This is a genomic window from Rhodococcus sp. UNC23MFCrub1.1, from assembly GCF_000686025.1.
Lineage (GTDB): Bacteria > Actinomycetota > Actinomycetes > Mycobacteriales > Mycobacteriaceae > Rhodococcoides.
In genome coordinates, this window is sequence record NZ_JMLQ01000006.1 from 1 (window position 1) to 57,671 (window position 57,671).

The window sequence follows — 57,671 nt, forward strand, 5'->3', positions numbered from 1 at the left end:
CCCACTTCTTTGCGGTGGTCGGTGAGACCTGGAAGCGTTCGGCGGCCCGCCGGATGGACCAGTGGTCGTCGACGATCGAACTCGCGAGCTTCAATCGTCCCTTAGGGGTGAGGGAGGCGTTAGCGTGGGACACGAGGACCTCTCGGTTGTCGGTGCAGTTGTGGTAACCACACCGATACCGGAGGTCCTCACCTCTCTGTTGTCGCCACGCCGTCCACAACGTCCCTGGCCATTACAGCTAGATCACCAGATGCGGACGCGCTGCTGCGGATCGAGGTAGAGCGCGTCCTGCTCTGTCACCTCGAAGGCCTCGTGGAAGCTGTCGAGGTTGCGGACCACGCCGTTGCATCGGAACTCGGGCGGCGAGTGCGGATCGATGGACAGGCGGCGCAGCGCCTCCGCGTCCCGCGCCTTGGTGCGCCACACCTGCGCCCAACCGAAGAAGACACGTTGGAGCCCTGTCAGGCCGTCGATCTCCGGGGCCGCGGAGCCGTTCAGTGAGATCTTGTACGCCTCGACGGCGATCGACAGACCACCGAGGTCGCCGATGTTCTCGCCGATCGTGAACTTCCCGTTGACGTGGTGTCCGGGAAGGGCTTTCGGCTCGAACGAGTCGTACTGCTCGATCAGCGCCGTGGTGCGCTTGCCGAACTCGCTGCGATCACTGTCGGTCCACCAGTCGACGAGGTTGCCGTCACCGTCGTACTTGGCTCCCTGGTCGTCGAATCCGTGGCCGATCTCGTGTCCGATGACCGCACCGATTCCGCCGTAGTTCGCGGCGTCGTCGGCGTTCGGGTCGAAGAACGGGGGCTGCAGGATCGCGGCGGGGAACACGATCTCGTTCATGCCCGGGTTGTAGTAGGCGTTGACGGTCTGCGGGGTCATGAACCACTCGCCGCGGTCCACCGGACCACCGAGCTTGTCCAGATCGCGCTGGTACTCGGCCTCGTAGCCGCGGCGGTAGTTGCCCACCACGTCCGACGGGTCGATCATCAGCGAGGAGTAGTCCCGCCAGGTGTCCGGGTAGCCGATCTTCGGGGTGAACTTGTCGAGCTTCGCCAGCGCGGCCGTCCGCGTCTCCGGGCTCATCCACTCGAGGTCGGAGATGTTGCGCCGGTACGCCTCGACGAGGTTGGCCACCAGTTCCTGCATGCGCGTCCGCGAATCGGCCGGGAAGTGCTTCTGTACGTACAGCTTTCCCACCGCCTCGCCCATCAGATCCTGTACGAGGGAGACGCCACGCTTCCAGCGCTCGCGGTTGGTCTCGGTTCCCGTCAGCGTGCGGCCGTAGAAGGCGAAGTTCTCGTCGACGATCGCGGACGTCAGGTACGGCGCGCGGGAGTGGAGGATGCGCCAGGTGGCCCAGGCCTTCCAGTCGTCGAGGCTGCGCGTCGACCACAGCTCCGCGAACGTGGTGAGGAACTCGGGCTGGCGGACGACGATCTCGGCGAAGTGACGGTCCGCGTCGGCGCCGAGGCCCTCGATCCAGGCGCCCCACTCGAAGCCGGGCGCGTCCGCTCGCAGCGACGCGAGCGTCGTCAGGTTGTAGGAGAGATCGGCGTCGCGGCGCTTCACCACGTCCCAGTGGCCCGCCGCCAGGGCGGTCTCGAGATCGAGGACGCTCGCTGCGGAACGGGTCACGCCCGCGAGGGCGAACATGGCGCCGATGTGCTCGGCGTACTGCTCGCGAACCTGTGCGTGCTCGTCCTCCCGGTAGTACGACTCGTCGGGGAGGCCGAGGCCGGACTGCGAGAAGTGGACGAGGTAGCGGTCCGATTTCTTCGAGTCGGTGTCGACGTAGTGCGCGACCGCGCCGCCGACACCGGTGCGCTGCAGAGTGCCGAGTACGCGGGCGAGCGCCTCGCTGTCGGTGGCGTGGGCCACCGCCGCGAGCTCGTCGGCGATCGGCGCGGTGCCGGCCGCCTCGATGGCGTCGGCGTCCAGGAAGCTGCTGTAGAGGTCACCGATCTTCGCGGCGTCCGAGCCGGGCGCCGGGCTGGAGTCCGCCGCGACCTGGATGATGTCGCGGACGTGCTCCTCGGCCCGGTCGTACAGTGTCCGGAACGCGCCGTCGACGGCGCGGTCGGCCGGGATGTCGTACTCGGCCAGCCAGCGGCCGTTGACGTGCTCGAAGAGATCGTCCTGCGCTCTGGTGGCGGCGTCGACGAACTTCAGGTCCAGGCCCGAGGGCCGTGCGAGTGATGAGTCCGAGGTCATGCCTCCATCCTGACAGGCCGGACGAGATGCGCGGGGTCGACGGGGCATTACGCTGGTCCGCGCAGGGTCACGTTGTCGACGAGAGAATTCGGGGTAACCGAGGCTCATGTCCACGGAACAGCACAGCATCGACGAGCCCGTCGCGCCGCCACCCCTCGACGAGGGCGCCCTCCTCGGCGCACTCGCCGCCTGGCTGCCGGAACAGCGGTGGTTCTCCGCCAAGGGTCACACCGTCACCGGAGTGCATCTGCTCACGCGGGAGACGCTGGCCACCACGTCCGAGCTCGTGGTCGAGCACGTGCTCGTGCGGGTGGACCTCGAGGGCACCGAGCCCCAGATCTTCCAGGTGCCCCTCGGTGTCCGAGCCTCGGTGGACGAGGACCTCGACCCGTGGGTCGTCACTCGGGACGGCGGCGCGGTGGTGTTCGACGCCCTGCGTGATCCCGATGCCATCTCGGTCTACTCCGACCTCCTGGCCACCGGCGGGACCGGCGAGGTGCGCTTCCTGGCGATGCCGGGCAGCGACCTGCAGACCGGCCTGCGCGGAAAGGTGCTGGGCGCCGAACAGTCGAACACGTCGGTCATCCTGGGCGACCACCATCTGCTGAAGATCTTCCGGCGCGTCACGATCGGCATCAATCCCGACGTGGAGCTGCACCGGGCGTTGGGCCAGGCGGGGTGCGAGAACGTCGCGCCGCTGCGCGGATGGATGGAAGCGGACATCGACCACACCGAGACGACCCTCGCCATGGCGCAGGACTTCGTGGCGGGATCCACCGAGGGGTGGACCACCGCGCAGGCCAGCGTGCGGGACGTCCTGGCCAGCGGTGACGTGACGACGTCCGACTTCACGAGCGAGGCCCGCGAGCTGGGCCGCGCCGTCGCCTCCGTGCACGCCGATCTCGCGTCGGTGCTGGGCACGTCCCTGGCGCCGGCGGCCGGTACGGCGGCCGACATCTCCGCTCGCGTGGAGACGGCACTGCCGGTGATCGCCGACCTGGAGCAGTACCTCCCGCGCATCCGGGCCCTGATCGACCAGGCAGCGGGCACGGGCGGCATCGACACCCAGCGCATCCACGGTGACCTGCATCTGGGGCAGGTGCTCCGCACGTCGGAGCGGTGGGTCCTCATCGACTTCGAGGGCGAACCGTCGAAGACGTTCGAGGAGCGGCGCACTCCGGACAGCACGCTGCGCGACGTGGCAGGGATGATCCGCTCTTTCGACTACGCCGCCATGAGCCACGTCGTCGAGATCGAGGATTCGCAGGAACGGGCGCGACTCGAGCCCGTGGCGCGGGAGTGGGTGGAGCGCAACGTGTCCGCATTCTGCGACGGCTACACCGAGGTGGCGGGACACGACCCGCGCATCTCGTGGGCGCTGCTGCGAGCGTACGAGCTGGACAAGGCCGTGTACGAGGCTGTCTACGAGGCGCGCAACCGCCCGACCTGGCTCTCGATCCCCCTGCACGCCATCGAGCGGCTCGTCGCGGAGTGACCTCGCGGACGGTCGCCGTGCTGAGGGCGGCCGGATGCGTGTTCGCCGAGGACGAGGCAGCTCTGCTGAACGGCGAGGCTCCGGACGAGAGCACGCTGGCCGACTGGATCGCGCGCCGTGTCGCCGGGGAGCCGCTCGAGTACATCGTGGGGTGGGCGCAGTTCCACGGGGGCCGCGTGCTCGTCGAGCCCGGCGTCTTCGTGCCGCGCCGACGGACCGAGGCCATGGTGGACGCGGCGCTCGACCGACTCGGCACCGGCGTGCTGCTCGATCTGTGCTGCGGCTCGGGTGCCGTGGCCGCCGCGGTGGTGCGCTCGGCGCCGGGGTCCACGGTGTACGCCTCCGACATCGACCCGGTGGCGGTGGCGTGCGCTCGTCGAAACCTGCCGGGCTGCACGGTCTTCGAGAGCGACACCTTCGCCGCGATACCGACGCACCTGCGCCACGGGATCGCCGTCGTCACCGCCAACACGCCGTACGTTCCCTCGTCGGCCATCGAGACGATGCCGCCCGAGGCGCGGGATCACGAACCCCGCGTCACCCTCGACGGTGGACCGGACGGACTGGACGTCCAGCGCCGCGTGGCTGCACAGGCACGCGACTGGCTGGCACCCGGCGGATCACTGATCGTGGAGGCGTCCGCGGCCCAGGCCGACACGGTGCGACAGATCTTCGCTGCCGCCGGTCTGGAGCCGACGGTGGTACACGACGAGGACCGGGACGCCACCATGGTGATCGGGCGAGGGACGCTCGATCAGGGCTGACCGAACCGCCCGGACTGGAAGTCCTCGAACGCCTGGAGCACCTCGGCCTTGGTGTTCATGACGAACGGCCCGGCCATCGCGACGGGCTCGCGGATCGGCTCGCCTCCGAGAACGAACATCTCCATCGACTCGGTGCCCTCGGCGGCGGCGAAGGTCAAGGTGTCGCCCGAGCCGTAGACCGTGGTCTGACCTGTGCGTACGGGCCGCCGCTCGGTGCCGACGGTGCCGGATCCGCCCAACACGTAGGCGATGGCGTTGTAGCGCGCGTTCCAGGGCAGGGTCACCGAGGCACCCGGGGCGACGGTGACGTGGGACAGCGTGATCGGCGTGTAGGTCGATCCCGGTCCCTGGTGGCCGTCCATCTCGCCGGCGATGACGCGCACCAGCGCGCCGCCGTCCGGGCTCGAGAGCAGAGCGACCTCGCGGCCGGTGATGTCCTGGTACCGCGGCGCCGCCATCTTGTTGCTGCGCGGGAGGTTGACCCACAGCTGCACGCCGTGGAACAGCCCGCCCGAGACGACGAGGTGCTCCGGCGGGGCCTCGATGTGCAGGATGCCGCTGCCCGCGGTCATCCACTGGGTGTCGCCGCCGGTGATGGAACCGCCACCGCCGTGCGAGTCCTGGTGGTCCATTATCCCGTCGATCATGTAGGTGACCGTCTCGAAGCCGCGGTGCGGGTGCCACGGTGTGCCCTTGGGCTCGCCCGGCGCGTAGTTCACCTCGCCCATCTGGTCCATGTGGATGAAGGGGTCGAGGTACTTCATGTCGACGCCCGCGAAGGCACGTCGGACCGGGAACCCCTCGCCCTCGTAGCCGGTGGGGGCGGTGGTGACGGCGCGGACCGGCCGGTCCGCCGAGCCTGGCTGCGGCGTGGAGATGCGGGGGAGCGCGAGAACGTTGTCGACGGTCACTGCGGGCATGTCGGCCTCCTGGGATAAAGTTGACGAATCAACTACTTGCCCGGCTCAACCGCGAGGGGCCCGTCCTTGTTCCCCGGCCGGATCCACGTGCAGATCGAACCAGTCGAGGGTGCGCGACCACGCGTCGTACGCAGCCCGTTCGTTGTAGACGGCGGGTCGATCGTTGCAGTGGAAGCCGTGCTCGGCGTCGGGATAGCGGGCGATGCGAGTGTCCACCTGCGCGTCGGTGACGGCAGCGTTCAGCGCATCGACGTCGTCGACCGGGATCCCGGTGTCGAGGTCGCCGAAGAACCCGTGCCACGGCGTTCGCAGTGCCGTGGCGCCGTCGAGCAGCGGCGGGTAGCCGAAGCGACCCTCGCGGATGCCGCCGCCGTAGAACGTGGCCGCGGCACCGAGTGGACGCCGCACCGCCGTCTCGAAGGCGACGGTGCCGCCCATGCAGAACCCGACGATCGCGCACCCGCTCGGTCCGTAGCCGTACCCGGCCAACTCGTCGAACGCGGCATCGACGTCCTGGTCGATCTCCTCGGCCTTCAGAGCGCCGATGAGGTCCATCGCGGTGCTCATGTCGTCGTACGACACCACCGGATCACCGGCCCGGTGGAAGAGATGCGGGGCCACGGCGATCCATCCCGCCGAGGCGAAGCGGCCGCAGACCTCCGCGATGTGGTCGGTCACGCCGAACGCCTCCTGGACGACGACGACACCGCCTCGTATCGGACCTTCCGGGACGCGTGTGGTGAAAGTGATGGCCATCCCACCATCAGATCACGAGAATTTCGGTGTTCCATGTGTGAACTGTGTGAAAAGGGGAAACCGCGCCGAGGAACCAGCAGGAGGCTGCCATGACATCGACCCTGAACAACCCCGGAGCAGCGACGCCGCAGGAGCCGGCCGGGCCGCCGCCGACGTTCGAGGTCGGTGCGCGGGTACGCACCCGGCACTCGATCGACCGCGACTCGGATCCGACGACGTGGCCTCTCGAGACGGGATCGATCGTCGAGGACTTCGCCGACTTCGTGGACTCGTCGTCCGTGGGTCGGGACTGGGCCGTGGCGCACCGGTGGGCGGTGGCCCTGGACAACGGGTGCCTGGTGTTCCGCGACACCGACGACCTCGAGGCCGCCGGCGACCTGACCTCTGCCGCCGAGACGTCAGCGCGGAAGCAGTAGCACCAGCACGGTCACGCCGGCGATGACGATGGCCGCGCGGAACGGTGTCCGTCCGCTGCTCGTCGACGCGATCCATGCGGCGACGACCACGACGGCCAGAGCGGCTCCGCCCGCTGCGGTCGACACCCCGGTGCGCCCGAGAGCCCCGCTCCCCACGACCCCCACGATCGATGCGGTGACGAGCACCCCCGCGGCGAGTGGAGCGACCACGCGAGCAGGGAGTCGGTGTGCCAGCCCGCGGACTCCCGTCGCCGTGTCGTCGGCGATGTCGGGCAGCACGTTGACCAGGTGGGCGCCGAAGCCGAGCAGCGCCCCTACCGTGATCATCCACCATGGCGGCATCGCGTCGGCCACGGTGAGCGAGACGACCACGGGCGCCGATCCGAACGCGACGGTGTACGGCAGCCACGACACGACGGTGGATTTCAGACCCACGTTGTAGGCGAGGGCCGACCCGACTCCCAGCACGAGGTGCACCGCACCCGGGACGACGCCGCACAGCATCGAGAACACCACGCAGACCACCGCCGCGACCGCGACGCTCACCCGCACGGTGGCGGGGTCGAGGCGGCCGACGGCGAGCGGTTTGTCCGTGCGGCCGACCGCGGTGTCCCGCGGGGCGTCGATCAGATCGTTGGTCCAACCGACGATCAGTTGCCCGCTCAGCACCGCCACGACCACGACGACGAGGAGCCCCGCCGAGGGTGGGCCGATGCTGACCGACAGCAGTGCGACGAACGTCGTGACCGCGGCGGCGGGGCCGGGGTGGGAGGCGACGAGGAGAGCGGAGAGTCGACTGCCCATGTACCGGAACAGTACTCAGCTGGCGCGAGCGTCCTCGCGTGCCGGGGCTCCCGCGTCCCGCTCCCGGCGGGCGTCCTCGAGCACGACGAGCCTGCCGAGTGCCGTGCGCGCGTGCATCTGCTGCTGCGTGACGGTCAGCTGGGTGCGCGCTCGGCCGAGGAACGTCCACGTCCAGTTGAAGACGGTGGTGAGTCGGCTCTTGAATCCGACGATGTAGACGAGGTGCACCGCGAGCCACATCAGCCATGCCAGGAAGCCGGTGATCTTGACGGGTCCCACCTGCGCCACGGCCGAGAATCGCGTCACGGTCGCCATGCTGCCCTTGTCCCGGTAGCGGAACGGGGTGCGCTCGGGGCGCGGTGTGTCGGTGGCAGCGGCGCGGACGTCGGCAGTGATGCACCGCGCGGCGTAGCGGCCGCCCTGGATCGCCACCTGGGCGACGCCGGGGAGCTTGTCGCGCGCCATCATGTCGCCGACCACGAAGACCTCGGGGTGGCCCGGCAGTGTCAGATCGGCCTCGACGAGCACGCGGCCCGCGCGGTCCACCTCGGCCCCGGACTTCGCCGCGAGCTGTGCCGCGAGCGGGCTCGCGGAGACACCGGCCGACCAGACCTTGCAGGAGGACTCGATGCGGCGCTCGGTGCCGTCGCTGTCGCGGACAGATAATCCGTCGGCGTCGACGTCGGTGACCGCGGCGCCCAGCTCGACCTCGACGCCGACCTTCTCGAGACGTCGTCGAGCATTCTCGCCCAGCGAGTCGGCGAAGGGCGGCAACACCTTCGGGGCCGCGTCGAGCAGAATCACGCGGGCGTCGCGGCTGTCGATCGTGCGGAACGTTCCGGCGAGGGTGCGGCGCGAGAGCTCGGCGATCTGGCCCGCCATCTCGACACCCGTGGGGCCGGCGCCGACGACGACGAACGTGAGCAGCCGGGCGCGCTCGACGGGGTCGGTGGTGAGTTCGGCGGCGTCGAACGCGTTCATGATGCGCCCGCGCAGCTCGAGGGCGTCGTCGAGCGTCTTCATGCCGGGGGCGAACTCGGCGAAGTGATCGTTGCCGAAGTAGGACTGGCCGGCGCCCGCGGCGACGACGAGGCTGTCGTACGGAGTGACGGTGACGCGGCCACGGCTGACCGAGACGACGGTGCGCGCCTCGAGGTCCACCTCCGTGACGTCGCCGAGCACGACGGCGGCATTCGCCTGGTTCTTGAGGATGAGACGGGTGGAGGGCGCGATCTCGCCCTCGGAGAGGATCCCGGTGGCCACCTGGTAGAGCAACGGCTGGAAGAGGTGGTGCGCGGTGCGCGCCACGATCGTCACGTCGACGTCGCTGCGGCGCAGGGCCTTGGTCGCGAACAGGCCGCCGAATCCGGAGCCGACGACGACGACGCGGTGCGGGGCTGTGGTGGTGGTCACGGTGCCCGTTCCTCTCACTTCACGTGGCCGACCTGCGGGTCCGCCTCCGACGGGGTTTCCGTCTGTGACCCAGACCATACACGGCGCGCTCGATTTGTCAGAACAAATAGGTGGAACAGGGCGAACGCCTACGATTCGAGCATGGATCGCCCCGTGGTCGCCCTCGAGAACGCCGACGCCGTGTACGAGTACTACCGGGAGCATCAGCAGAATCGACGCGTCACGCGGCTCGCCTACGGGGCTCTCGCCGGACGGTTCCGACCCCGCGTCCGGTACGGCGACGGTGCTCGCGAACGCCTCCGCGCCCTCATCTACGACGACACGCGGTTCATCCTGGCCGTGAACCACGTCAGCGAGACCGACCCGTACACGGTCGCCGCCGCCGCGTGGTCCAGCGCGCTGCGACCCGTCATCGGCCGCACCCGCGTCCTGGCCAAGGACGAGCTGTTCGTCGAGACCGAACCGAACCGCCCGCGGACCCGCCGCATCGCCGAGCGGACGTCGCAACGACGTCGCATCGAGATGATGGGCGGCATCCCGGTGTTCCGCAGCCGCGACCACGGTCTGCGCGCCGTGTCTCGGGCCGGCAATCTCATGATGGACGTGTGTGCCGAAAGGCTTTCTCGTGGTGACGATCTCGCGATCTTCCCGGAGGGCACGTGCAACGACGGTGATCCGACGGTGCTCCAGCACGTCGGGAGCGGGATCGGGCACATCGTCGCGCGCGCACGGACTCGCGGCGTCGAACCGAGGCTCGTGGTGATGGGGCTGCACTACGGACCGCCGCCCGGCAGGTACCGCTCGGCGAGCGTGCACATCGACGTGCCGGACATCGTGCTCCCCGACAAGCCGGTCTCCATCGCGCGCACCGTCGCCGAGTACCTTCAGGTGGCCGTGGAGTTGTCGGTCCGCCAGTACTGACTGGTGTTTTTGTCCGGTCGGACCGAAATGTCATGTGCTGCATCGTTGTTCACATTCGGTTCGGCTCCTGCTCGCCTGCCGTGCGCCTGACGTCGAGGTGACGGGAGCAGCGTCGTCTCCATGGTGGAGAACGCACTGAATCCGGCCGGGGAGATCGTCGACACAGGAGTCCCCGCCCACATCGCGGCGAACGCTTCCATCGCCGAGCAGCACGACTGGCACCTGAGCAATCTCCGTCGCCATCGGGTGTCCCGTCGCAACTTCCTCGTGGGTGCTGCCGCCGTCGCCGCGGCGGCCGGGGTGGGAAACCCCGGTTGGAATCGCGTCGCCTACGCGCAGGACGCGCCGCTGACCGTCGGAGGACGGCATCTCTCCTTCGGCTCCGACGCCGCGACGCAGCTCCGGTTCTCGGCGCAGCTCTCCCGCAATCCCGGACTCACCGGGGTGTTTCTCGACCACGGTCCGACCCCGGCACTGGGCGCCACGACGTCGGCCGAGGTGCGCAACCTGGTGAGCCAGGTACCGCGGTCCGACGGCGGCATCCTGGCGGCCGAGCAGTTCTACGTGCACGTTCCGGTGGACGGGCTTACTCCGCGTCTTCCGCACTACTACCGGTGGCGCACCGCCGACGGCTACGTCAGCGATGTCCGCAGTGCCGCACCGGCTCTGCCGCCGGGCCGGCTCGCGCCGTTCCGGTTCACGATGATGGGAGATCAAGGCGTCGACGAGACGCCGACCCAGCCTCCCGGCCTGAAGCCCGGTGACTACGACGATCTGTACTACAAGCCCGACAACGAGCCGTCGGCCAAGCACGCGGCCAACATCGTGCGCCAGATCGCCGACTCGCGGCCCGACTTCCACATCCTCGCGGGCGACATCGCGTACGCGGACCCGTCGGGACAGGGCCGCACTCCTCGCTTCGTACCCAGTGGCGGCACCGTCGACAAGGCCTTCGACAAGTTCAACCCGTACGTCTGGGACGGCTACCTCGCGGCGATCGAGCAGAGCGCGGCGTCGACGCCCTGGCTCTTCGCGACCGGAAATCACGACATGGAGGCGCTGTACGGGCCGAACGGATACGGCGGCCACGCAGCACGATTGGACCAGCCGGACAACGGCCCCGCCGGGTGCCCGTCGGTCTACTCGTTCGTCCACGGCAACGTCGCCGTGCTCTCGCTCGACGCCAACGACGTCTCGAACGAGATCCGCGCGAACACGGGCTACAGCGGCGGACGTCAGACGGGATGGGTGGAGTCGACCCTGGCGCGCTACCGGGCCGATCCGGCCGTCGACTTCATCGTCTGCTTCTTCCACCACTGCGCGTACTCGACGACGAAGGACCACGCGAGCGACGGCGGCGTCCGCAGTGCGTGGGCGGGGCTCTTCGACCGGTACCACGTCGATGTGGTGCTGCAGGCGCACAACCACGTGTTCGAGCGGTCCGATCCGATCCGCGGCGGCTCGCCGACCCGCGTCGCCGGTGACCGGTCGGAGGTCACCTCGGTCTCGGACGGCACCGTCTACTACACGGTGGGCGGCGGTGGGCGCCCGCGTTACGGGTTCCAGGACGGCGAACCCGAGAGCTACCGCGGCAACGAGGTGGCCGACACGTCGGTGCCGAACAGCTACGTCGTCGCCGCGGACGGTTCGAAGGTGCCCGAGTCGCTCACCTGGTCACGGGTGCGATTCCGCAACTATTCGTTCGTCCGCGCGGACGTGACGCCCGGGATCCCCGGCATCACACCGAGTCGGATGCGCATCTCCGCGGTCGACGAGTACGGGCGGGAGTTCGACGAGGTCACCTTCCGTCGCGAGCTGCCGCTCGCGTTCGGCAGCTAGCTGCCGGCCATGTGACCGTCGGCAGCTAGCTGCCGGCCATGTGACCGTCGGCAGCTAGCTGCCGGCCATGTGACCGTCGGCAGCTAGCTGCCGGCGATGTTCACCATCCAGCCGATCCCGAACCGGTCGGTGAGTATCCCGAAGGTGTCGCCCCACGGGGCCGTCTCGAGCGGGACGCCGAGGGTGCCGCCCGCGGCGAGCGCGTCCCAGTAGCCGCGCAGTTCTGGCTCGTCGTCGCCGCTCAGGGACACCGTGCCGTTGGTGCTCACCTCCATCGACGACGGAGTGTCGGCGCCCATCAGCGTGAAGCCGCTCAGGGTGTCGAGCTGACCGTGCATGACGTTGCCCGACTCGGACTCCTCGACGGGCATGCCCGAGTCACCGAACGTCGACAGCGTGAGTTCTCCGCCGAACACGGTGCGATAGAACTCCATCGCTTCCCGCGCCGTGTCCCGGAACGACAGGTACGGATTCAGTCGGGTCGTCATGGTGAGCCTCTTTCTCGAGCAGGGGTGGTCCGCCGACTCCTGTGACTTGATAGAAAGAGTGGGAGCCGCGGGGTTTCGGGGCCGAGATGAGAAAGAGGGTAGTCGTGAGCGAGCAGGTCAGGACAGCAATCGTCACGGGAAGTGCGCGAGGAATCGGTGCCGCCGTCGCCCGACGTCTCGCCGCGGACGGCTTCGGTGTCGCCGTCGTCGATCTCGACGAGGCGGCGTGTGCCGGCACGGTCGACGCGATCACCGCAGCCGGTGGTCAGGCCATCGCCGTCGGCGCGAACGTCGCGGACGAGCAGTCGGTCGTCTCTGCGGTCGAGCGCATCGCCACCGACTTCGGGGCGCCCACGGTGCTGGTGAACAACGCCGGCATCCTGCGCGACAATCTTCTCTTCAAGATGTCGGTCGACGACTGGGACGCCGTGCTCGGCGTGCATCTGCGCGGATCGTTCCTCATGTCCCGCGAGGTGCAGAAGCATCAGGTCGAGGCCAAGTGGGGACGCATCGTCAACCTGTCGTCCACCTCGGCGCTGGGCAACCGCGGTCAGGCCAACTACGCGGCCGCCAAGGCCGGCATGCAGGGCTTCACCAAGACCCTCGCCATCGAGCTGGGCCGCTACAACGTCACCGTCAACGCGATCGCACCCGGCTTCATCGAGACGGAGATGACGGCGGCGACGGCCGAGCGCGTCGGCGTGCCGTTCGAGGACTTCAAGAAGGGTGCCGCGTCGCAGATCCCGGTCAACCGCATCGGTCAGCCCGAGGACATCGCCCACACGGCATCCTTCTTCTGCAGTGAGGGTGCAGGATTCGTGTCCGGCCAGGTCGTGTACGTCGCGGGCGGGCCGAAAGACTGACGTGAAGTTGCTGCTGCTCGCCGACACCCACGTCCCCACCCGCGCGCGGGATCTGCCCGCCGCGGTGTGGGACGCGGTGGACGCGGCCGACCTGGTGGTGCACGCGGGTGACTGGATGGCGCCGTCATTGCTGGACGCGCTCGAGGAACGGTCGACCGATCTGCTCGCCTGCTGGGGCAACAACGACGGTGACGATCTCCGTGCGCGGTTGCCGGAGGTCGCACGGCGGACGGTGGAGGGTGTGCGCATGGTCGTCACGCACGAGACAGGGGCGAAGGGGGGACGGGAGAAGCGGATGGACGCGCAGTTCCCGGACACCGACCTGCTCGTGTTCGGGCACAGCCACATTCCGTGGGACACGCTGTCCTCCAACGGGATGCGCCTGCTCAACCCGGGCTCGCCGACCGACCGTCGGCGGCAACCGCACTGCACCTACATGACGCTGACCCTGAGCGGCGGTGCCGTCTCGGACGTCGTGGTGCACGAGCTGTGACGCGCATCGACGCCTGGACGTGGTCGGTGCGGCTGTTCAAGACGCGCTCCGCCGCCGCGTCGGCGTGCCGCGGCGGACACGTGAAGATCAACGGCAGTGCCGCCAAGCCGGCGCAGCACGTGGTGCCCGGTGACGAGGTACGCATCCGCGCAGGGGGATTCGAGAAGATCGTCGAGGTCACTCAGCTCGTGAACAAGCGAGTGGGAGCCCCGGCCGCGGTGGCGTGCTACATCGACCGGAGCCCGCCCCCACCGCCACGGGAACTGTTCGCCGCAGTGCCCGTTCGCGATCGCGGAGCCGGGAGGCCGACGAAGCGGGACCGGCGCGAGATCGACCGGTTGCGGGCGGCACCGCCGAGCGAGTGACGCACGGCGGTCCCGCCACCGGCGTCAGCGCAGCAGTGCTCGCGACATGACGACGCGCTGGATCTGGTTGGTGCCCTCGTAGATCTGCGTGATCTTGGCGTCACGCATCATGCGCTCGACCGGGAAGTCGCGCGTGTAGCCGGCGCCACCGAAGAGCTGCACCGCGTCGGTGGTCACCTTCATGGCGACGTCCGAGGCGAAGCACTTGGAGGCGGCGGAGATGAAGCCGAGGTTCTTCTCGCCGCGCTCGGCGCGAGCGGCTGCCGAGTACACCATGAGGCGGGCCGCCTCGATCTCCATCGCCATGTCGGCGAGCATGAACTCGACGCCCTGGAACGTGCTGATGGCCTTGCCGAACTGCTTGCGGTCCTTGGTGTACGCGATGGCCGCGTCGAGAGCGCCCTGCGCGATGCCGACGGCCTGCGCGCCGATGGTGGGACGGGTGTGGTCGAGCGTCGCGAGTGCCGTCTTGAAGCCGGTGCCGGGCTCACCGATGATGCGGTCTCCGGGGATGCGGCAGTTCTCGAAGTACAGCTCGCGGGTGGGGCTGCCCTTGATGCCGAGCTTGCGCTCCTTCTCGCCGACAGAGAAGCCCTCGTCGTCCTTGTGCACCATGAACGCCGAGATGCCGTTGGCCTTCTTCTCGGGATCGGTGACGGCCATGACGGTGTACCAGGTCGACTTGCCGGCGTTGGTGATCCACGCCTTCGAGCCGTTCAGGATCCAGTCGTCGCCGTCCGCCTTGGCGCGGGTCTTCATGCCGGCGGCGTCGGAGCCCGCCTCACGCTCGGACAGTCCGTAGGAGGCCATCTCGCCCTCGGCGATGGAGGGCAGCACCTTCTGCTTGAGGTCCTCGTTGCCGCTGAGGATGAGGCCCATGGTGCCGAGCTTGTTCACGGCGGGGATAAGGGAGGAGGAACCGCACACGCGGGCGACCTCCTCGATCACCATGCAGGCCGCGACGGAGTCGGCGCCCTGGCCGCCGTACTCCTCGGGAATGTGCACCGCGTTGAAGCCGGAGGCGTTGAGAGCCTTCAGTGCCTCCTCGGGGAAGCGCTCCTGCTCGTCGACCTCGGTGGCGTACGGCGCGATCTCCTTCTCGGAGAGTGCGCGGATGGCCTCGCGGAGCTCGTTGTGCTCGTCGGCGAGCTGGAAGAGGTCGAAGCTGGGGTTGCCGGCCATGGGATGTCCGTTCGTCGTGGTGAGAGGGTCGTGGCACTCGGTGCCACGGAATGTGGCCAGCGTACCGGACCGACCGGCCGGTGACCATGGCTGCGTGGCACTTGGTGTCACTGGTCACGTGTGGGTGCTCCGGACCCGTACCGTCCGTCCCTTATTCTGGTGGTCGTGCACCACCAGGCGACGACCCGTGCGCCGGGTGCCCGGGCAGTCGGCGCGCGCAGGCCGGGCCACCGCGTCGATCTGGACGGTCTCCGCGGGCTGGCGATCGCCCTCGTGGTCGTCTTCCACATCTGGTTCGGCAGGGTCTCGGGCGGTGTCGACGTCTTCCTCGTCCTGTCCGGCTTCTTCTTCACGTCGATGGTGCTGCGCCGCGTCGAGCGAGCCGACGGTCCGGTCCTGCGGCCCCTCGTCGTCCGCACCGCCCGACGCCTGTACCCCGCGGCGGTGGTGGTGTTCGGCGCGGTGGCCCTCTGGACCGTGTGGGACAGACCCTTCACGATGTGGGACGCGACGACGCGGCAGCTCCTCGCGTCGCTGGCGTACGTCCAGAACTGGGAGCTCGCGCGGACCGCGTCCGACTACGCGGCGGCCGATCTGTCGGTCAGTCCGCTCCAGCACCTGTGGTCGATGTCCGTGCAGGTGCAGTTCTACGTCGGTGTCACGGCCGTGGTGTTCCTCGTCGCCGCGGCGTGCCGTCGGTGTGGTCGTCGGGACCTGACCACACCGGTGCTGGTGTCGGTGCTCGCGGTCGCCGCCGCGGTGTCGTTCACCTATGCGGCCGACATCGGCCGCACCCACCAGGGGTGGGCCTACTACGACACCGGGGCGCGGACGTGGGAACTCGCTGTCGGCGCGATCGCCGGGCTGGTGATCGGTCGAGCGGTGCTGCCGGCCGCGCTACGGGCCGCGGCCGCCGTCGTCGGACTTGCCGCACTGGTGGGCTGTGGGTTCCTCGTCGACGGTGCGGCGCAGTTCCCCGGTCCTGCCGCGCTGGTGCCGGTCGGGGCCGCGATGCTGCTGGTGCTTGCCGGTGCGGGTGCTCCCGAGTCACGAGCACCGGCCGTGACCCGTGCTCTCGAGTCCCGCCCACTGCAGTTCCTCGGCTCCATCGCCTACCCGCTGTACCTGTGGCACTGGCCGATCCTCATCGCGGTGCTCGGAACCGGGCACTCGGTGACCGTGGTGACGGGATCCGCCGTGGTGGTCGTCTCGATCGCCCTGGCCGTCGCCACACGCTCGTGGGTGGAGGAGCCGGTGCACCGTCGGGGCGCGGGCCGCGGCGTCCTCACCGCCCTGGTGACCGTCGGAGCGATCGGCCTCGCCGCGGCGAGCGCGACCTGGCAGGGCTACCTCGATCGAGCGACGGCCCAGCCGACCGCCGACGTGAGCTCCGACGATCGCTACCCGGGGGCGCTCGCGCTCGTCGACGGTGTTCCCGTGCCGGACGCTCCGATGCGACCCACCGTGCTCGATGCGGACCTGGACCTGCCGCAGTCGACGCTGGACGGCTGCATCGCGGACATGACGCAGCGCGAGGTGATCTCGTGCGTGTACGGCGATCCCGACGCGACGCGCACCCTTGCCGTGGCCGGGGGATCGCATGCCGAGCACTGGCTCCCCGCACTCGACCGGATCGGCCGGGATCGCGGGTTCGCCGTGGTGACCTACCTCAAGATGGGGTGCCCGCTCGACATCGGCGAGCCGCTCCTGGTGGATCTGCCCTACCCGGACTGCCGGGACTGGTCCTCGGACGTGCTCGACATCCTCGCGTCGGACCGCCCCGACTGGGTGTTCACCACCTCGACGCGGCCGAGCCCCACGGAGTTCGGCGACGTCACACCCGACGCGTACCTCGACGTCTGGGCACGCTTCTCCGCGCTCGCTCTTCCCGTCGTGGCCGTGCGGGACACTCCGTGGCTCAGCCGGGAGGGCGTCCCGTATCGCGCCGCGGACTGCCTTGCCGACGGCGGCGACAGCGAGTCGTGCGGACTGCCGCGCAGCGAGGTCCTGTCCGAGATCGATCCGGCCCGCGCCGCGTCGCTGCCGTTCCCCTCGGTGGTTCCCGTCGACTTCTCCGATGCGGTCTGCGGTCCCGACGTGTGTCGCGTCGTCGAAGGAAACGTGCTGGTCTACCACGATTCCCACCACCTGTCGGCGACGTACGTCCGGTCGCTCGTGCCGGTGGTCGACAGCACGCTCGGCGAGGTCACGGGGTGGTGGTGAGACCGTCCCCGAAGTGCTGTGCGAGCAGGGTCGTGACGTCGGCGACCGACGTCCCCGGCGGCAACACGAGTGCGGTGGGCCGGTCTCCCGCGGTGTCGGTGACGAACCGCCGCTTCACCGCCCCGAGGGCGCGCCGGACGTCCTCGACCTCCACTCGGGCCCCGTCGCGAAGCCACGTACGCAGCAGGTAGTTGTGCGTCGCCGTGACCGCGGCGGCGAACTGCACCAGGGAGAGCGGCTCCTGCGTCGGGGCGCCGCGGCGCAGGGTGTCGACGAAGACGCGCTCGTACCGCAGCACCATCACCAGTTCGCGCTCGCGCAGGGCGGGCACCGTCTGCAGGACGCGGTAGCGGCGACGGGTGGTGTCCGGCGTGCCGGAGAACCGGGCGAACACGCGCGCGGCGGCCTCGCACACGGCGTCGTACGGGTCGAGGTCGGTCGTTCCCAGGAAGTCCTGCACATGGGCGAGGGTGGCGTCGTGGTCGAGGAAGACCACGTCCTCCTTGGACCGGAACTGCCGGAAGAACGTGCGGCGCGACAGCCCCGCGCTCTCCGCGATCTGGTCGACCGTGGTGGCCTCGTACCCCTTGCTCTCGAAGAGCTCCAGCGCCGCACCCATGACCTCGAGGCGAAACCGGGCGTCCTCGGTTTCTCGCGGTTCGTCGTGGGCGGCCATGGCTTCACGGTAGCGTGAACTGCTCGGACCGGTGAGCTGCCGGAACGCACGTGACGGTGAAGGGACGAGGTCGTGGCGTTGGTGATGGGTGTCGATTCGTCCACCCAGTCGTGCAAAATCGTTGTTCGGGACGCGGATTCCGGTGAGCTGGTCCGCCACGGTCGGGCCGGCCATCCCGACGGCACCGAGATCGACCCGGCCCGGTGGCACGAGGCTCTCGAGACCGCTCTCGCGGACGCCGGTGGAATGGACGGCGTCGACGCGGTCTCCGTCGGAGCGCAGCAGCACGGCATGGTGTGTCTCGACGAGGCGGGCGAGACCGTCCGACCGGCGTTGCTGTGGAACGACACTCGCTCCGCCGAGTCGGCGCGCGACCTGGTGACCGAGCTGGGTGGAGGCCAGGAGTGGGCCGACGCCGTGGGCGTGGTGCCGGTCGCGTCCATCACCGCGGCAAAGCTGCGGTGGCTCGCGGATCACGAGCCGGAGAACGCCGATCGCACTGCGGCAGTCTGTCTTCCGCACGACTGGCTGTCCTGGCGCCTCGGCGGTGCTCGTGGACTCGACGCCCTGGCCACGGATCGGGGTGACGCCAGCGGCACGGGATACTTCTCGGCGGCCACGAACGAGTACCGCGTCGATCTGCTCGGTCTCGCGCTACGCGGGCGCACCCCGCACGTGCCCACCGTGGCGGCGCCCTCGACACGGATCGGCACGACTCCCGGAGGCGCGGCCATCGGGCCCGGAACCGGTGACAATGCCGCTGCGGCACTGGCTCTGGATGCCGGCGAGGGTGACCTGGTGGTCTCCATCGGCACGTCCGGTGTCGTCTCGGCCGTGTCCGCCGTGGCTCCTCGCGACCCGTCGGGACTGGTGGCCGGCTTCGCCGACGCCACCGGTCGTCAACTGCCTCTCGTCTGCACGCTGAACGCCGCGCGCGTGCTCGATGCGACCGCGCGCCTGCTCGGCGTCGACCACGACGAGCTGTCGCGGCTCGCGCTGTCCACGGAGAGCCGGGGACTGGTCATGGTGCCGTACCTCGAGGGTGAGCGCGCACCGAACAGGCCCGGCGCGACCGGCGCGATTCATGGCCTGCGCCTGGGTAATTCGACCCCGGCGCACCTCGCGCGCGCCGCGATCGAGGGTCTGCTGTGCAGTCTCGCCGACGGGATCGACCACCTGGTGGCGCAGGGTGCGACCGTGTCGCGAGTGCTGCTCGTCGGCGGGGGCGCGAAATCCGAGGCGGTGCGCGTCCTCGCGCCGGGAGTCTTCGGCATGCCCGTCGACGTCCCGCCGCCCGGTGAGTACGTGGCCGACGGGGCCGCGCGCCAGGCGGCCTGGGTGCTGTCCGGCGGGGCCGAACCGCCCACCTGGGCCGCGGCGGACATTCCCCGGTACGAGGCGGACCCGACCCCGGCGGTGCGCGAACGCTACGCCGAGGTGCGGGACCTGACGGAGGGTGCCGGGTAGGTCAGCGCCCCGTGGCGTTCGACTCGTCGTCGGCGTGGGTCATGGCAGCGAGGTGCATCTCGTCGACGGTGGCCGAGTCGGGTGTGTAGTCGACTCTGTCCGACTTCGCCAGCACGCCCTCCATGTGCGCGATGTACGCCATCTGCATGATCTTCGTCGGCTCCTCCTCGAAGAGGCGGGCGTACGCATCCTGCCGGGCGTCACCCGTAAGCTGGCCGGCCGCGGCGATCTCCGCGTCGAACTCCGGTGTTCCGTAGGCACTCTGGAATCCGTCACTCGTGAAGTACTGGTCGACGGTGAAGGCCGAGTCACCCGCCTGGTTGCCGTGCTGGATGACCAGGAGGTACGGGCCGGCGTCGGGGGGGAAGGGGCGCTCCTGGTACTGCGACGTACCGGCCGAGTCCATCATCTCGATCGAGATGTTCATGCCCAGTTCGGACAGTGCGTTCTGGACGACCTCGAGGGTCTCGTTGACCTTCGGGAACTGACCGGTACGGCCGATCAGTCGGATCTTCGCATCGACCGGCACGCCGTCCGCTCGTGCCTCGTCGAGCAGTGCTCGCGCCTTCTCCGTGTCGTACGGCCACGCCTCGAGATCGTCGTCGTACCCGACGACTCCCGGCGAGACCAACTGGGCCGCCGGGCGTCCCAGATCGCGAAAGAGGGCGTGCACGATGCCGTTCCGGTTGATGGAATAGTTGATCGCCTGCCGCACACGGATGTCGTCCAGGGGAGGCTCCTCCACCTGGATCCGAACCGCGGTGGTCTCGTTGTTCGGGTAGGCCACACCCAGGTCCCCGGCACCGTCCTCCGGTCCGATACCGGTCGCGATGTCGGCCTCGTCTCCCGAGACCATCGACGCGCGGATGCTGCCTTCGCTGCGCCACTGGTAGACGGCACGGGCGAACTCCGGCCGAGGCCCCCAGTACCGATCGTTGCGCACCAGGGTCAGCCGCTGGCCGTAGTCCCAGGTGTCGAGAGCGAACGGTCCGGTGCCGACCGGTTCCCGCTCGCGTTCCGTGATGCTGGCGGTGCGTGGGACCATCTCCACGAACGAGATCCGCAGCGGGAGGATGGGATCCGGGTTCGGCGCTGCCACCGTCAGGGTCAGCGGATCGACGACGGCCACGGTCAGATCGGCGTCGCCGAAGACGTATCCCTCGACGTTGCATCCGATGTCGGAGTTCACGGTGCGCTCGATGGAGTGCGCGGCGTCCGCGGCCTCGAACGGTCGACCGTCGCTGAAGGTGACTCCGGGGTGCAGACGGAACGTCCACTGGCGGTCGGAGTTCTGTTCCCAGGAGTCGGCAAGCTTGGGTTCGAGATCACCGGTGGTGGGGTTCCGCTCCATGAGAGGTTCGGTGATGTTCGACCGCGTGACGACGCCGATCGAGGTCTGCGAGACGTCGCACGCCTCGAGCGTCGGGGGTTCCTGACTCAGGACGATGCGCAGGGTGTCCGGATCGGTGACCGAGCTGCGGTCCGTGTTGGCCACGGAGCACGCCGAGGCGGTGAGCGCGAGGACGAGCACGCCTGCGAGCGTCCCGGATCGGTGTCGCGGTGCAGGGCTCATGTCGACCTCCGGGTATGACGTCCGAGTGGACGGGGGATTCGAGTGACACCGGACAGGTGGGCTGTGGTGATCGGATCCTGTGACGGTGGACACAACGTAGGAGCGGTTGTCGAGGTCGTCAACGGCGTCGAGCCGTCGTCGAGACCGTCCGCGTCACCATCGAGGCGACGACGCCGACGCCGCTCGAGTCACCCACCTGCGGCGATACGTGGTCAGAGATCGACCGGTCCGGATCGTGAACCGACACATGCGATTTCCGCATCGTTCGATGCCGATGTGGTGCGACCGGAGCGCCACTCGTCGGGACATGCAGTGATGCTCGGTCGGCATCGACCGATGCGACATCAGTGTTGGACGCGCATCAGTGCGGCTTCTAGCGTGTGAGCTGGACCACGTACCCGATGGAGGAGCCGACTGTGACCGACACGCGAGAGACCCCCGAGCGCAGCACCACCCGGCCGACCAGCGGGCTCACCGCGCCCGACGCGGCCGTTCGTGCGCTCGCGCCCGGGGCCGCCACTATCGATCGCATCGCGGACGTCACCCTGCGCTCCGTCGTTCTCCCTCTGACAACACCGATCAGCGACGCGAAAGTGCTGACCGGACGGCAGAAGCCGATGACGGAGGTGGTGTTCCTCTTCGTCGAGATACGCACCGAGCAGGGGCACGAGGGCATCGGGTTCAGCTACTCCAAACGTGCCGGCGGCCCTGCGCAGTTCGCCCACGCGCGAGAGATCGCGCCTGTGCTGATCGGTCAGGATCCCAGTGACATCGGTAAGATCTGGAGCTCTCTCGTCTGGGCCGGTGCCTCCGTCGGTCGCAGCGGCGTCGCCACCCAGGCGATCGCGGCCGTCGACATCGCACTGTGGGACCTGAAGGCGAAGCGCGCCGGGCTCCCGCTCGCGAAACTCATCGGCTCCACCCGTGATGCCGTGCAGACGTACAACACGTCCGGCGGCTTCCTGCACACCCCGATCGAGGAGGTGCTGGAGAACGCGACCGCGTCTCTCGCGGCCGGCATCGGCGGTATCAAACTGAAGGTGGGACAGCCGGACTGGCGCCAGGACATCGCTCGGGTGACCGCAGTGCGCGAGCACCTGGGTGACGACGTGCCCCTGATGGTCGACGCGAACCAGCAGTGGGACCGACCGACGGCGACCCGGATGTGCCGCATTCTCGAACAGTTCGATCTGGTGTGGATCGAGGAACCACTCGACGCCTACGACGCCGAGGGCCACGCCATGCTCGCGCGGACCTTCGACACGTCCATCGCGACCGGTGAGATGCTGGCCAGTGTCGGCGAGCACGTGCGCCTGATCGAGGCCGGGTCCGTCGACATCATCCAGCCCGACGCGCCGCGCATCGGTGGGATCACGCAGTTCCTGAAGCTCGCAGGACTCGCCGAGCATCACGGCCTGCAGATGGCGCCGCACTTCGCGATGGAGATCCACCTGCATCTCGCGGCTGCCTATCCTCTGCAGACCTGGGTGGAGCACTTCGACTGGTTGGATCCGCTGTTCGAGGAGCACCTGGAGACGCGGGACGGGCGGATGCACCTGTCCGAACGTCCTGGCCTCGGCTTCACCCTGAGCGAGCAGGCGCACGCGTGGACCGTGGCGGAGGTGCACGTCGATCGCTGAAGAGTGACCGGCGTCACCTTGTCGGACAGCCTATTGCCCAGATCACACCTGAAGGAATATGTTGTGCTCCGCAACATACAACCGAAGGGACGATCGATGCAGAACACAAGGCTCGCCCTCACCGCGGCGGGTATCGGTCTGGTCATGGCACTCACCGCGTGTGGCAGCAACTCCAGCAGCGACAGCGGCAGCGGAGACTCCGGCGGATCCGGCAACGGCGGCACCAAGGTCGGCGTCATCCTGCCCGACACCAAGTCGTCCGCACGCTACGAGTCGCAGGACCGACCGCTCCTGCAGAAGGCGCTGAGCGACGCGGGTCTCGATCCGATCATCCAGAACGCGGAGGGCGACACCACCAAGTTCTCGTCCATCGCCGACTCGATGATCAGCCAGGGTGCGAAGGTCATCCTGATGAGCAATCTCTCGTCCGAGTCCGGTGCCGCCGTGCAGAAGAAGGCCACCGAAGCGGGCGTCGCCACCATCGACTACGACCGACTCACCCTCGGCGGCTCGGCCGACTACTACGTCTCCTTCGACAGCACCACCGTCGGCAACCTGCAGGGTCAGGGCCTGGTGGACTGCGTGGGCGCGAAGCCCGGCGCGCAGATCATCCAGATCAACGGCTCGCCGACCGACAACAACGCCACGCTGTTCAAGGCCGGCGCGCTCGAGGTGCTGCAGCCGAAGTACGACTCCGGCGACCTGCGCCTCGCGGGCGACCAGGCCATCCCCGAGTGGGACAACCAGGTCGGCGGCACCACCTTCGAGCAGCTGCTCACCGCCAACGGCGGCAAGGTCGACGGCGTTCTCGCCGCCAACGACGGACTCGCGGGCGCCGTCATCACGGTCCTGCAGAAGAACGGCCTGAACGGCACCGTGCCGGTCACCGGTCAGGACGCCACCGAGGACGGACTGAAGGCCGTGCTCCGCGGCGACCAGTGCATGACCGTCTACAAGGACGTCGAGAAGGAGGCGGCCGCTGCCGCCGAGCTCGCCATCGACCTCGCCAAGGGTGACACCGCCGCTGCCGACGCCAAGGCGACGGCGACGTCGGAGGACCCCGAGGGCAACCGTCAGGTGAAGTCGGTCCTCCTGGACCCGGTCACCATCACGCGCGACAACGTCAAGGTCGCCGTCGACGGCGGCGCCGTCTCGGCGGACGCGTTGTGCAGTGGCGACGTGGCTCAGGCCTGCGCGGACGCGGGGATCTCCTGACCACCATGACCGCCGCGGGAGAGCCCGTCCTGCAGTTGCAGGGCATCAACAAGAGTTTCGGTCCGGTGCACGTCCTGCACGACGTCGATCTGACGATCAGGGCAGGAGAGGTCACCGCACTGGTCGGTGACAACGGCGCGGGCAAGTCCACGCTGATCAAGTGCATCGCCGGAATTCACGGCACCGACTCCGGCGAGGTCCGCTTCGGCGGCGAGCCGGTGTCGGTGTCGAATCCGAAAGAGGCTGCGGCGCTGGGTATCGAGGTCGTGTACCAGGACCTCGCCCTGTGCGACAACCTCGACATCGTGCAGAACATGTTCCTCGGCCGTGAGCGTACGGCCAAGGGTCTGCTCGACGAGGCATCGATGGAACAGGCGGCGCGCGACACCCTCGCGTCGCTGTCGGTGCGCACCGTCAAGTCGGTGCGCACCCCGGTCGCGTCGCTGTCCGGTGGACAGCGGCAGACCGTCGCCATCGCCAAGTCGGTGCTCTGGGAGTCGAAGGTGGTGCTGCTCGACGAGCCCACGGCCGCACTGGGAGTCGCGCAGACGCGGCAGGTCCTCGACCTCGTTCGCCGCCTGGCGGACTCGGGTGTGGGAGTGCTGCTCATCAGCCACAACATGAACGACGTCGTCGAGGTGTCCGACTCCGTCGCCGCCCTGTTCCTGGGGCGGATGGCGGCGCAGGTGCGCACGGCGGACGTGTCCGTCGGACGCATCGTCGAGCTCATCACGACCGGCCGCAGCGGTGACCTCGGTCTTCCGTCGGCCGAGGCGAAGGCGGTGACGATATGACCGCCGCACCCGAACAGGACCGCGCCCGGTCCGACTTCTCGATGGACACCGATCGGCGATCGTTCGGCGACGCCGGACGCGACTACGTGGCACGACTGCGCGGCGGCGAGCTGGGGGCACTGCCCGCACTTGCCGGGCTGGTCGTCCTGCTCGTCGTGTTCTCGTCGCTGTCGGGGCAGTTCCTCACCCTCAACAACGTGGCCAATCTGCTCACCCAGGGAGCGGCCACCGCGTTGATCGGCATGGGGCTGGTGTTCGTGCTCCTCCTCGGTGAGATCGACCTCTCCGCCGGCACCGGCTCCGGTGTGGCGGCGGCGATTCTCGCCCTGCACTACACGGAGGGGGGAAACCTGCTCGGCGGCATGGGAACCGGTGTGTTCCTGACGTTCTGCGCCGTTCTGGTGGTGGCCGGAGTGCTCGCGGCGATCACGCGACTGTGGGCGGCCATCGTGCCGGCCGCGATCGCACTCGCCATCGCGCTGCTCGGGGTGCCCGCGAATCCGTGGATCGAGATCGTGCTGGCGATCTGCGTCGGTGCCTCGATCGGCTGCCTCACCGGGTTCCTCGTCTCCCGCGTCGGCATCCCGTCGTTCGTGGTCACGCTGGCACTGTTCCTCGCCTGGGGCGGTGTGGTGCTGCAGCTGATCGGTGAGGGCGGCACCCTCGGAATCTCCGACAACACCGTGCTCTTCGCGGTGGCCAACCGGTCGCTCCCGGTGTGGGCGAGTTGGGTGCTGTTCGCGGTGGTCGTCGGCGGATTCGCGGCGATCAACCTCTCGCGCCAGCGCACTCGGCTGAAGCAGGGACTGACGGCTCCCCCGACGTCGCTGTTGCTGGTCAAGATCGCGGCACTGACGGTGTTCGCCGCCCTCGCCACGTGGGCGATGACGGTGAACCGCAGCCCCAACCCGGCGGTGCTCTCCATCGCCGGTGTGCCGTACGTCGTTCCGATCGTGCTCTTCGTGTTGGTGCTCGCCACGTTCGTCCTCGACCGGACGTCCTACGGTCGGCACGTCTACGCGGTGGGTGGCAACGCGGAGGCGTCGCGGCGAGCGGGTATCGACGTCCGGCGCATCCGCATGAGTGTCTTCGTGGTCAGCTCGACCATCGCGGCACTCGGCGCCATCGTGGCAGCGTCCAAGGTCGGATCCGTGGATCCGCAGGCGGGTGGTGGCAACACGCTGCTGTTCGCCGTCGGCGCCGCCGTCATCGGTGGAACGTCGCTCTTCGGTGGACGTGGTCGCGTGCGGGACGCGGTGATCGGTGCTGCCGTCATCGCGGTGATCGACAACGGACTGCGCCTGCAGGGGCAGTCCGCGGCGGTGGTCTCCATCGTCACCGGTCTCGTGCTGTTGCTCGCGGCCAGTGTCGACGCACTGTCGCGTCGACGAGCTCCGACTGGTCGGTGACAGGCCGACCGGCTCGTTCCGCCCTCGTCCGTAGTGTCCACCTCGGTGGGGCTCGGACGAGGGCGGAACTCGCGGAGGACCTCTCGCTGAACCGGAGCACCGTCAAGACTCTCGTCGACGACCTCGTCGCCGACGGCCTGGTCTCCGAACATCCGTCGTCCGGTGGCGGGGCCGGCCGGCCGTCGCTGGTGGTCGACCCCATCCCGTCCGCCGCCTGGGTACTCGCGGTCGACGCGGCCGTCGACTGGCTGTCCGTCTCCGCGATCGGCTGGGGCGCAGCGGTTCTGGCGGATCTCGACTACGAGGCGGGAGCGGGCCCGGACCCGGCGGACCTGGTGCGCCGCATCGCCGATGCCGCGACCGAGCTCACCCATCGGGTGGGATCGGCCCCGCGTGCAGTGTGTGTCGCCGTACCCGGTCTCGTGCGGTCGGCCGACGGTCTCGTGCGCGTCGCACCCAACCTCGGCTGGACCGACGTTCCGCTCGGTCGTCTGATCGGTGAGGCGGTCGGGGTGCGGTGCATCGTCGCCAACGAGTCCGATCTGGGAGTGGTCGCGGAACACACCCGCGGATGCGCCCGCGGCGTGGACGACGTGGTCTACCTCTTCGCGGAGTTCGGTGTGGGTGCCGGAATACTCAGCGCCGGATCACTTCTCGGCGGTTCCGGTGGCTACGCCGGCGAGGTGGGACACATGCGGACCGCCGCCGGCGGGGGCCTCTGCAGCTGCGGAAGCAACGGGTGCTGGGAGCTGTCCGTCGGGCAGGACGCACTGCGCCGGGCACTCGCGATGCCGGAACCCGCGACGCCGTCCGCGATCGGGCGCGCACTGGCCGACGTCGCCGCCGCCGGGGGTGCCCTGCCGGAGAGCTACATCGAGGCACTGGAGACGGGCGTCTGCACCATCGTCACGATGGTGGACCCCCGCGTCGTCGTGTTCGGCGGCCTCTTCGCCGACGTTCTCCGGGTGCCCTCGGCGATGGCACGCATCACCGAGGGCGTGGGGGAGTGCCTGGTCGGACGCCAGCACGGGGTGGAACTGCACGTCTCGGGCCTGGGTCGGCGGATCTCGGTGATCGGTGCCGCCGAGCTGGCCTTCGCCGAGGTGCTGCAGCGGCTGTAGTGGGCCTTCGGCCCCCGTGAGCCTTGTGCGTGTCCAGGGATGCGCACAACGCTCGCGGGCGTCAGCGCACCGACGACTCCACGGTGGCGCGGGCTCCGCGAGTGTGCAGGGAGTCGAGAGCCGACGTGTAGGCGTCGACGAAGCGCGGATCGTCCACCAGATCCCCGAACAACTCCCGGTTCCGCACGAACGCGAGGGGGTCCTCGCGCTGCTGCCGAGCCAGCGGGGTGAGCGTGTCCTTCAGACGGTCGACGATCTCGATGGGCTCACCCTGCTCGTCGACACCCTCGGCGTAGCGCGCCCAGCTCGCGATCACCGTGGCGGACAGTGCGACCGGCCCTCCGGACTCGAGGTTCGTGCGTACCACCGGGACCAGCCACTTCGGGATCCGGTCCGACGACTCGGCGCAGAGCCGGGCCACGGTGTCCCGGATCTCCGGATTGGAGAAGCGCTCGATCAGCGTCTTCTTGTACTCGGCCAGGTCGATTCCGGGAACCGGCTGCAGCGTGGGAGTGGCTTCCTCGTCCATGTAGCGCAACAGGAACTCGGCGAACAGTGCGTCCTGCGTGACGTCGTGCACGAGCCGGTAGCCACTGAGGTATCCGACGTAGCAGAGGGCCTGATGGCTCGCGTTGAGCAGACGCAGCTTCATCAGCTCGTACGGTGTGACGTCGTCGACGACCTGCACGCCCACGTCCTCGAACGGCGGCCGGCCGAGGGTGAAGTGATCCTCCAGCGCCCACTGGGTGAACGGCTCCGCGGCCACGGGCCACCGGTCCGCGAGGTCGTACCGTGAGGCGAGCTGGTCGACGACGTCGGGTGTGGTGACGGGCGTGATGCGGTCGACCATGGAGTTGGGGAACTGCGCGGTGTCCGTGATCCACTGTGCCAGTGCGGGATCCTTCAGGCGGGCGAACGCGGTGAAGGTCGATCGGGCGATGTGTCCGTTGCCCTCGATGTTGTCGCACGACATGATGGTGAACGGCGCGAGCCCGCGATCCTTCCGGCGGGACAACGCCTCGCACACCAGTCCGAAGGTCGTGCCCGGTACCGCATCGGGTGCCAGATCCGCTCGCACAGCCGGGTTCTCGGCGTCGAACTCGCCCGTGGTGGCAGAGAAGTTGTAGCCGCCCTCGGTGACGGTGAGAGAGACGATGCGGGTGTCGGCGTGGGCGAGCTTCTCGATCACCGCCTCGGGATCGTCCGGCGCGAAGAGGTACTCGGTGATGGATCCGATGACCGAAGTGTCCCACGAGCCGTCGGAGTGCCGCAGTGCCAGGGTGTAGAGACAGTCCTGGGCGTCCATGACGTCCTTCATACGGCGATCACCCGGCAGCACGCCCACGCCGCAGATGCCCCAGCTCGACGCGGACTCGAAGTCGGTGCGGAGCAGCCGGTCCACGTACATCGCCTGGTGCGCACGGTGGAAGCCGCCGACGCCGAAGTGGACGATCCCGGTGGTGATCGCCGAGCGGTCGTACCGTGGCACGTCCACGTCGTCGGGAAGCTGGGCGAGGGTGGCGGCGGACAGCTTCACGAGAGGGTCTCCTGACTGGGTGTCACGGTGACGACAGCCTTGATGCTGCCGTCGGTGCGGTCGTGATTCAGTGCGTCCTCGACATGATCCAGGTCGAACCGACCCGTCACCATGCTGTCGAGCTCGACTCGTCCGGTGCGGACGAGTTCCAGTGCTGTGGGCCAGGTGTCGGCATAGCGGAAGACGCCGGTGACCCACAGTTCCCGGTTCTGGATCACCGACACGGGTATCGGGTACGCGTCTCCGCCCATGCCCACGAGCACCACTCTGCCCGCAGGGCGCACGGCGCGCATCCCGTCCTGCACTGCGCGGGGTGCGCCCGACGCGTCGACGAACGCGTCGACGTCGAGGTCGTGCACCGACTCGTCCGCCGGGTCGATCACGCGGGTCGCCCCGTACCGGGTGGCGTTGGCGTGGCGGTCGGCCGAGATGTCCGACACGACGATCTCCGTGGCGCCGAAGGCGCGTGCGACCTGCGCCGTGAGCACTCCGACCGGCCCGGCGCCCGCGATCAACACTCGCGAGCCGCCGGTGATCCCGGCCTTGCGTGCGGTCGCGATGGCCACCGACAGGGGCTCGAAGAGGGCCGCGGCGTCGTCGGACACGGCGTCGGGTACGTCGTGCGCGAACGTGGATCCGATAGTCACGTACTCACAGAGGGCACCGTCCACGGGAGGGGTCGCATAGAACTCCATGTGGGGGCACAGGTTGTAGTGGCCCGATCGGGTCTCGCGACTGTCGGGATCGGGTCGTTGCGGCTCGATGGACACTCGCGACCCGACTCGCCGAGGGGAGACGCCGTCACCGACGGCGACGATCACACCCGACGCCTCGTGGCCCAGAACGAGCGGCGACTCGACGACGAAGTCGCCGATGCGACCCTCGCGGTAGTAGTGCGCATCCGATCCGCAGACCCCGACGGATGCCACCCGGACGAGGACGTCACCTGCCTTCGGCGTCGGCACAGGTCGCGTCTGCGTCTCGATGTGTCCCGGTTCGGTGAGAACTGCGGCACGCATGGAATCGACTGTTGTGTGGATCACACCTGGATGTTAGCTTAAGTGAGCAGATGAACACTAGGTGAGCAGATGCTCACCTCGACGACCGGGAGCGACATTGTGACGACGCCGAGTTCGAGCGACGAGCTGAGGCTCGCGCTGCGTGCGGCGACGATGTACCACGTCGAGGGCGCGACCCAGGCGGAGATCGCCACCAAGCTCGGTGTCTCCCGTCCCACGGCAGGTCGACTCGTCGCTCGGGCTCGGGCGAACGGGCTCGTGCGCATCGAGATCCACGTGCCCGAGGAGATCAGCGGATCGGTGCACACCGATCTCGAACGTCGACTCGAGGAGCGGTACGGCCTGGACGAGGCGCTGGTGGTCACGTCGACCATCGACGACGCCGGCGGTCGGTACGACGCGGTGGGGCGCGCCGCGTCGGGCATCCTCACCCGGCGCGTGCAGCCCGCTCACACACTCGGTTTCACGTGGGGGCCGGAGACGGTCGCGGTGGCGCAGTCGCTCCAGGGACGCGGCAGCCGCTGCGCCCGCGTGGTGCAGCTGGACGGATCCATGAGCACCGCGGACTACCAGACCGGTGTCGACTTCGTCCTCACCCGCTGCGCCGAGCAACTGCAGGCGACGCCGATGCGGCTCAACGCCCCTCTCTACGCCGACCCGGCGACAGTCGTCGCGCTGCAACAGGACTCGCTGATGTCCAAGGCGCTCGACGCCGGACGCACCGCGGACCTCATGTTCTTCGGACTGGGCCCGGTGTCGACGTCGACGACGCTGTTCGAGGGAAGCTTCCTCGACGCCGACCTCCTGTCCGAACTCGATCGACTCGGTGCGGTCGGTGAGATCGGCGGTCGGTTCTTCGACTCCGACGGCGCCGACGTCGACAGCTCACTGACCGACCGCACGGTCTCGGTGCCGCTGGACGACATCCGGAACTGCGCCACCACGCTCCTCATCTCCGGCGGTGCGCGCAAGCACGCCGCGATCCGGGCCGCTCTGCGCGGCCGTCTCGCCACCGTGCTGGTGACCGATATCGCCTGTGCTCTGGACCTTCTCGACGAGCACGGCAGCAACCCCATGAAGGAATCGAGGTAGTACCGACGTGACATCACGATTCGTCCCACTCGCCGCCCTCGCCGCAGCCACCGTGCTGACGGCGAGCGGCTGCGCGGGCGCGGGATCGTTCGGAGGTGACGGTGGCGGCACGACCATCACCGTGGCCATCGTCTCCAACTCGCAGATGTCCGACGCGATCTCGCTCGCACCGGAGTTCGAGGCCGAGAACCCGGGTGTGAACCTGAAGTTCGTCTCGCTGTCCGAGAACGAGGCGCGCGCGAAGATCACGGCGTCGGTGGCCACGGGCGGTGGTGAGTTCGACGTGGTGATGATCAGCAACTACGAGACGCCGCAATGGGCCGAGAACGGGTGGCTCACCAATCTGTCCGAGTACGCGCAGGCCACACCGGGATACGACGAGGACGATTTCATCCCGTCTCTCAAGGAGTCGCTGTCCTACGAGGGAAGCATGTACTCGGTGCCGTTCTACGGTGAGTCGTCCTTCCTCATGTACCGCAAGGACCTGATGGAGGAAGCAGGCATCACGATGCCGGCCGAGCCCACCTGGGACCAGGTGGCCGAGGCCGCCGCGACACTCGACCGTCCGGGCATGTCCGGCATCTGCCTGCGTGGCAAGCCCGGCTGGGGCGAGGTGCTCGCGCCCCTCGACACCGTCATCAACGCCTTCGGCGGCCGGTGGTACGACGAGAACTGGAACGCGCAACTCGACAGTCCGCAGGTCGAGGAAGCCGTGCAGTTCTACGTCGACCTGGTCCGGTCGCACGGACAGGCCGGCGCGGCGACGAGCGGCTTCAGCGAGTGCGGAACGCAACTCGCGCAGGGCAACACGGCCATGTGGTACGACGCCACCTCGGCGGTGTCGGTGCTCGAGGACCCCACGTCGAGCAACGTCGTCGGCAAGATCGGGTACGCCAAGGCCCCGTCGGCGGCAAAGGGCGACAACGGCTGGCTGTACTCCTGGTCGCTCGGCATCCCGACGACGTCGGAGAGCCCGGACGACGCCTGGAAGTTCGTGTCGTGGATGACGAACAAGGAGTACCTGAAGAAGGTCGGCACCGAGCTCGGCTGGGAGCGGGTGCCACCGGGAAGCCGGTTGTCCACCTACGAGATCCCGGAGTACAAGGAGGCGTCGGCCGCCTTCGGTCAGGTCACGCTCGACTCGATAAACAATGCCGATCCGCTGAACCCGACGGTCGATCCGGTGCCGTACACCGGCGTCCAGTTCCTCACCATCCCCGAGTTCCAGGATCTCGGCACTCGGGTCAGTCAGCAGATCAGCGCCGCCGTGGCAGGACAGATCAGCGTCCAGGACGCGCTCGCTCAAGCGCAGCAGTACGCCGAGGTGGTCGGCAAGACGTATCAGGAGGATCAGTGATGACCACGACCGAAGTCGGCTCGGCGAGATCCGAGACGCCGTTCGTTCCTCGCGAACGGGTGATCTCGAAGGCGGAGGGGTGGCGGCGCCGCGGTCCCCTGCTGCCGGCCATGGTCTTCGCGATCGTCGTCACGCAGATCCCGTTCCTGTTCACGCTGTACTACTCGACGCAGTCGTGGAACCTGGTGCGCCCCGGATCGCGGGAGTTCAACGGTCTGAACAACTACGTGGACGTGTTCCGGGACAGCCAGTTCCGCTCGGTCGCGTTCAACACGGTGATCATGATCGTGGGCACGGTGATCATCTCGGTGGCGCTGGGCCTGGTGCTCGCACTGCTGCTGGACCGTAAGTTCATCGGCCGCAGTCTGATCCGCACCCTGCTGATCACTCCGTTCCTCATCACCCCGGTCGCCGGTGCACTGATCTGGAAGACCACCATGTTCGACCCGGTGTTCGGCCTCATCAACTTCGTGCTCAGCCCGTTCGGGGTCGACCAGATCGACTGGGTCTCGCGGTTCCCGCTCGCCGCGGTCATGACCAACCTCGTCTGGCAGTGGACCCCCTTCATGATGCTGCTCATCCTGGCGGGACTGCAGTCGATGCCGAAGGACATCGCGGAGGCGGCGCGGGTGGACGGCGCCGGGCCCGTCGCACTGTTCCGCGAGTTGACGTTGCCGCATCTGCGACGCTTCATCGAGCTCGGAGCGGTCCTCGGCGCCATCTACCTCATCAACACCTTCGACGCCGTCTACATGATGACGTCCGGTGGCCCGGGTGTGGCGTCGTCGAACCTGCCGTTCTACATCTATCAACGAGCGTTCCTCGGCTTCGACATCGGCCAGGCCGCGGCCATGGGCGTCGTCACCGTGGTGGCCACCATCGTCGTCAGCACACTGGCGCTGCGACTGATCTTCACGAGCTTCAGCGGGAAAGAGGAGGCTGCCTGATGAGTACCACCACCGAGCGGAGCGCCGGCAGCGGAACTCCGAGCGTCACCGCGCCGATCACACGCAAGAAGCGATGGGGGCCCGGATCGATCTGGTCCTTCGTCGCCTGGGTCGCCGGCATCGCCTTCTTCTTCCCGGTCCTGTGGATGGTCATCACCGGGTTCAAGCAGGAAGCCGATGCGTACACCGCGACGCCGAAGATCTTCTTCACCCCGACCCTCGACCAGTACCGCGGCGTTCTCGAGAGCGGCATCGGCACCACGCTGCTCAACTCGGCCTTCGCGACCGTCGTGTCCACGATTCTCGTTCTGCTGCTGGGTGTCCCGGCTGCATTCGCCCTGTCGCTGCGTCCCGTGAAGAAGACGCAGGACGTGCTCTTCTTCTTCATCTCGACGAAGATGCTGCCGGTCGTGGCGGCCATCGTGCCGCTGTACGTCATCGTCGGCGACATCGGTCTGCTCGACAACATCTGGGCGCTCATCATCCTGTACACGGCGATGAATCTGCCGATCGCGGTGTGGATGATGCGGTCGTTCTTCCTCGAGGTCCCGAGCGAGTTGCTCGAGGCCGCGAGCATGGACGGGGCCTCGCTGTGGACATCGGTGCGGGAGGTCATCCTGCCGCTGGTCTCGCCCGGCATCGCGGCCACGTCGCTGATCTGTGTGATCTTCTCGTGGAACGAGTTCTTCTTCGCCGTCAACCTCACCGCCGTTCAGGCACAGACGATTCCGGTCTACCTGGTCGGCTTCATCACCGGGCAGGGCCTGTACTGGGCCCAGCTCTCCGCCGCTGCGACGTTCGCAGCCCTCCCCGTCGTCCTCGCCGGATGGTTCGCGCAGAACAAGCTCGTGCGCGGCCTGTCCTTCGGCGCCATCAAGTAGGAGAAAGAACCATGGCTGCAATCTCGTACAAGCAAGCGTCCTGCATCTACGACGGCGCCGACAAGCTGGCGGTGGACTCGCTCGACCTCGACATCCAGGACGGCGAGTTCGTCGTCCTGGTCGGCCCGTCGGGCTCCGGGAAGTCCACCGCGCTGCGGATGCTCGCCGGTCTCGAGGAGATCGACGGCGGTGCCATCGAGATCGGCGGGAAGAACATGGTCGGTGTGCCGTCCAAGGACCGCGACATCGCGATGGTGTTCCAGAACTACGCGCTCTACCCCAACAAGACCGTCGGCGAGAACATGGGCTTCGCGCTCAAGATGCGCGGGGTCAGCCTCGAGAAGCGTCAGGCCCGCGTCGCCGAGGCGGCCCGACTCCTCGACCTCACCGAATACCTGGATCGCAAGCCCGGCAAGCTCTCCGGCGGTCAGCGGCAGCGCGTCGCCATGGGCCGCGCGATCGTCCGTGAGCCCCAGGTGTTCTGCATGGACGAGCCGCTGTCGAACCTCGACGCCAAACTGCGGGTACAGACACGCACGCAGATCGCCGCGCTGCAGCGTCGGCTGGGGACGACCACCGTGTACGTCACCCACGACCAGGTCGAGGCCATGACGATGGGCGACCGCGTCGCGATCCTCAAGGACGGCAAGCTGCAGCAGTTCGCCGCACCGACCGAGCTCTACGACCACCCGGTCAACGCCTTCGTGGCCGGATTCATCGGCTCGCCGGCGATGAACCTGTTCACGGTGCCCGTCGTGTCCGGCGGCCTGAAGGTCGGTGAGCGCACCGTCCCCCTCGAGCGCGACCAGCTCACCGCCATCGCCGCCGCGGGACTCGACGAGGTGACCCTCGGCCTGCGTCCAGAACAGCTCGCGATCGGCTCCGCGGACGACGACGGACTGCTGGTCACCGTCGACCTCGTGGAGGAACTGGGCAACGAGAGCTACCTCTACGCCAGCTTCGACGACACCCGGATCCGCGCCTCGGACGGCACACCGGCCACGATCGTGGCACGCTCTCCCAGGAGGGCACCCGCGCGGATCGGCGAGAAGGTCACGCTGACCAAGCAGGAGGGCACCGCGTACCTGTTCCACCCGACCTCGGGGGAGCGGATCGGGGCCTGAGCAGCAGGGGGCAAGACTCGGGTGTGGGAACGTGCCGGGAAGACCGTTCCCACACCCGTCCACCGTCGCGGGACCTCGCATGTGAGCGTGCGGCCACAGGATCGCCGGTGATTCTGCGGATCGGCAGAGTGTTCGTCGATCGTGTGTACTCACACTCGCCTGCGGGCTGTCGGTCCCTGTGGGCGTGGTCGAGCAGCACGTCCGCCGCGTCTCGCGGGTGACTCCAGGGCCACCAGTGCTTCGCGTCGACCTCCGGGACGGTCAGGTCCGGCACCCGGCGGTCGACGTCCTGGACCGGTCGACACGTTTCAGCGCACGGCACGAGGGTAGTTCGAGGCACTCGCTCTCGACACAGGAGATTCTCATGGCCCGTGCCACCCTTGCCCACCTGCTCCACGATGTCGGACTCGCGGCCTGGTTCGGCGGAACCCTCGCCAATGCCGTCGCACTGAACGAGGCGTCGTCGAACGCCGACACCGCCGCCTCCACCGGGGCTGTCACCAACGAGGGATGGGATCGGTGGACGCCGGTGAACGCCGCGGCCATCGGTGTCCATCTCGCCGGTGCGACAGCACTGCTGAAGAACGACTACGGACGTCTGAAGGCGCAGGACGCGAGCGAGCAGTTTCGTCCCGAGGAGGTCACTCGCGGCGTAGTGTCGCGCATCATCGGCTGACCGTCCGATCCGCGAGGTCTGTCCGATTCGCAACCTGCAGGGTGGTGATGACGTGACGGCGCATTCGGACGGCGACACCGATGCGGGAGCCGACCAGCGCACTCCGCTGGTGCAACCGCCGAAGCTGCGGACCGAGGCCGATCGCGGCGCGACCCGGTTGGAGCTGTTCTTCGACCTCGCCTACGTGCTGGTCGTGCACCAACTCGCACTCGCACTGAAGGACGACCTTCGCTGGCAGGGCATCGCCGAGTTCGCGGGAATCTTCGCCGTCACGTGGTGGTCCTGGGTGACCACCACGTTGTACGCCAACAGGTTCGACACGAACGACGTCCTGTACCGATTGCTGAAACTCGCCGCCACCTTCGCCGTGGCGGTGATGGCCGCCAGTGCCGCGACGGCGGTGGGCGGCGACGGGACCGTCGCCTTCGGAGCCGGGTACATCGCGACGCGGGTGATTCTCGCCGGTCTGTATCTTCGCGCACGGCGGCACATCCCCGACGTCCGCGTCACGATCGATCTGTACCTCGCGGCCACCGGCGTCAGTATCGTGATGTGGACGGTCTCGCTGCTCACCCCGTCACCGATCACCTACCTGCTGTGGGCGGTGGGAATCATGGTGGAGGCCGCGGCGCCGTTCGCCGCGACCCACTGGGGACCGGATGTGCCGCTGCACCTCGAGCATCTGCCGGAGAGGTTCGGGCTCTTCGTCATTCTCGTTCTCGGTGAGTCGATCTCGGCTGTGGTGCTCGGGATGCACGTTACCCACTGGATGTTCTCGTCCGTCGCCGTCGCGGCACTCGGATTCACGATCGCTGCAGCCGTGTGGTGGATGTACTTCGACATCGGCGGCGCGGAGGCCAAGACGGAGATCCAGGACGACGAGCGGGTGGTGGGCAGTGGCCGTGCCGACGGGTACGTCTACGGGCACCTCCCTCTCACCCTGGGTGTCGCTCTCCTCGGCGTCGGGATCCAGCAGTACGTCCTGCATCCCGTCGGCGAACTGACCGATGCCGGGCGCTGGGCCCTGTCCGGTGGGGTGGCGCTGTTCGTCGTCGGGATCTGCGCCGTTCTCGGCTGGAGTTCTGGCGACTGGAGAACGGTGTTCCCGTGGCCGGCGCTGGCCATTCCCGTCGTCGTCGTGCTGGGTCTCGTCGACACCAGGCTCCCGTTCGCCTCGGCCATCGTCCTCGCTGTCGGCGCGATCACGGCCGTCGTCACCGGGGTGATCCGTCGGCGCCGCAGTCCGGTCGACACGACCGAGACCTGACGCCGGGGCTATCGGTCCCGGCCGGCGTGGTCGAGCAGCACGTCCGCCGCGTCTCCCGGGTGACTCCAGGGCCACCAGTGCTTCGCGTCGACCTCCAGGACGGTCAGGTCGGGGACCCAGCGGTCGACGTCCTGGACCAGATCGGGGGAGAGGAAGCGATCCTTCAGCGGAACCACGACGAGTGTGGGTACGTCGCATCGCGGTGGTGGCCCGGACAGCATGCGCCGAATGATGTTGGCGCGGTAGAGCTCGACACCGCGCTGCATGTTCAGCGGATCCGCGGCGGGAGCGGGGTCCGCGGGACCGGCCTGGACGAACAAAGTCGGAACGTACTTTCCCAGGACCGGCACGTGGAAGCCCCAGATGTACCACGACCGGGCGAGCTGACCGAGCACCGACGGCCACTGGGTGGGCCGCAGTCCGCGCCGACGCGACGTCTCGCGGAGGTGGTCGATGCTGGGACCGGAGACGGAGGTGAACGATCCGAACACCTCGGCGGCGCGGGGATCGCGCATCGGCTCCCACATCTGCACCGAACCCCAGTCGTGGGCGAAGGCGTGGACCGCTCCGCGGAGATCGGGGATCGACTGGACCACCGCATAGGTGTCGTCGGCCAGGCGTTCGATGGCGAACGACTCGGACCGTTCCGGGTGCTCGACGACGGTGCGGCCACCACCGCGCGTGTCGTAGGCGATGACGCGGGCGCGATCACCGATGGCGTCGATCATCGGGTGAAACATGGTGTGGTCGTCCGGATACCCGTGCACGAGCAGCACCGTCGTGTCCGACTCCGGATCGCCGTACTCGAACACGGCCAGTGCGGCACCCGTCGAGTGAGCGGTCCACCTGCTGTGCGGCTCGGTCATCCTGCCTCGCTCCTTCTGTACAGCGACTCTCCTCGGAGCAGTCGCGCGACGAGGTGCAGCCGCACCTCGTCCTGCTCGGGCTGCGGATGCACCACGGCGGAGAGGGCTTCCCCGTCGAGGAGGTGTACCACCGTGAAGAGCACCGTATCGAGTTCCGCCGCGGGAATCGTGCCCGCGATCGGCAGCGAGCGTCCGAGGTCGGTGATCTCCTGGTGGTAGCGCACGGTGAACGGAACGAGACGCTCCCGCAGTGCATCGTCACTCCGGGCGGCGATGAGCAGCTCGTACCAGGCACCGTTGATCGGCGCCCGGCACGCGGCGCGCAGCAACGTCAGGCAGTGCTCGACGGACGCCGAGCCGAAGCCGGACAGCCCGGCGCGGAACTCCTCGAACTGGCGCCTCCGGACCTCGTCCGCCGCGGCCACGACGAGATCGAGACGGGTGGCGAAGTGCCGGAAGAGCGCACCCGACGACACTCCCGCGCGGGTCACCACCTCGTTGACCGTCGTGGCGGCGTAACCCTTCTCGCACAGCGACGCGATGGTCGCGTCGAGGAGTCGCGCGATGGTGTCGGTGCGGCGCTCTTCCTGCGTTCGTCTCACACGGACACGGTAGTGGCCGCAGGTGTCCTCACGCCCGCTCGCAGGAATCGGCCCGCCCGCTCGGACACCCCGAACCAGGAGGCGAATCGGCCCTCGCGATACGCGACTCGTCCGCCGACGAGCGTCGCGGTGACCGCGGTGTCGTTACGGTTGACCATGCGGCTGAGACCCCCGAATTCCGGCATCGTCTCCTCGTTGTACGCGTCGACCTCGTCCGTCAGGCCGGCGGGATTCACCACGACGATGTCGGCGCGATCGCCGAGACGCAGGTGGCCGGCGTCGACGCCGTAGAAGTCGGCGAGCTCGCCGCTGAGCTTGTGAGCCGCCTGGCCGACCGTCAGGAACGACTCGCGGGCGTCGTTCACGCGCCGCAGCAGGCGGATGCCGAAGTTGTAGAACGCCATGTTGCGCAGGTGCGCCCCGGCATCGGAGAACCCCACCGTCACACCGGGCTTCGTGATCAGCTTGTCCATCTGCTTCTGGCGATGATTGGCGATGGTGGTGTGCCAGCGTAGTTTCCGGCCGTGCTCGACCACCAGGTCGAGGAAGGCGTCGACGACGTGGATCCCCTGCTCCCGTGCCAACTCTGCGATGTTCTTGCCGATGACGGACGAGTCGGGGCATTCGGTGATGATGACGTCGCCGAAGTCTCGGTGCCACACACGGGAGGAGAACTTCTTCTCGAAGTCGGCGCGGAACCAGCGTCGATACGCCTCGTCCTTCAGCAGTTCGTTACGGCCGAGCTCCTCACGAAGGTGCAGAGCTGCTCTGCCGGAACCGAATTCCTCGAAGACGACCAGGTCGATTCCGTCGGAGTAGACGTCGAACGTCGTGGGCAGGTGCTGCCAGCGGAACTGCCCCTTGCCCGGCCCGTTCACCGCAGCGGCCAGCGGACCGAAGATGTGGTGGATCCACGGCGAGGCCTTGGCGTCGGCGGCGGCCAGCAGCGAGACCTTCAGTGCGCGTCGGCCGATGCCCGTCGCGGCGCCGAGGAAGAACACCATGTCGTACTTGGTGTTCAGGTTCGGAATGCTCTGCAGCAGACGGCCGCGGCGACGCAGGATCTTGTGCAGACGCCGGAACTCCGACCACGACGCGTAGGACGACGGCAGCGAGCGCGAGCGGTATCGATCCCCGTCCAGCTTGTCCCAGGGATTGGTCATCGTGGACATGCCGAGCATGCCCGCGTCGAGTGCCTTCTCGAGAGCGTCCGCCATCTGCGCCGTCTCCTCGCGCGTCGGTCGCTGGGAGCGGTCGGTCGACCGGTCGAGTCCCATGACGTGGGCGCGCAGGTCCGAGTGCCCCACCAGCGCAGCGATGTTCGGTCCGAGCGGGAGGCGCTCGAGCGCGGCGATGTACTCCTCCGGGCCCGACCAGGTCTTGTGCGTGTCGACGGCCTTGAGCACGTGATCGCGGGGGAGGGCCTCGACGCGGCTGAACAGGTCGGCGATGTCGACGGGAGTGGAGTACAGGGTGGAGAGCGAACAGTTGCCGAGCAGCACCGTCGTCACGCCGTGGCGCACCGACTCGCTCAGGCCCGGCCCCACCAGGACCTCCGCGTCGTAGTGAGTGTGCACGTCGACGAATCCCGGCATGACCCACTGGCCGGTGGCGTCGATGACCTCGGTGTCCGGTCCGACGTCGAGCGCGTCCGAGGACACGGCACGGACCACGCCGTCGACGATGCCGACATCACGGCGAACTCCCGGCCCACCATCTCCGTCGAAGACGGTCCCGCCGCTGATCACCACATCGAAGTGCGACTCGTTCATGTGACCTCCATCACTGTGCGATGGGCTCACCGTAACTTAGAGAGTGATCACTCGCAATAGTGGGACTTCGTCCCCCGTGTGCCTTTTGCGCATCTCCGGATACGCAAAGGGCGCACGGGGCCGAAGGCCACTCAGAACGCGAGTGGACGGTGCGACTCGCGAACATAGGTCCAGGTCGAAGACGGACGCACCAGCCCCGCCGACTCGAGGTCCACGCCGTCGTCGTCGATCGTCGAGGTCAGGAAGGTGCGGTCGGACTCCTCGAGGGCACGGGACTGCACCTCGGCGAACGCCTCGATCGCGATGCGGTGGTACTCGTCGAGCGGGTTCTGTCGGCCGAGTGCCCGGAGATGAATGCTCTCGCGTACATCTCCGAGGTGCGCCAGGTAGTCGGACCACGCGCGGTCGAGATGGTGGAGAACGATGCGCCGGGCGGCGCGTACGCGGGCGTCGGAGTCGACGGCCTCCAGTTCCGCGGCACGCTCGGGATTGCGGGTGGCCAGCAGGTCCCACGCCTCGTCGGTGCCGAGCAACGCGGCCCGACGCGTGTCGAGGATGTCGCGGTGTTGGGCGGTCAGTTGGTTGTACCGCCAGGTGGACGCGTGGGTGTCGAGCATCGCGCCCTCCGCGACGCGCTGCGCGTGGTCGATGCGCTTGGCCGCGACCTCCGTCTCGAGGAAACCCGTGTCGTCGGGGTGGCCGGGGCGATCGCTCTTCTCCAGGTAGCGCGTCACCAGCGAGTCGTCCCAACTGGCGAAGAACACGGAGCGGCCCGGATCACCCTGTCGCCCTGCGCGTCCCCGTAGTTGGTTGTCGAGGCGCTCGGTGACGTACCGCGCGGTGCCGACCACGAGAAGGCCGCCGAGATCGGTCACGCCGTCCCCGAGCCTGATGTCGGTGCCGCGGCCGGCGATCTGCGTCGAGACGGTCACCGCACCGCGCAGTCCGGCCCGCGCGATGATCTCGGCCTCCTCCGCGTCGTTCTTCGCGTTGAGGGCGACCACCGGCACTCCGGCGTCCTCGAGCCGGGCGGCCAGCGACTCGGACTCCTCGACGTCGTGCGTCCCCACGAGCACGGGCTGCCCCGTGGCGTGGGCTTCCAGCACCGCGGCGACGACGGCCGCGTTCTTCTCGGGAGCGGTGGCGTACACGCGGTCGACCTCGTCGACGCGGACGAGCGGCTCGTTCGGCTCGACCACCGACACCCCGAGGCCGTAGAACGTCCGAAGCTGTTCTCCTGCTGCGAGAGCCGTTCCGGTCATTCCGCACACGCGGCGGTACCGACCCATCAGGGCCTGCACGGTGATGGTGTCCAGGACCTGCCCGGTCTCCGTGCGCGCCAGGCCTTCCTTCGCTTCGACCGCGGCCTGGAGACCGTCCGGCCAACGCTGCAGCTCCGCGACACGGCCGCGGGAGGCGTTGACCAGCTGTACCCGACCGTCCCGCACGATGTAGTCGACATCCCTGCGTACCAACACCTCTGCGTGCAGGGTGAGATTGACGCGCACCAACGTGGTGCCGACGTGCTCCTCGCTGTACAGATCGATCCCGCCCAGTGCGTCCTCGAGCTTCTCGGCCCCGGCATCGGTCAGGAACACGTTGCGACGCTCGGCGTCGACCTCCCAGTCGGTGTCCGCGTCGAGGGATCGCACGGCGTCGAGCACGTCGTCGGCCGACACGTCCTGATCGATCGAACCGGCGAGAACCAAGGGCACCAGAGCTTCGTCGACGAGCACCGAGTCGGCCTCGTCGACGACGGCGACGTCCGCGGTCGGGGAGACGAGCAATTCGACATCGTCCACCAGATGATCGCGCAGCACGTCGAAGCCCACCTCGTTGACCGAGGCGTAAGTGACATCGCACCCGTAGGCAGCGCGCCGCTCGTCCGCCGTCGACTCCGCCGTGATCCACCCGACCGTGACTCCGAGAGCGTCGTAGAACGGGCCCATCCACTCGGCGTCGCGTCGAGCGAGGAAGTCGTTGACCGACACCACGTGCACGTCCCTGCCCTGCAGCACGTAGGCGGCGGCCGCGACGGCGCCGGAGAGCGTCTTCCCCTCACCCGTCGCCATCTCGATCACGTCGCCCTCCAGCAGCCGTACGGCTCCGTAGAGCTGAGTGTCGAAGGGGCGCAGGTACAACGCGCGATCGGACGCCTCGCGGGCGAGCGCGAGGAACGCGGGCACGTCGAGGGAGCCGGCTCCGCGCAGACCGTCGGCCGCGGCACGCAGACCGTCCGCGTCGAGGTCGCGGTGGCGGTCCTCTAGCGCTCGGGCGGCATCCACGGCACCTCGCGACCGCGCATGCCCCTTCGCGACCGAACGACCGAGCAGGGACCAGAACCGTGACGCCATGATCGCCAGGCTACCGACGGGCCCGTAGGTGCGGCCGCAAGCCGTGTGCACACCCCCAGCGGTGAGCGCACACGGTCTGCGGCCGGTGGGGAGGGGTGTGCGGTCACCAGAAGGGGTGCGCACACCCGTTGTCGCAGCGCGTCCGACGCGGGAACCGCCTCATCTGAGACGGTCGCGGCCGGACGGCTAGAGAGGACGACGTTCACCATGGTCACCGTGGGCATCGCATGGCTGCGCGACGTGCGTTGTTCGAAGGTCCAGGCCACCGACGGGCCGTCACGCAGGAGTGATGCGCCGACTCGGGAGAGGGCTCGAGTACACGACGTTGGTGGTGATGGAGCCGAGGGTGGCGAGCCGGCCGGTGACACGTTCGAGATCCCGCATCGAGCGGGCGAGGACCTTGATGATGAAGCAGTCGTCACCCGTGACGTGATGCGCCTCGATGATCTCCGGGGTGGACGCCACCAGTGCGTCGAACGGACCGTAATTCCCCGACGGGTACGCCAGGCGGACGAACGCCGAGACCGTGTAGCCGAGCGCCTCGGTGTCGACGGTGACGGAGTAGCCGGTGATGACGCCGATGTCGGTCAGGCGACGGACGCGGTCGGCCGTCGCACTCGACGACAGGTTCACCACTCGGGCCAGATGTGCAACGGTCGCGCGCCCGTCACTCTGCAGCTCTTTTAGCAGTCGCCGATCGATCTCGTCGACCTCGGGGTGTGGATTACGCGGCACAAAGAAAACGATACCGGCCGATCGACGCCGGATCGTGCGATCAGCCGGTGATCACCACTTCTCCCAGTCGCCCGAACAGGATTGGCTGAGGCCATGGAAAAGACACCGTCCGCCGCCGACTTCTTCGCCGCGAAACTGAGGTTCGAGACCGATCCCGCCGATCTCGCCGCCGAGCGATTCCGCGGTGCGGGGCCGCTGGTCATCGACGTTCGTTCGGACGCGTCCTGGAGTGCGGGGCGCATTCCGGGAGCGGTGCACATCGTCGGGGCCGATCTGGGCACGCGCATCGCCGAGGTGGAGCCGGATCGCGACGCCGACATCGTCGTCTACTGCTGGGGACCGGGGTGCAACGGCAGCACCCGAGCGGCCCTGACGCTCACTCGCCTCGGCTACTCCCGCGTGCGGGAGCTGATCGGGGGATTCGAGTACTGGGCACGGGAAGGTTTCGCCGTCGTGTCCGACACCGGACGTACACGGCGAGCGCCCGATCCGCTCACCGCTCCGACGACGTGACCTCACTCAGCCACCTGGACACGAGTTCGACGGCCTCCGGCGCGGCCACGGCCGTCGCGTGGTCGTACCCGCGGAGCTCTTCGTACTCGGCGCCGGCGATCAGCGATGCGGTGCGACGGGTGTCGTCGATACGCTGGACGTCGCGGGAGCCGACGTAGAACAGTGTCGGCGCCGTGATGGCGCGGACGGCGTCGTCGGCGATACCGGGATCGTCGTCCGATGCCCGGAAGTAGGCGGCCAACGCTTCGGAGTCGTTGCGCAGGAACGCGGCTCGGGTGCCGGAGTCGACCGGGAAGCCGCGGCGGTTCGCCCACTCGTCGACGAACCCGTCCATTCCCCGTTCGGCGAGGACGTCGGCGCTGCCGTCGAAGAACAGGCTGTCCAGCGCGCCCTTCTGCGGCCCCGATCCGGCTCCGCCCACGACGAGTGATGCGACACGCTGGGGAGTGCGGGTGACCAGATTGAGGCCGGACCGACCGCCGAACGAGTAGCCGACGTAGTGCGCGGCGGACACGTCCGCCGCGTCCAGGACGGCGACCAGATCCTCGCTGACACGGTCCATCGAGTAGGCCTCGACGTCGCGAGGAGCCTCGCTCCGGCCATGTCCACGCTGGTCCACGAGGATCAGGCGGTACCGGTCGCGTAGCGCACGGACGTAGCCGAAGGTGCGCCAGATCTGGTGCGACAACAGGCTGCCGTGCACCAGCATCACCGGCGGGCCGGTGGGGTCACCCGTCACCGACCAGGCGATGCGGGTGCCGTCCACCGGGTTCGTCGCGAAGTCCACGGTGCCATGGTCGCAGGTGGGCGATCTCAGGTGGACGTCGAGGTGAGCCCGTCGGCGGTCAGATCGACCCGCCGCGTGATCCCCAGCGCATCGAGGAACGCCTCGTCGTGGCTGACCACGATCAGGGCTCCCCGATACGACGACAGCGCCGTGCTCAGGTGCGTCCTCGACGCGACATCCAGGTTGTTCGTCGGTTCGTCGAGAATGAGCAGCTGCGGAGCCGGATCGGCCAGCAGCAGCATCGCCAGTGCCGCCCGCACCCGCTCCCCGCCCGACAGCGTGCGCACCACCGCGTCTGCGCGCCGACCGCGGAAGAGGAAGCGAGCGAGCCGAGTTCGGACGTCGGTGATCGACGTGTCCGGTGCCGCGCGGCGGACGTTCTCCACCACGGACGCATCGTCGTCGAACACGTCGAGGGATTGCGGCAGCACCGCGGTCGGCACCGACGGCGCCAGAGATCGCAGGAGAGTCGTCTTGCCGACTCCGTTGTCCCCGACGAGCGCGATGCGTTCCGGGCCCATGATCGTGAGTTCGACCGTCCTGTCCGGGTACCGACCGTCCAGATCGAGCAGCATCTCGCCCGTCGACGCCACCGACTTCGACGCGTGCACCGCCGTCTCGGGCAGATCCACCACGATCTCGGTGTCGTCACGAATCATCTCGTGCGCCTCGTCGGCGCGGGCGCGGGCATCCGCCACGCGGTCCTCGTGTCCGATGCGGTACTTGGCAGCCGACTCCTGTGCGGCGCTGCGCCGGTTGTGGGCAACGATCTTCGGTACCCGCTTCTCGCGAGATGCCTTTTCTCCCATCCGTCGCCGGTGGGCTACGGTGGTCTGCGCCTCGACCAGATCCCGCTTCTGCCGGCGCAGATCCTGATCGGCCGACCGCGCCGCGGCCCGCGCCGCCTCCTGCTCGCCCTCCACGACGCTCAGGTAGTGCGTCCAGTTGCCGCCGAACATCCGGAGCGACGCGGGCGACGCGGGCGACGACCGTACCGAGTGGAGTTCGGCGATGTCGTCCATGGTGTCGAGCAGGCCCTGGTCGTGACTCGCGACGACGACGGCGCCGGAGAACTCGTCGAGTACTCGTCCCAGAGCGGAGCGAGCTCGTCGGTCCAGGTTGTTCGTCGGTTCGTCGAGAAGCAGGACGGAGGGCCGCCGGATCACCTGACCGACGAGTGCGACGATCGTCGACTCGCCCCCCGACAGGGTTCTCATCGGTCGATCGAGATCTGCTGCCGTGCCCAGACTCTCGCCGAGGCCGGCCGAGTCGAGCAACGCGAGAGTGCGCTCCTCGACGTCCCAGTCCATCCCGACGACGGTGAAGTCGTCGGGATCGGTGCTGCCGTGCTCGATGCGTGCCAGGGCCCGTCGGACGTCTCCGATGCCGAGGAGATCAGCGACGGTGTCCGAGACGTTCGTGACCACCTGCTGGGGAAGATGGCCGATGGTGCCGGTGACGCGTACAGACCCGCGCTGCGGTCGATACCGCCCGGTGATCAGGTGCAGCAGAGTGGATTTGCCCGCTCCGTTGGTGCCGACGAGGCCGGTCCGGCGCGGCATGAACGATGCGTCCAGGCCGTCGAGGACAGGCCGGCCGTCGGGCCAGGAGAAGGTGAGATCGGAGAGAACGACGGAGGGTGATACTGACATGGAGCACCTCGAGAGGAGTGTCGTGCCACCGCGACGTGCGCGTCGGTGGGATCCGCACTACTTACGAGAGGAGCAACTGCCTGTCCGTTCGTCGGGGACGATGAGCTACCAACTCTAGGTCGGCAGCGCAGAACGGTCAACAGAGATGTCGAATACGGCTGTGAATCAGTCGGTCTCGTCGTCCTGAGTGTGAGTGTTCCGGACGTCGGGTCCCTGGGCCCGCAGGTCGTCCACCTTCGCCATGGCCTCGCGCAGTTCTGCGAGCCACGGGTCGATGTGGTCTCCGGTCAGGCGTACGGCCCAGGCGAGCGCGTCGGCGCGCGAGCGTGCGACGCCAGCGTCGACGAGGGTGTCGAGCACCTTGCGTTCGGGCTGACGCAGTCGAGTCATGACCGGCACCGCGAGGTGGGTGAAGAGGGTGGTGTCGCCGTCGATGGTGACACCCCAGGCGACCTTGCGGCCGTAGCGTGCCTCGGCCTCGTCGGCGATACGCATGCGATCGTCGCGGGTGGACTCACGGAATCGAGCGATGCGGCCCTCGACGCCGGCATCGGACTCGGGGGCGTTCAGCTCGCCGATCACGACGATCTCCTCGCGGTCGACCTCGACCGTGGCGGTGCCGTCGAACCAGTCGTCGGGCAAGCGGCCGAGGAACCACTGTTCCGCATCGCCTGCGTCGGGTACGTCTTTCTGCTGCCATCCGCCGGGCCGGCCGACGCGTTCGCCGCGCTTTGCGCCGCGACCGCGGCCGTGTCCGTGTCCGTGGGGTCCACCGCGCCGGGGTGCGTCACCTCGACCGAAGGGACTGGAGGGTCGTTCTCCGAAGGGGAAGGTGTCATGGGGATTCATGATGTTCTACTTTCGCCAGTGGCGCGATTACTTGATTACAGCGCCAGTGATTACAAGATTACACACGTCGCGCCGAGCGTCAAGAGTTCGTCGCGTCGTGTGACCGACGGATCGGTGGGGCACTATCAGTGCGTGCCTTCGCTGATGTCTCGACCGTCCCGCCGATTCGGCCCCTCCACCAGCAGCGGACTCCGTCTCGCCGCCGCGACCATCGCGGTCGCGCTCGCCGCCACCGCGTGCAGTGCCGACGAGCCCCCGGCGTCCCGTGTGACGGCCGATCGGTTCGCCGAAGCGCTGAGCACACAGAACGTGGGCGCCGCGGCAGAGTTGACCTCGGATCCGGCGGCAGCGACCGCGGTGCTCACCCAGATGTACGACGGACTCGGCGGTGGCGGAACAGTCACGGCGACACCGCGGTTCACGGTGAGCCAGGCAGACGACGAGCAGCAGACGTTCACACTGTCCGCCTCCTGGTCCTTTGCACCGCCCGAGGATGCGGAGGCACCCGCGACCGGCACCGCATCCGCGACGGCGACCACCACGGCAGCTCCCACCACGTCGGCCCCGGCGGACGCGGAACGCGTCTGGACCTACACGACGACCGGATCCGTCGCCGACGGCGGACAGGGGCTGAAGGTCACCTGGAACCCGGGTGTCGTCGTACCGGGCCTGACTCCGGAGACGACGGTTCGGTACACGCCCGTCACCGCGTCGACCGCGCCTCGCGTCGTCGACACCTCGGGAGCGCCACTCATGTCGCAGCAGGTGGTGACGCTGGTGAATCTCGACCAGACCGCCGATCCCGGCGCCGTCGCGGCACTGGTGTCGCCGTTCGCGCCGACGGTCACGGCGGAATCCCTTCGTGACGCGCAGTCGAGCGCTCCGTCGGTGACGGCCGTAAGCCTGCGGCAGGAGGATCTCGCCCCCATCGAGTCCCTGCTCTCCGCCTTGCCCGGCGTCACTCTGGCGCCGCAGACGCGGCTCCTGACCGAGAATCGCGCACTGTCCTCTCCCGCGCTGAACGACGTGGCGCAGCTGTGGCAGGAGCAGCAGGACGCCACCGCCGGGTGGGCCGTGCAGTTGGTGGCCGCCGACGGTTCCGTCGCCCAGCGGGTGACCGGCGTCGAGGCGACCGTCGGCCCGGACATCCAGGTCACGCTCGACACACTGTTGCAGCTCAAGGCGGAGAACGCTCTCGCGTCGACAGCGAACGCCGCGGCCGTCGTGGCGATCCGGCCCTCCACCGGAGACGTCGTGGCCGTCGCGCAGAACTCGGCCGCGGACGCGCAGGGCCCGATCGCCCTCACGGGCCTGTACCCGCCGGGCTCCACCTTCAAGACCGTCACCACCTCGGCGGCACTGCAGGCGGGCACCGTCACCCCCACGACCGTGGTGCCGTGCCCCGGATCCGCGAACATCGAGGGCCGGACCATCCCCAACGACGACAACTTCGACCTCGGATCGGTTCCGCTCCAGACGGCGTTCGCGCGTTCGTGCAACACCACCATGGGTCAGCTGGCCGTCGATCTGCCCGACGACGCGCTGCAGCAGGCGGCCCTGCAGTTCGGGCTCGGCGTCGACTACCTGACACCCGGGCTCACCACCGTGACCGGCAGCGTTCCGCCCGCGACGACGCCGGCCGAGCGCGTCGAGAGCGCGATCGGGCAGGGCACCGTCACCGCGTCCCCGTTCGGCATGGCACTGGTCGCGGCGTCCATCGCGGACGGATCCACCCCGTCGCCGACCATGATCACCGGACGACCCGGTACCGCGGATCGCACCGTCGCAGCCCCGCCGGCGGAGGTGACCGACCAGCTGCGCGCCATGATGCGGGAGACGGTCACCGCGGGTACGGCGACGCAGTTGCAGGACATCGACGGACTGCTCGGTAAGACCGGCACCGCCGAGGTCGCGAGCGGCCCGGCGCACGGCTGGTTCGTCGGCATCCGCGGTGACCTGGCGTTCGCCGTGTTCGTCGAGGGCGGCGACTCCTCCGCGCCGGCGCTGACGGTGGCGGGGTCCTTCCTGCGCTGAGTGGCCTTCGGCCCTGTGCGCCTTTTGCGCACCCCTGGATACGCACAAGGCGCACGGGGTGACCGGATCGTGACCGGTCCGAGTGCTCACCGTGCTGTGTTACTGGTGTGACTCATGTGATTATTGGGGCATGGTTCTGCGTTCCAGGTACGTCGTCGCGCTGCTCGCAGTGTTCGTGTCGCTCGCGACTGTCGCCTCGTTCGTGGTGAACAAGCCTCGCAGTGAGGCGGCGGTGCTGGTGGACCGGTTCGTCGCCGCCCTCGATCAACGTGACGTGGCCGCGGCCGCCGCGCTGACCTCCTACCCCAATGCCGCGGCCCAAACGATCGGCGCCATGTTCGACTCGATGGGGCCCGGAGTCTCGACGAGCCGCATGTCGCAGTACATCGGCCTGGACGACGAGTCCGGCTTCTTCACCGTCGACTCCACCTGGTCGTTCGGCGAACCCCGCGGCCAGGACTCGCGCGAGTGGCGCGTCACCACCCAGGGGTCGACGCGCAAGCTCGGCGTCGGCTGGCGCATCTCGTGGGATCCGTCGATCCTCGCCCCGGAACTGCGTGCCGGTGGGTCCGTCCGCTACGCCCGCACCGATGCACCCGCACCGCGCGTGCTCGACGCCTCGGGCGCCGTGATGATGGCGGAACAGAACGTCGCCTCCGTGCGGCTCGATCCCTCCGCGACCTCCGACCTGGCCGACACGACGTCCCGCCTCGCCGACGTCATCGACGTCGTGGCGCCGCTGATCACGTCCGAGTCGCTCCAGGCCGATGTCGCGGCGGACCCCGGTGCCGTGATCACCGCCGTGAACCTGCGTGCCGACGACTACGCCGTGCTGGAGGACGACCTGCGTGCGATCCCCGGTGTGGTCCTCTACGCGGAACCCAAGCTCATCGCCGGTGACCGGCGGCTGACGTCGCCGGTGCTGGACTCGCTGCGGACCGTGTGGCAGGACTCCCGCGACGCCACCGCGGGTTGGGCTGTCGAGGTCGCGGACACCGACGGCGAGACCACCCGCCTGGCAGGGTTCCAGGGTCCGGGATCACCCGACATCACGTCCACTCTCGACCCGGCCGTGCAGCTCGCTGCGGAGACCGCCGCCGTCAGCGTCGGGACCCCGGCCTCGATCGTGGTCATGAAGCCGTCCACCGGCGCCGTCGTCGCCACCGCGCAGAACAGTTACGCCAACGACGAGGGCACGCCGGCGTTCACCGGCCTCTATCCCGCCGGGACGCTCGTGGACGTGATCCAGGCGTCGGCCGATCGCCAGAAGATCGGATTCTCCGACGCCGCACGCCAGTTCGGCTTGGGTACCTCCTTCGACATCCCCGGTCTCGACGCCGTCACCGCCTCGCTCCCCGACGGCCAGTCGGCGGTGGACCAGTTCCGCGGTGTCAGCCGGACGTCGTCCGTGTCCGGCATGACGGTGACACCCTTCGGCCTCGCCGAGATGGCGGCGGCCGTCGCTCGCGGATCGGCACCGGCTCCGATGATCGTCGGCGGCGCACCGGCGACGGTGTCCGGTGCGGGCTCGCCCGTCGCCCCGGCCGTGCTGACCTCGCTGCGGAACACACTGCGTGACAACGCCCGCAGCGAAGGTGTCAGCGATCCGTCGGTCACCGGGCTCGCCGGGGACAACGGAGACGATCGCTGGTTCCTCGGCACCAAGGGCGATCTGGCCTTCGCGGTCTACATCGAGGACGCCGACGGAACCGATGCCGCGGCGCGCATGACGAACATGCTGATGCGCGAGATGGCCTCGCCGTCGGAGTGATCACCGGCTTGCTACGTTTCACCCCGTGACCGTCACCGAGTTCGTCCTGCTGATCGCGGCGGGCTTCGGTGCCGGAGTCATCGGCTACATCACCGGCCTGGCGTCGCTCGTGTCGTACCCCGCGCTGCTGGCGGTGGGGCTGCCACCGGTCGCGGCCAACGTGACCAACACCGTGGCGCTCGTCGGGGCCGGTGTGGGTGCCACCGCGTCGTCGGTCAAAGAGCTTGCCAAGAGCGGTCGTTCGCTGCTCTGGCTCACCCTGTGGGCCGCGCTGGGCGGCATCGCGGGAGCCGTAGTCCTGCTGCGCGCGCCGGGGGAGACATTCGAGGCGGTCGTGCCGATCCTGGTCGTTCTCGCATCCGTCGCCATGCTGCTGCAGCCGCGGATCCGCGTCCTCGCCGGTGACCGGACCTTCCCGGTGCTGTATCCGAGCGCGATCTTCCTCGTCGCGATCTACGGCGGCTACTTCGGCGCGGGTGCGGGCGTCATCTTCATGGCCCTGACGCTGATCTGCACGGCCGAACCCGTCTGGCGCGCAACGCTCCTCAAGAGCTACCTGCTGGGCGTGGCCAACCTGGTCGCCGCGGTGATATTCGCGTTCTCCGGCCAGGTGAACTGGCTCGCCGCACTGGCGATGGGAATCGGCACCATCGCCGGGGGAACGCTCGGCCCGCGCATCGTGAGACACCTTCCGCCGAATCCGCTCCGGATCGCCGTGGCGCTGTGCGGGTTCGGCCTCGCAGCGTGGCTGTGGCTGGGCTGAGGAACTGTGTGGGTCAGGCGCGACGACGCTGAGCGAGGCGGGCGACGAGACGCCACCCGAGCAGGAACACCGCCAGCGTCACCGTCGCGACCACGATGAAGCTGAAGGCCGTTCCCTCGCCGGACACCTGCCGCAGCACCATGCCCACGATGACGGCGCCGATCCATGCGAGCACCCCGGTGGGGACCAGGGACACCGCGACGAACTTCTCGCGGTACAGCGCGTAGGTCACCGCCCATCCCACGGCGAGGCCGACGAGGAACGGCCAGGCCGTCGACAGAGTGCCCCCGACGGTCACGCCCTCCTCGTGGCTGCCTCGGCCGATGGCGCTGAAGACGAGGACGAGAACGACGTCGATCACCGCCGGCACTGCGAGGGCCGACAGGGCGGGAGTGCGGGTGCGCGCGGGCATGCCACCAGACTACGAGGCGCCGAGACGCGGAAAGACCCGCACCGGCGCCAGCTGTGCGGGCGTCGAGCGGGTCTTTCCGGGAGGAGATCAGGCCTGGTGGCCGGCCTCGATCTCGAGCAGCAGGCCGATCTTGTCGCCGACGACGGCGCCGCCACCCTCGAGGGGCATGTCGATGCTGATGCCGAAGTCCTTGCGGTTGATCGTGGTGGTGGCCTCGAAGCCGGCGACCGGTCCGTTACCCATGCCGGCGTTGACACCGTTGAACTCGACGTTCAGATCGATGGACTTGGTCACGCCGTGCAGCGTGAAGTCACCGGTGAGCACGAAGTCGTCGCCCTTGGCCTTGACCGAGGTGGACCGGAAGGTGGCAGTGGGGAACTTCTCGACCTCGAAGAAGTCGGCGGTCTTGAGGTGGCCGTCGCGCTGCGCGTTGTCGGTGGTGATGGAGGCGACGTCGATCTCGGCGTCGATGGTGGGCGCGCCGTTCTCGTCGACCGTGATGGTGCCGGTGAAGGTCTGGAAACGGCCACGGACCTTGCTCACCATCAGGTGGCGGACGGTGAACCCGACGGTCGAGTGGGTGGCATCGATGGCCCACGTGCCGGCGGTGAGCTGGGGGACGGACACTGCTGCAGTCATGACGAACTCCTGTGTGGTTGAAGGTTCAAGCCTCACAGTACACAACCGGACCGCGGTCCGCATCTATTCCCGCGGAGGGGAATCCTTGCCGAGCGGGTGGGTGGCCGACGGCTGTTCCGTCCGCTCCCGAAGTTCCGTCCGCTCGCGCTGCTCGACGGCGAGATCGAAGTGCAGGTCCTCGTGCTGATGCTTGCGGAACAGGATAAGGAAGACGACCCAGCCGACGAGTGCCACCAGGATGAAGCTGACCAGGCGATACACCAGTGCGGACGCGACCGCTTGTGACGCGCTGATGCTGGCCGCGGTGGTGAGGGTCGCGATGAGAGTGGCGTCCACGATGACCAGACCACCGGGCGCACCGGGGATGGACCCCACCGTCTTGCTGGCCGAGAAGGCGATGAGGAGCCCGTAGATCTTCGGATCCGCGCCGATGGCGTAGCAGGCGAACCCGAGGCACGCGACGTCCGCGAGGCGGTGCACCGCGGAGAAGCCGAGCGACACCGTGCCGTCGCGGGCACCGAGGCGTACCGACTTCACCTGCTCGACGATCTCGTCCAGCCGGGCCATGCCCGTGTCGGGATCGTTGTTGCGCAGCGAGTTGTACTTCGACAGCCCCCACCGGCCGATGCCCACGATCGACTGGGGGTGGGAGCGGACGTAGCGCACGCCGGCGATGAGGGCGATCACGCCGGCGACGGGGACGATCAGTGCGAGGGTGTTGGCGCTGCCGCCGACGAGGAAGGCTCCCGTCACGCCCAGGACAGCCAGCCCGAGCGCGGCGATGACGCCGGAGATGGCGAGCTGCCACGACGCGACCACCGGGCTCGCGCCCCAGCGGCGTGTCTCGCGGTACGTGAACGCGGTGGAGAAGACCTGGCCGGCCGGCAGTGTCAGCGCCATGGCGGTGCTGCCGTAGATGACGGAGAGCGAGCGTCGCTGCGATACGCGGACACCGCCCGCGCGCAGCAACTGCTTCTGGACACGCGCGAACGCGGACAGCGAGATCGCTTGCATCACGACGCAGGCCGCGGCCCATCCCCAGTGGATCTCGGTGAGGGCGCGCCACGACTCGTGCAGGCGCGGCCACAGGTAGACACCCTCACCGACCAGCAACGCCACGAGGGCGACCGCGGCCACCCAGCGCAGCCATCGCCATCTGCCACCGGCGCGGGGCGACCCAGCGGATCGGCCCTGCTCCGGAACTACCACGGCACCGAGAGTAACGAACGGTGCCGACGATCAGCGCGGATAGTCGACCGGGGAGGCCAGGTGCGTCGCGCGCCGCCGTCCGCGCAGCTGCACCTTCTCGCCCAGTTCCCACTCGGACTGCTCGTCCTCGTCGGCGAAGTACAGTGCCGACGTCGACGCGAGAACCCGACTGGGAGTGAACTTCGCGAGTTCCGTCAGGCGCGACGCCTCGTTCACGGGATCACCGATGACGGTGTACTCGAAGCGTTCCTTGGCGCCGATGTTTCCCGCCACCGCCAGTCCGGCCGACACGCCGATGCCGATGTCGAGTCCGGCGATCTCGGTGAGCTCGCTGCGCAGTTCCCGCGCTGCGGACAGTGCCGCGGTGGGTGCGTCCGGGCGATCCAGGGGCGCGCCGAAGATGGCCAGCGCCGCGTCGCCCACGAACTTGTTGACGAAGCCGTGGTGCCGGTCGACCACGTCGACGACGACGCGGAAGAAGTCGTTGAGCAGGTCGACGACCTCGCCGGGCGGACGTTCGGAGGCGGCGGCCGTCGAGCCGACCATGTCGACGAACAGCACCGCGACGAATCGGGTCTCGCCGCCGAGCTCGGTGCCGAACTTGAGAGCGCGCCGCGCGACGTCCTCACCGACGTGCTGCCCGAACAGCTCGCGCAGGACTGCACGCTCCGACGCGTCGGCCATCATCCGGTTGAAGCCGACCTGCAGACGGCCGATCTCACTGCCGTCGAACACCTCGACCTGGACCTCGGTGTGGCCCTCCTGCACCTTCTCGATGGCGCGGCGCAGCTGACGGATGGGATCGGAGATCTGGCTGGCGGTGAGCATCGACAGACAGAACGCCTGGATGATCGCCAGCACGCAGAGCAGGCTGATGGCGATGGCCAGCGAGTCGGGGGAGAAGACCAGGTCGGTGGTCAGCTGGGTCGCGCACAGCAGCAGGATTCCGACGACGGGGATCAGTGTGCCCAGTCCCCACGTCATCGCCATGCGTGTACCCACACCGGGCGTCATCGTGCGGTCGAAACTGCCCTCGCTGAGCGCCTGCGCGGCGACGGGCCGGAGGATGCGTTCGCCCAGCATGTAGGTGAAGCCGAAGGTGATCGCCGCGGACATGGCGACCGTCACCGCGACGGCCACCGCGAGCGACGGCATCTCCGACGCGGTGAGCAGCATGAAGATGACGCCGCCCACGATCCAGAGCACCAGGTGCACGATGGCCTGGCGCAGCGGTGCGTGCAGGGCGGCCATCTGCTCCGATCGGCTGGGCGGTCCACCGCGGATCTGCCACCGCATGACACTGCGCAGCATGACGGCGGCGGTCGCGAGGCTGACGACGGCCGCGAAGAGCAGGTACGCCCCGAAGATGAAGACATTGCGCACCCGATCGACGACGATCGACTCGTTCTCGGGAATGGGCAGCCCGTACCGGACGAAGGCGAACACCAGGATCGCGCCGAGCAGATTGGCCAGGAGCATCGACGCGAGGTACAGCGGCCAGCGACTTCTCAGGGTCAACGAGACCGCACGTAGAAGCGTCAGCACGAGGTCAACTTACCGGGTGCTCGGTTAGGCTTCCTCGGTGACGGACGATCCGGCGGAGTCGGTACACCCTGTGGTACGTGTCGGCGCTGCGTGGACGTGGCGTCTGTTGGTGTTGTTCGCCGGTCTCGTGGTGATCGGCATGATCGTGCACCGGCTCGAGAGCGTCGTCGTCCCGGTGGCACTCGCCCTGCTGGCGTCGGCGCTGCTCTCCCCGCTCGTCGACTGGATGCAGCGGCGCGGCATCCCGCGCGTCGTCGCGGTCATCGTCTCGATCCTCGGCAGTCTCGGGCTGCTGGTGGGCATCCTGACGTTCGTCGTCGAGCAGTTCATCGAGGGCGTCCCCGCCCTCACGGATCAGTTCACCGGCAGCGTCACCCAGATCCAGGACTGGCTGACGCAGGGGCCCCTGCACTTCAGCGAGGACCAGATCCGCAGTGCCGGCGACTCGGTGGTCCGGTCGGTGCAGTCGAATCAGGAAGCCCTCACCAGTGGCGCGTTGACCACCGCCGCGGTGATCGGCGAGATGCTCACCGGGGCTCTGCTCGTGCTCTTCACCCTCATCTTCTTCCTCTACGGCGGACAGCAGATCTGGGACTTCGTGTCCCGGATCGTCCCGACGCGGGCGCGCCGCCGCGTCCGGTTGGCAGGCAGCCAGGCGTTCGGCTCGCTGGTGGGGTACGTGCGCGCCACCGTCGCGGTCGCCGCCGTGGACGCCATCGGTATCGGCACGGGACTGGCGATCCTCGGTGTCCCGCTGGCTCTTCCGCTGGCGTCACTGGTGTTCATCGGAGCGTTCATTCCCATCGTGGGTGCGGTGCTCACCGGCTTCGTCGCGGTGCTCGTCGCCCTGGTGACCAAGGGATTCATCACGGCGCTCATCGCACTCGCGATCGTCATCGCCGTGATGCAGGTCGAAGGCCATGTGCTGCAACCACTCCTGCTCGGTCGCGCAGTCCGTGTGCATCCCCTGGCCGTGGTGCTCGCCATCGCCACCGGCATCGTCATGGCGGGCATCATCGGTGGCCTGCTCTCGGTGCCGCTCGTCGCGATGGCCAATACCGCTATCCGCTCACTGCTCGCCGACGATCCCGAGGAGGCGTACGAGGAGATCGCCGACACGGATCCGTCGGAACCGATGTTCCCGGCCGCGCCGAACAGTCCGCACCCCGAGAACCAGAAGCTGAGCCGTGGCGGGGTCGACGGTCCCGCGAGTTGACGCCGCCGGTGTCGCGGAGGCACCGCTGTGGCGCGCCGCGGCAGCGTTCCGACTGGTCACCGTCCTGTACGTGGTCGGGTTCCAGTTGGTCGTCCAGGATCGGTACGACGCACCGCGCCTGAGCTGGCTGTTCGTCGTCGTCACCGTCATCTGGTCCGGAATCGCGGCCGTCGCGACCCTGACGACGCCCGCGCGGCGCCCCGTCGTCGTCGCCGACCAGATGATGACGCCGGCATTGATCTGCAGCACGCTGCTGGTGGCGAGTCCGGCATGGCGCCAGGACCACCAGGTGCTCCCGACGACGATCTGGGTGGCCAACGCCGTGATCGGTGCCGCCGTCCTGGGAGGCCCCCGAGCGGGGCTCGCCTCGGCGGCAGTGATGACCGCCGCCATCGCCGTGGTGCGCGGCACCGTCGACGGCGAGTTGTGGCGCGACTCGACCGGGCCCGTGCTGTTGTCCGTCGGTCTGGCACTGGGGCTCGCGGCGCGGACGGCGCGCCTCGCACGCAGCCGCCTGGACGAGGCGGTGGCCCTGGCCGCGGCGACCGCGGAACGCGAGCGCCTGGCCCGCGAGGTGCACGACGGTGTGCTGCAGGTGCTGGCCATGGTCAGTCGTCGCGGCCACGAGATCGGCGGCGCAGCAGCAGAACTGGCAGATCTCGCCGGCAGCCAGGAGGCTGCGCTCCGCGCCCTGCTGTCCGGGTCGGCCACCGGGCGTACCGACGGCACTGCCGACCTGGCCGCGCTGGTGCGCGCTGCGGTGGGCACGCGCGCCGTGGTCTCGGCGCCGTCCGAGGCCGTCGTTCTCCGGGCGTCGGCCGCGTCGGAGCTCGCGGCCGCGACGCTCGCCGCCGTCGACAACGCGCATCGACACGGCGGGTCCGACGTCCACGTGTTCGTGCTGGTGGAGGACTTGGGGGACGAGGTGATGGTGACGGTGCGCGACGACGGAGCAGGAATGGCACCCGGCCGTCTCGACGAGGCGCGTGCGGAGGGAC

At 68.7% G+C, this 57,671-nt stretch carries 51 protein-coding genes and 1 pseudogene (1 of these 52 running past the window's edge); 28 read left to right on the forward strand and 24 right to left on the reverse strand.

Going from position 1 to position 57,671, the window contains the following annotated elements; translation table 11 throughout:
- Positions 1–133, reverse strand: a pseudogene (locus BR07_RS26650) (leucine zipper domain-containing protein); the annotation flags it as partial.
- A 110-nt stretch (positions 134–243) separates the two neighbouring features.
- Positions 244–2,217: a M13 family metallopeptidase gene (locus BR07_RS0114885; RefSeq protein WP_027506129.1), complete on the reverse strand. Its 1,974-nt coding sequence runs from the start codon at positions 2,215–2,217 to the stop codon at positions 244–246.
- 106 nt (positions 2,218–2,323) lie between these two features.
- On the opposite strand from BR07_RS0114885, the gene BR07_RS0114890 reads away from it, so the two are divergent.
- Both BR07_RS0114890 and BR07_RS0114895 read left to right on the forward strand, forming a co-directional pair.
- A complete protein-coding gene (locus BR07_RS0114890) occupies positions 2,324–3,712 on the forward strand; it encodes a maltokinase N-terminal cap-like domain-containing protein (RefSeq protein WP_155957049.1) in 1,389 nt (462 codons plus the stop codon).
- A complete protein-coding gene (locus BR07_RS0114895; protein ID WP_027506131.1) occupies positions 3,709–4,476 on the forward strand; it encodes a putative protein N(5)-glutamine methyltransferase in 768 nt (255 codons plus the stop codon). Before BR07_RS0114890 ends, BR07_RS0114895 begins: the two co-directional genes overlap by 4 nt.
- Here BR07_RS0114895 and BR07_RS0114900 read toward each other — a convergent pair.
- Both BR07_RS0114900 and BR07_RS0114905 read right to left on the reverse strand, forming a co-directional pair.
- On the reverse strand, positions 4,467–5,396 hold the full coding sequence (locus tag BR07_RS0114900) for a pirin family protein (protein ID WP_027506132.1): 930 nt from the start codon (positions 5,394–5,396) through the stop codon (positions 4,467–4,469). The two genes, BR07_RS0114895 and BR07_RS0114900, sit on opposite strands and share 10 nt — an antisense overlap.
- 45 nt (positions 5,397–5,441) lie before the next feature.
- A complete protein-coding gene (locus BR07_RS0114905; protein WP_027506133.1) occupies positions 5,442–6,152 on the reverse strand; it encodes a dienelactone hydrolase family protein in 711 nt (236 codons plus the stop codon).
- 89 nt (positions 6,153–6,241) lie between these two features.
- Here BR07_RS0114905 and BR07_RS24745 point away from each other — a divergent pair, with 89 nt between their 5' ends.
- Complete coding sequence (locus BR07_RS24745) at positions 6,242–6,568, forward strand: hypothetical protein (RefSeq protein ID WP_051613433.1); 327 nt, start codon at positions 6,242–6,244, stop codon at positions 6,566–6,568.
- Here the strand turns inward: BR07_RS24745 and BR07_RS0114915 are convergent.
- Positions 6,551–7,372: a UbiA family prenyltransferase gene (locus BR07_RS0114915; RefSeq protein ID WP_037186078.1), complete on the reverse strand. Its 822-nt coding sequence runs from the start codon at positions 7,370–7,372 to the stop codon at positions 6,551–6,553. The genes BR07_RS24745 and BR07_RS0114915 overlap by 18 nt on opposite strands.
- A gap of 15 nt (positions 7,373–7,387) precedes the next feature.
- Positions 7,388–8,785, reverse strand: coding sequence for an NAD(P)/FAD-dependent oxidoreductase (locus tag BR07_RS0114920; protein ID WP_027506135.1), 1,398 nt, complete (start codon positions 8,783–8,785; stop codon positions 7,388–7,390).
- 141 nt (positions 8,786–8,926) lie between these two features.
- Here BR07_RS0114920 and BR07_RS0114925 point away from each other — a divergent pair, with 141 nt between their 5' ends.
- Positions 8,927–9,706 carry a lysophospholipid acyltransferase family protein gene (locus tag BR07_RS0114925; RefSeq protein ID WP_027506136.1) on the forward strand — a complete coding sequence of 260 codons (780 nt, stop codon included), beginning with the start codon at positions 8,927–8,929 and terminating at the stop codon, positions 9,704–9,706.
- 120 nt (positions 9,707–9,826) lie between these two features.
- Complete coding sequence (locus tag BR07_RS0114930) at positions 9,827–11,545, forward strand: metallophosphoesterase family protein (RefSeq protein WP_027506137.1); 1,719 nt, start codon at positions 9,827–9,829, stop codon at positions 11,543–11,545.
- Positions 11,546–11,628: 83 nt separating this feature from the next.
- Here the strand turns inward: BR07_RS0114930 and BR07_RS0114935 are convergent, their stop codons facing one another.
- A complete protein-coding gene (locus BR07_RS0114935; RefSeq protein ID WP_027506138.1) occupies positions 11,629–12,033 on the reverse strand; it encodes a VOC family protein in 405 nt (134 codons plus the stop codon).
- Positions 12,034–12,137: 104 nt separating this feature from the next.
- Here BR07_RS0114935 and BR07_RS0114940 point away from each other — a divergent pair, with 104 nt between their 5' ends.
- The 3 genes from BR07_RS0114940 to BR07_RS0114950 are packed head-to-tail and all read left to right on the forward strand — an operon-like array spanning position 12,138 to position 13,754.
- Positions 12,138–12,896 carry an SDR family oxidoreductase gene (locus tag BR07_RS0114940; RefSeq protein ID WP_027506139.1) on the forward strand — a complete coding sequence of 253 codons (759 nt, stop codon included), beginning with the start codon at positions 12,138–12,140 and terminating at the stop codon, positions 12,894–12,896.
- A gap of 1 nt (position 12,897) precedes the next feature.
- Positions 12,898–13,389, forward strand: coding sequence for a metallophosphoesterase family protein (locus tag BR07_RS0114945; RefSeq protein ID WP_027506140.1), 492 nt, complete (start codon positions 12,898–12,900; stop codon positions 13,387–13,389).
- Positions 13,386–13,754, forward strand: a complete 369-nt coding sequence (locus BR07_RS0114950) for an RNA-binding S4 domain-containing protein (protein ID WP_027506141.1) — start codon at positions 13,386–13,388, stop codon at positions 13,752–13,754. The genes BR07_RS0114945 and BR07_RS0114950 overlap by 4 nt, the downstream gene beginning before the upstream one ends.
- A gap of 24 nt (positions 13,755–13,778) precedes the next feature.
- Here BR07_RS0114950 and BR07_RS0114955 read toward each other — a convergent pair whose 3' ends face one another.
- Positions 13,779–14,936 (reverse strand): acyl-CoA dehydrogenase, encoded by a 1,158-nt coding sequence (locus BR07_RS0114955; protein ID WP_027506142.1) that lies wholly within the window; start codon positions 14,934–14,936, stop codon positions 13,779–13,781.
- 165 nt (positions 14,937–15,101) lie between these two features.
- Here BR07_RS0114955 and BR07_RS0114960 point away from each other — a divergent pair, with 165 nt between their 5' ends.
- On the forward strand, positions 15,102–17,159 hold the full coding sequence (locus tag BR07_RS0114960; protein WP_051613470.1) for an acyltransferase family protein: 2,058 nt from the start codon (positions 15,102–15,104) through the stop codon (positions 17,157–17,159).
- Here BR07_RS0114960 and BR07_RS0114965 read toward each other — a convergent pair.
- A complete protein-coding gene (locus tag BR07_RS0114965; protein ID WP_027506144.1) occupies positions 17,143–17,835 on the reverse strand; it encodes a TetR family transcriptional regulator in 693 nt (230 codons plus the stop codon). The genes BR07_RS0114960 and BR07_RS0114965 overlap by 17 nt on opposite strands.
- A 72-nt stretch (positions 17,836–17,907) precedes the next feature.
- Between BR07_RS0114965 and BR07_RS0114970 the strand changes: the two genes are divergently transcribed.
- Positions 17,908–19,302, forward strand: a complete 1,395-nt coding sequence (locus BR07_RS0114970; RefSeq protein ID WP_027506145.1) for a xylulokinase — start codon at positions 17,908–17,910, stop codon at positions 19,300–19,302.
- Between the two features lies 1 nt (position 19,303).
- On the opposite strand, the gene BR07_RS0114975 is transcribed toward BR07_RS0114970, so the two are convergent.
- Entirely contained in the window at positions 19,304–20,875 is a 1,572-nt protein-coding gene (locus BR07_RS0114975) for an ABC transporter substrate-binding protein (protein ID WP_027506146.1), read from the reverse strand.
- A gap of 416 nt (positions 20,876–21,291) precedes the next feature.
- Between BR07_RS0114975 and BR07_RS0114985 the strand changes: the two genes are divergently transcribed.
- The 5 genes from BR07_RS0114985 to BR07_RS0115005 all read left to right on the forward strand — a co-directional run bounded on the left by BR07_RS0114985 (position 21,292) and on the right by BR07_RS0115005 (position 27,054).
- Entirely contained in the window at positions 21,292–22,515 is a 1,224-nt protein-coding gene (locus BR07_RS0114985) for an L-talarate/galactarate dehydratase (protein ID WP_027506147.1), read from the forward strand.
- Positions 22,516–22,611: 96 nt separating this feature from the next.
- On the forward strand, positions 22,612–23,730 hold the full coding sequence (locus BR07_RS0114990; RefSeq protein ID WP_027506148.1) for a sugar ABC transporter substrate-binding protein: 1,119 nt from the start codon (positions 22,612–22,614) through the stop codon (positions 23,728–23,730).
- 5 nt (positions 23,731–23,735) lie between these two features.
- Positions 23,736–24,524 (forward strand): ATP-binding cassette domain-containing protein, encoded by a 789-nt coding sequence (locus tag BR07_RS0114995; RefSeq protein WP_037186144.1) that lies wholly within the window; start codon positions 23,736–23,738, stop codon positions 24,522–24,524.
- Entirely contained in the window at positions 24,521–25,933 is a 1,413-nt protein-coding gene (locus tag BR07_RS0115000; protein ID WP_027506150.1) for a sugar ABC transporter permease, read from the forward strand. The genes BR07_RS0114995 and BR07_RS0115000 overlap by 4 nt, the downstream gene beginning before the upstream one ends.
- Positions 25,930–27,054 carry an ROK family protein gene (locus tag BR07_RS0115005; RefSeq protein ID WP_027506151.1) on the forward strand — a complete coding sequence of 375 codons (1,125 nt, stop codon included), beginning with the start codon at positions 25,930–25,932 and terminating at the stop codon, positions 27,052–27,054. The genes BR07_RS0115000 and BR07_RS0115005 overlap by 4 nt, the downstream gene beginning before the upstream one ends.
- Positions 27,055–27,115: 61 nt before the next feature.
- Here BR07_RS0115005 and BR07_RS0115010 read toward each other — a convergent pair whose 3' ends face one another.
- A complete protein-coding gene (locus BR07_RS0115010) occupies positions 27,116–28,591 on the reverse strand; it encodes a mannitol dehydrogenase family protein (protein WP_027506152.1) in 1,476 nt (491 codons plus the stop codon).
- A complete protein-coding gene (locus BR07_RS0115015) occupies positions 28,588–29,610 on the reverse strand; it encodes an NAD(P)-dependent alcohol dehydrogenase (protein WP_027506153.1) in 1,023 nt (340 codons plus the stop codon). The genes BR07_RS0115010 and BR07_RS0115015 overlap by 4 nt, the downstream gene beginning before the upstream one ends.
- A 69-nt stretch (positions 29,611–29,679) precedes the next feature.
- On the opposite strand from BR07_RS0115015, the gene BR07_RS0115020 reads away from it, so the two are divergent.
- The 7 genes from BR07_RS0115020 (at position 29,680) to BR07_RS0115050 (ending at position 36,954) form a co-directional block, all read left to right on the forward strand.
- Positions 29,680–30,702 (forward strand): sugar-binding transcriptional regulator, encoded by a 1,023-nt coding sequence (locus BR07_RS0115020; RefSeq protein WP_027506154.1) that lies wholly within the window; start codon positions 29,680–29,682, stop codon positions 30,700–30,702.
- A gap of 7 nt (positions 30,703–30,709) precedes the next feature.
- Positions 30,710–32,059, forward strand: coding sequence for an ABC transporter substrate-binding protein (locus BR07_RS0115025; protein ID WP_027506155.1), 1,350 nt, complete (start codon positions 30,710–30,712; stop codon positions 32,057–32,059).
- Complete coding sequence (locus BR07_RS0115030; RefSeq protein WP_027506156.1) at positions 32,059–33,006, forward strand: carbohydrate ABC transporter permease; 948 nt, start codon at positions 32,059–32,061, stop codon at positions 33,004–33,006. The genes BR07_RS0115025 and BR07_RS0115030 overlap by 1 nt, the downstream gene beginning before the upstream one ends.
- Positions 33,006–33,887, forward strand: coding sequence for a carbohydrate ABC transporter permease (locus tag BR07_RS0115035; protein ID WP_027506157.1), 882 nt, complete (start codon positions 33,006–33,008; stop codon positions 33,885–33,887). The genes BR07_RS0115030 and BR07_RS0115035 overlap by 1 nt, the downstream gene beginning before the upstream one ends.
- Positions 33,888–33,898: 11 nt before the next feature.
- Positions 33,899–35,011: an ABC transporter ATP-binding protein gene (locus BR07_RS0115040; protein WP_027506158.1), complete on the forward strand. Its 1,113-nt coding sequence runs from the start codon at positions 33,899–33,901 to the stop codon at positions 35,009–35,011.
- Positions 35,012–35,375: 364 nt separating this feature from the next.
- The gene (locus BR07_RS24750) at positions 35,376–35,687 is read left to right on the forward strand and encodes a hypothetical protein (RefSeq protein ID WP_197027812.1); all 312 of its coding nucleotides are present in this window, start codon (positions 35,376–35,378) and stop codon (positions 35,685–35,687) included.
- Positions 35,688–35,739: 52 nt separating this feature from the next.
- A complete protein-coding gene (locus BR07_RS0115050; protein WP_231476381.1) occupies positions 35,740–36,954 on the forward strand; it encodes a low temperature requirement protein A in 1,215 nt (404 codons plus the stop codon).
- A gap of 8 nt (positions 36,955–36,962) precedes the next feature.
- Here BR07_RS0115050 and BR07_RS24755 read toward each other — a convergent pair whose 3' ends face one another.
- The 5 genes from BR07_RS24755 to BR07_RS0115075 all read right to left on the reverse strand — a co-directional run bounded on the left by BR07_RS24755 (position 36,963) and on the right by BR07_RS0115075 (position 43,283).
- Positions 36,963–37,820, reverse strand: a complete 858-nt coding sequence (locus tag BR07_RS24755; protein WP_037186081.1) for an alpha/beta fold hydrolase — start codon at positions 37,818–37,820, stop codon at positions 36,963–36,965.
- A complete protein-coding gene (locus BR07_RS0115060) occupies positions 37,817–38,422 on the reverse strand; it encodes a TetR/AcrR family transcriptional regulator (protein WP_027506160.1) in 606 nt (201 codons plus the stop codon). Before BR07_RS0115060 ends, BR07_RS24755 begins: the two co-directional genes overlap by 4 nt.
- Positions 38,419–40,194: an N-acyl-D-amino-acid deacylase family protein gene (locus BR07_RS0115065; RefSeq protein WP_027506161.1), complete on the reverse strand. Its 1,776-nt coding sequence runs from the start codon at positions 40,192–40,194 to the stop codon at positions 38,419–38,421. Before BR07_RS0115065 ends, BR07_RS0115060 begins: the two co-directional genes overlap by 4 nt.
- A gap of 131 nt (positions 40,195–40,325) precedes the next feature.
- Positions 40,326–42,548 (reverse strand): accessory Sec system translocase SecA2, encoded by a 2,223-nt coding sequence (gene secA2 / locus BR07_RS24760; protein ID WP_051613435.1) that lies wholly within the window; start codon positions 42,546–42,548, stop codon positions 40,326–40,328.
- A 276-nt stretch (positions 42,549–42,824) separates the two neighbouring features.
- Positions 42,825–43,283 carry an Lrp/AsnC family transcriptional regulator gene (locus tag BR07_RS0115075; RefSeq protein WP_037186083.1) on the reverse strand — a complete coding sequence of 153 codons (459 nt, stop codon included), beginning with the start codon at positions 43,281–43,283 and terminating at the stop codon, positions 42,825–42,827.
- Between the two features lie 93 nt (positions 43,284–43,376).
- On the opposite strand from BR07_RS0115075, the gene BR07_RS0115080 reads away from it, so the two are divergent.
- Positions 43,377–43,796 carry a rhodanese-like domain-containing protein gene (locus BR07_RS0115080; RefSeq protein ID WP_027506163.1) on the forward strand — a complete coding sequence of 140 codons (420 nt, stop codon included), beginning with the start codon at positions 43,377–43,379 and terminating at the stop codon, positions 43,794–43,796.
- Here BR07_RS0115080 and BR07_RS0115085 read toward each other — a convergent pair.
- The 3 genes from BR07_RS0115085 to BR07_RS24765 form a co-directional block, all read right to left on the reverse strand.
- On the reverse strand, positions 43,777–44,583 hold the full coding sequence (locus tag BR07_RS0115085; RefSeq protein ID WP_027506164.1) for an alpha/beta fold hydrolase: 807 nt from the start codon (positions 44,581–44,583) through the stop codon (positions 43,777–43,779). The two genes, BR07_RS0115080 and BR07_RS0115085, sit on opposite strands and share 20 nt — an antisense overlap.
- Before the next feature lie 26 nt (positions 44,584–44,609).
- The gene (locus tag BR07_RS0115090) at positions 44,610–46,235 is read right to left on the reverse strand and encodes an ABC-F family ATP-binding cassette domain-containing protein (protein ID WP_027506165.1); all 1,626 of its coding nucleotides are present in this window, start codon (positions 46,233–46,235) and stop codon (positions 44,610–44,612) included.
- A gap of 165 nt (positions 46,236–46,400) precedes the next feature.
- On the reverse strand, positions 46,401–47,084 hold the full coding sequence (locus tag BR07_RS24765) for a hypothetical protein (protein WP_231476382.1): 684 nt from the start codon (positions 47,082–47,084) through the stop codon (positions 46,401–46,403).
- Between the two features lie 132 nt (positions 47,085–47,216).
- On the opposite strand from BR07_RS24765, the gene BR07_RS0115100 reads away from it, so the two are divergent.
- From BR07_RS0115100 to BR07_RS0115110, 3 genes are all read left to right on the forward strand, one after another.
- Positions 47,217–49,118: a penicillin-binding transpeptidase domain-containing protein gene (locus BR07_RS0115100; protein WP_231476384.1), complete on the forward strand. Its 1,902-nt coding sequence runs from the start codon at positions 47,217–47,219 to the stop codon at positions 49,116–49,118.
- Between the two features lie 130 nt (positions 49,119–49,248).
- Positions 49,249–50,889, forward strand: a complete 1,641-nt coding sequence (locus BR07_RS0115105; RefSeq protein WP_027506167.1) for a penicillin-binding protein — start codon at positions 49,249–49,251, stop codon at positions 50,887–50,889.
- 25 nt (positions 50,890–50,914) lie between these two features.
- Positions 50,915–51,652, forward strand: a complete 738-nt coding sequence (locus BR07_RS0115110) for a sulfite exporter TauE/SafE family protein (protein WP_027506168.1) — start codon at positions 50,915–50,917, stop codon at positions 51,650–51,652.
- 13 nt (positions 51,653–51,665) lie between these two features.
- Here the strand turns inward: BR07_RS0115110 and BR07_RS0115115 are convergent, their stop codons facing one another.
- The 4 genes from BR07_RS0115115 to BR07_RS0115130 form a co-directional block, all read right to left on the reverse strand.
- A complete protein-coding gene (locus BR07_RS0115115; protein ID WP_051613436.1) occupies positions 51,666–52,064 on the reverse strand; it encodes a DUF3054 domain-containing protein in 399 nt (132 codons plus the stop codon).
- A gap of 87 nt (positions 52,065–52,151) precedes the next feature.
- On the reverse strand, positions 52,152–52,703 hold the full coding sequence (locus BR07_RS0115120) for a YceI family protein (protein ID WP_027506170.1): 552 nt from the start codon (positions 52,701–52,703) through the stop codon (positions 52,152–52,154).
- Positions 52,704–52,766: 63 nt separating this feature from the next.
- Positions 52,767–53,912, reverse strand: coding sequence for a lysylphosphatidylglycerol synthase transmembrane domain-containing protein (locus tag BR07_RS24770; RefSeq protein ID WP_051613437.1), 1,146 nt, complete (start codon positions 53,910–53,912; stop codon positions 52,767–52,769).
- 30 nt (positions 53,913–53,942) lie between these two features.
- Positions 53,943–55,391 carry an adenylate/guanylate cyclase domain-containing protein gene (locus tag BR07_RS0115130; protein WP_037186160.1) on the reverse strand — a complete coding sequence of 483 codons (1,449 nt, stop codon included), beginning with the start codon at positions 55,389–55,391 and terminating at the stop codon, positions 53,943–53,945.
- A gap of 103 nt (positions 55,392–55,494) precedes the next feature.
- Between BR07_RS0115130 and BR07_RS0115135 the strand changes: the two genes are divergently transcribed.
- Together BR07_RS0115135 and macS are read left to right on the forward strand one after the other, a co-directional pair.
- The gene (locus tag BR07_RS0115135; RefSeq protein WP_027506172.1) at positions 55,495–56,673 is read left to right on the forward strand and encodes an AI-2E family transporter; all 1,179 of its coding nucleotides are present in this window, start codon (positions 55,495–55,497) and stop codon (positions 56,671–56,673) included.
- Positions 56,645–57,671: the 5' portion of a MacS family sensor histidine kinase gene (macS, locus tag BR07_RS0115140; protein WP_027506173.1), read on the forward strand. The gene runs 131 nt beyond the window's last position; only the first 1,027 of its 1,158 coding nucleotides appear in the window; its start codon is at positions 56,645–56,647; its stop codon lies off the right edge, out of view. Before BR07_RS0115135 ends, macS begins: the two co-directional genes overlap by 29 nt.

What these genes read in the sequence shown, in the direction of transcription:
- BR07_RS0114885 (WP_027506129.1), bottom strand. Translation starts at nt 2,217, where the DNA reads ATGACCTCGGACTCATCACTCGCACGGCCCTCGGGCCTGGACCTGAAG.
- BR07_RS0114890 (WP_155957049.1), top strand. Translation starts at nt 2,324, where the DNA reads ATGTCCACGGAACAGCACAGCATCGACGAGCCCGTCGCGCCGCCACCC.
- BR07_RS0114900 (WP_027506132.1), bottom strand. Translation starts at nt 5,396, where the DNA reads ATGCCCGCAGTGACCGTCGACAACGTTCTCGCGCTCCCCCGCATCTCC.
- BR07_RS0114905 (WP_027506133.1), bottom strand. Translation starts at nt 6,152, where the DNA reads ATGGCCATCACTTTCACCACACGCGTCCCGGAAGGTCCGATACGAGGC.
- BR07_RS24745 (WP_051613433.1), top strand. Translation starts at nt 6,242, where the DNA reads ATGACATCGACCCTGAACAACCCCGGAGCAGCGACGCCGCAGGAGCCG.
- BR07_RS0114915 (WP_037186078.1), bottom strand. Translation starts at nt 7,372, where the DNA reads ATGGGCAGTCGACTCTCCGCTCTCCTCGTCGCCTCCCACCCCGGCCCC.
- BR07_RS0114925 (WP_027506136.1), top strand. Translation starts at nt 8,927, where the DNA reads ATGGATCGCCCCGTGGTCGCCCTCGAGAACGCCGACGCCGTGTACGAG.
- BR07_RS0114930 (WP_027506137.1), top strand. Translation starts at nt 9,827, where the DNA reads ATGGTGGAGAACGCACTGAATCCGGCCGGGGAGATCGTCGACACAGGA.
- BR07_RS0114935 (WP_027506138.1), bottom strand. Translation starts at nt 12,033, where the DNA reads ATGACGACCCGACTGAATCCGTACCTGTCGTTCCGGGACACGGCGCGG.
- BR07_RS0114955 (WP_027506142.1), bottom strand. Translation starts at nt 14,936, where the DNA reads ATGGCCGGCAACCCCAGCTTCGACCTCTTCCAGCTCGCCGACGAGCAC.
- BR07_RS0114965 (WP_027506144.1), bottom strand. Translation starts at nt 17,835, where the DNA reads ATGGCCGCCCACGACGAACCGCGAGAAACCGAGGACGCCCGGTTTCGC.
- BR07_RS0114975 (WP_027506146.1), bottom strand. Translation starts at nt 20,875, where the DNA reads ATGAGCCCTGCACCGCGACACCGATCCGGGACGCTCGCAGGCGTGCTC.
- BR07_RS0114990 (WP_027506148.1), top strand. Translation starts at nt 22,612, where the DNA reads ATGCAGAACACAAGGCTCGCCCTCACCGCGGCGGGTATCGGTCTGGTC.
- BR07_RS0114995 (WP_037186144.1), top strand. Translation starts at nt 23,736, where the DNA reads ATGACCGCCGCGGGAGAGCCCGTCCTGCAGTTGCAGGGCATCAACAAG.
- BR07_RS0115000 (WP_027506150.1), top strand. Translation starts at nt 24,521, where the DNA reads ATGACCGCCGCACCCGAACAGGACCGCGCCCGGTCCGACTTCTCGATG.
- BR07_RS0115015 (WP_027506153.1), bottom strand. Translation starts at nt 29,610, where the DNA reads ATGCGTGCCGCAGTTCTCACCGAACCGGGACACATCGAGACGCAGACG.
- BR07_RS0115020 (WP_027506154.1), top strand. Translation starts at nt 29,680, where the DNA reads ATGCTCACCTCGACGACCGGGAGCGACATTGTGACGACGCCGAGTTCG.
- BR07_RS0115030 (WP_027506156.1), top strand. Translation starts at nt 32,059, where the DNA reads ATGACCACGACCGAAGTCGGCTCGGCGAGATCCGAGACGCCGTTCGTT.
- BR07_RS0115035 (WP_027506157.1), top strand. Translation starts at nt 33,006, where the DNA reads ATGAGTACCACCACCGAGCGGAGCGCCGGCAGCGGAACTCCGAGCGTC.
- BR07_RS0115040 (WP_027506158.1), top strand. Translation starts at nt 33,899, where the DNA reads ATGGCTGCAATCTCGTACAAGCAAGCGTCCTGCATCTACGACGGCGCC.
- BR07_RS24750 (WP_197027812.1), top strand. Translation starts at nt 35,376, where the DNA reads ATGGCCCGTGCCACCCTTGCCCACCTGCTCCACGATGTCGGACTCGCG.
- BR07_RS24755 (WP_037186081.1), bottom strand. Translation starts at nt 37,820, where the DNA reads ATGACCGAGCCGCACAGCAGGTGGACCGCTCACTCGACGGGTGCCGCA.
- BR07_RS0115065 (WP_027506161.1), bottom strand. Translation starts at nt 40,194, where the DNA reads ATGAACGAGTCGCACTTCGATGTGGTGATCAGCGGCGGGACCGTCTTC.
- secA2 (WP_051613435.1), bottom strand. Translation starts at nt 42,548, where the DNA reads ATGGCGTCACGGTTCTGGTCCCTGCTCGGTCGTTCGGTCGCGAAGGGG.
- BR07_RS0115080 (WP_027506163.1), top strand. Translation starts at nt 43,377, where the DNA reads ATGGAAAAGACACCGTCCGCCGCCGACTTCTTCGCCGCGAAACTGAGG.
- BR07_RS0115090 (WP_027506165.1), bottom strand. Translation starts at nt 46,235, where the DNA reads ATGTCAGTATCACCCTCCGTCGTTCTCTCCGATCTCACCTTCTCCTGG.
- BR07_RS24765 (WP_231476382.1), bottom strand. Translation starts at nt 47,084, where the DNA reads ATGAATCCCCATGACACCTTCCCCTTCGGAGAACGACCCTCCAGTCCC.
- BR07_RS0115105 (WP_027506167.1), top strand. Translation starts at nt 49,249, where the DNA reads ATGGTTCTGCGTTCCAGGTACGTCGTCGCGCTGCTCGCAGTGTTCGTG.
- BR07_RS0115115 (WP_051613436.1), bottom strand. Translation starts at nt 52,064, where the DNA reads ATGCCCGCGCGCACCCGCACTCCCGCCCTGTCGGCCCTCGCAGTGCCG.
- BR07_RS0115120 (WP_027506170.1), bottom strand. Translation starts at nt 52,703, where the DNA reads ATGACTGCAGCAGTGTCCGTCCCCCAGCTCACCGCCGGCACGTGGGCC.
- BR07_RS0115130 (WP_037186160.1), bottom strand. Translation starts at nt 55,391, where the DNA reads ATGCTCCTGGCCAATCTGCTCGGCGCGATCCTGGTGTTCGCCTTCGTC.